Origin of the sequence: Phocaeicola sp. ICN-14070, assembly GCF_037892625.1 — a bacterium.
Lineage (GTDB): Bacteria > Bacteroidota > Bacteroidia > Bacteroidales > Bacteroidaceae > Phocaeicola > Phocaeicola plebeius.
Genome location: NZ_JBBKBF010000037.1, coordinates 1 through 40,600, shown reverse-complemented (window position 1 = coordinate 40,600; position 40,600 = coordinate 1). Strand labels below are relative to the sequence as shown.

The window sequence follows — 40,600 nt, the reverse complement described above, 5'->3', positions numbered from 1 at the left end:
CGACATTGGCGACCAAGCTGTACTACCACTACAAGAAGAACGAGAAACTGGGTAAAGTGCCCAAGGGATGCAAGTTCAATATGATAAATTTTGTTGACGTAGAGTACAGCCGCCGGGTGAATCCAATCCAGGCCAAGTACATCAACAACCTCGCCGCTGCCAGTGAAACAGCGGAAACGCTGCTGGAGTCCCTGCAGAAGGGAAAGAAAGAGGGTGGCGGCGGAAGCGACCAGTTCTTCCAGACCTCGGCCGTGAACTTTCTTGCCGCCTGCATCTACTTCTTCGTGAACTATGAGAAAGAACCGTATGCGGCCGACGGCACTCTGCTGTATGCGGAGAGACGGCAGGACCCGCAGACGAAATTCTGGAAACCGACAGGTATCGTGCGTGACAAGGAGGGTGGCAACATCGTAGAACCTGCCTACTGGTTGGGAAAATACTCGGACATGCCGCATATCCTGTCGTTCCTGAACGAAAGCTACCAGACCATCTTCGAGGTACTGGAAACAGACAATGAGGTAGCTCCGCTGCTCGGTCCGTTTCAGACGGCCTTCAAGAACAAGGCGATGGAGCAGCTGGAGGGTATGATCGGTACGCTGCGTGTCTATACCTCGCGACTGGCAACCAAGGAAAGCTACTGGATATTCCACCGTGACGGGGATGACTTCGACCTGAAAGTGAGCGATCCGAAGAATCCAAGCTATCTGCTGATAGCAAACGACCCCGAAATGGAGAGTATTATCGGTGCGTTGAATGCGTTGATATTGAACCGACTGGTTACACGAGTGAATACCGGGCAGGGCAAGAATATCCCCGTGAGCATCATCGTGGACGAGTTGCCGACCTTGTACTTCCACAAGATAGACCGCCTGATCGGTACGGCCCGAAGCAACAAGGTGAGCGTGACGCTCGGCTTTCAGGAACTGCCGCAGCTGGAGGCCGACTATGGCAAGGTAGGTATGCAGAAAATCATCACAACGGTGGGCAATGTGGTGAGCGGCTCGGCCCGCGCGAAAGAGACACTGGAATGGCTGTCGAACGACATCTTCGGCAAGGTGGTGCAGATCAAAAAGGGCGTGACCATCGACCGGGACAAGACGAGCATCAATCTCAACGAAAACATGGACAGCCTGGTGCCTGCCTCGAAGATTTCGGACATGGCCACCGGCTGGATATGCGGTCAGACGGCACGCGACTTCGTAAAGACGAAAACCGGTGCCGGAGGTTCGATGAACATCCAGGAATCGGAAGAGTTCAAGACCACGAAGTTCTTCTGCAAGACGGATTTTGACATGAATGAGATAAAGAAAGAGGAAGCAGCGTATGTACCGCTGCCCAAGTTCTACACGTTCAAGTCGAGAGAGGAACGCGAACGCATCCTGTACAAGAATTTCGTACAGGTGGGGCAAGACGTGAAGGAGATGATAAAAGATGTACAGAACAAGCGTAACGCCCGATAAATGTCGGATTCTGAAATGAGGGATAAAAAGTAAAACGCCTGCCAATGACTTCGGAGTTATTGCAGGTGTTTTTTATAACACATATTCCCACAGAGCTGATTTTGTTGTTCAATCCTATAAAAAAGTATTATATCGAAATAAAACCGACTTGATTTGTTCTTGGAACGGAAAATAATGCCACCTTTGAAAACACCGTTTGAGGTGTACAGGCATAAAGTATTATTATTACGGTCATTCCCAAAATCGGTTTATCCTTTCATCTATAGAATAAAAGCAGATTTTGAATTGTTTAATAGTGAAACAGTCGCTCAAGGATAGAATTTTAAATTCATTTTATGAGCGACTATTTTATATATTGTTTTAATGGCATTACTGCCTTCATGAATCGGAAAAAGAACTATGAGAGCCGTGAAAAGACAATTCTATTGTGAAGCAACAATACGTTCTACATTCTTCTACATAGTCATTTGTGTCAATCAGCACTCAATCAGCTTCTCTATCCATTCATTGAAGTGACTGCAACGGGCACGAAGTTCATCCATGCCGATGCTCTTGGTGACATCCTTGCCGGTAGCCGGTTTGTTGTAGTTGTAATGCTGTTTTTTGTCACCTTCTATTGCCTTGATAATACGCTTGCTCGGAGCTGTTTCCGGACTGTTGTTTATCAGCTCGGGGTTGCCGGTTTTCTCCAGGTCTTTCTTCAGCTGTTCGCAGCGTTTCTCACAACCGGGGTAACGCTTTGCCAGATAGTCGATACCGCAGAACAAGAGAGCTTCAAATTCATGCAGCTGGATATAGGGAATGAAACGTCCATCATTGATTGCTTCAGCAAATGCCGTTTCCAACGCAGCGACACGGGCATAGGGCTCACCGATTGCTTTCGCTGCTTCATAACCGGGAAAATCATCCGGCAATGCGTAGAGGTCGAACATCGTTGTGAAAACATGACGTTCGTATTCACCGTCCATCTTCATTCTCCGCAACAGTTCCAGGTCTGTCACCGCATGGGCATAACTCAGCATTCCACCGCGGGCATTCTTTTTCTTGTTGGTGGTAATCAGGATGCTTTTCACACCTGCCACACCTTGTGCTTGCAGGTAGGGACGCAGCACTTCCTCCACAAATCCCTGTTCCGTCTGTCCCTCACAAAGGACATGAATAATCTTTGCTTTCATACGGGACGTCCTCCTATGATGTTTTTGTCCCAAAGTTCACTCACCGTATAGTTCTGAAGCCAAAGATGATATTCTTTGTCGTCAAGATGAGTGACAGAGGTGGCCTGCGTTTCCTTGTTCATTTCCACCACAGAAATATCGCCGATGTCGAAATGATCGACCAAATCCTTGCTCTGCGTGGCAATAATGACCTGTGCGTGTATGGACGCATCCTTAATCATTTCTGCCAGCTGGCTGATGGCATAGGGATGCAAGCCAAGTTCCGGTTCATCCAGAATGATGACATTGGGCATTGTCTGGGCAGGCTGCAGAAGCAGGGCAGCCAAGGCTATGAAGCGGATAGAACCGTCGGAGAACTGGTAGGCATTGAAACGGTAGTCCGTGGCAGAATTATCTACCCACCGAAGCGAAATGATGCCCCCTGTCGGCTCCAGATAGAAGTCCTGGAACTGGGGAACGACATCACGGACATAGTCAACAATCCGGTTGTAGGCATCCTTATAATTCTCCCGCAGGAACAGCAGGAAAGAAGGCAGATTGTTTCCGTGTGACTGGAGATAGTTGGCCGTCTCGACGGGACAAGCCTGACGCAGCGGGCCCTCTGTCGATGAATCGTGAAACTGATATACCTTGCAATAGGAAAGCATCTGGAAAATTGTCTTGGCAACCGGGTCCTCACACTCTGCGAGAGCCGATTCCTTGAAATTCGGTTCCAGTGCTATCTCGTAGGGTCTTTTCTTCCCTGTGCGGTGCCAGGTAATTCGCTCTTCGGTGATGATCAGCCTGTCAGGAGTGGCATTGGCCAATGAAAAGCCATAAATATCCATGGAGTTGCTGTCGGCAAACTTCAGTTCTCCGGACATAACCGGTGTCCGTTTAATGCCGTAATGCAGCAAGGCATGAGATGTGCCCGATATTTCCACATATCTCCCGAATGACTTACTCATCATGTAGCTCAGCATCCGGAAAAAACTGATGATATTGCTCTTGCCTGCGCCGTTAGCACCCAGCAAGATGCTGACATCACCCAGTTTCAAGGTCACAGGTTTGTCATAGGCTATGGATTTGTAGCCTCTGATGGTGACTTCTTGTAATTTAGTCCTTTGGTATGTCTTTGCCATTATCGTCATATTATTGATTGAGTTACAAAAATAACCATAAATCCCAATACGAACGAAGGAATGCTCAAAAAACTATAGAGTTAGTTTGTCCGGAGTCTGAATGCACAAATAAGAAATCAGGTTCTATATTTAGAGAAATCGGATTCACAGATCGGGCAAATGAAAGGGAATCAGGTGCTTTCAATAATTCCGACATTCTCAAACAAGTATATCAGCAATAAGCACTGTCTTTGCATTCAGAAACAAATTATTTTCACATGGGAAAGGATGTAAACCGTATAACGGCCTCCTACCGTTTCGGAAGAAACACGACCGGAGTATGTGGTGCTGACCATGCAGTTTGGTACGGAACCCGGCAAGAAAAACCGATAAGAAAACCCGACAAGAAAACCCGACAAGAATCCTCTGCAAGAAAGTACAATAAACAAGTATTGCGGAGGGAGCAAATCTTGGAGTTCTGTGTTGAGCCAAAGTCGTTATTCGATATTTTACAGCATTTGGGATTGAAAAACAGGGAAAATCTTATGGAGGTCTATATCAATCCGATGATTGGTGCAGGGGCGTTGGCGATGACGGAGCCAGACAATCCTACGAGCCGCAACCAGATGTATGTGGCGGTGAGGGAGGATATGGAGCACATGTAATTCAAAATGATTGTGCTGCCTCAATAATAAGGCGAGGTCGGACAGCGAAAATGCCCGACCTCTTTATTATGTTGGCAATGAGGATTCATTAGCATGTCTTACACAAAGAATGTATTATTCCGAGACAAAACCAACCGCTTTCTGCCATTTCAAAGGACTCTTGGCCTGGATGAAAGAGGGCGATTATCCCAATCGGTTGGAAATAATACCGGGAATCTAACCAGTATCAATAGAAAAGCGGATTGGTTACAGGGATTATCCATACGTAATAAAAAGGGATGTTTTGCCTTCGACAAAACCGGGCGCACACAAAAACACCGCCAGTACGGATGTATGGGCGGTGCAAAGAGTTATTGCTGCCATGTCAGGCAGTCTGTCCACTCAATAGCTTGCCGAGCTGTTGCCTGCAAAACTCCTCGTATTCGGCTTGGTCGGTGCCGCTCTCGACAGCGCGGTCAATGACATTGCCCAACTCATCGAAGCAAACTTCCTTGCTGACACACTCCGTGGCGGAGCCGCTGAGCAGATACACCTCGTAGTAATCCGAGCCGTTGAGTACAATCATGACGTATCCGGTATGGAGCCGTCCGTTCAGTTTGATGCGCAGTGCAGGCAAGTCCCTGTAGATGGTGGCAGCAAACTCCGTGATGCCCCATGACATGATTACCGGTGCCGGGGTCATTCCTACCAGCTGTTCCTTGATGGTCTGTGCAATTTGCAATACATATTCTTTTTCCATAACTGCAGTATATTAAAATGATTATTGATGTGTTTTACTCGAACCAATCCGGGTTGTCCTTCTTCAACTCGGCTATCAGTTTCTCGTCGCTGAGCTGAAGGGTTGACGCATTGGTAAAGAAAAAGATTCCGTCATAGATTCTTCCGGCTTCCTCGCTGGCAAAGCCTTCGTTCTTGTCTTCAAAGCTACCCAGTTGCAGGGCATCAAGCAAGAGTGTCGAGCCGATGAGCAGTTCTTCACCTTCGTTGGATTCCACTACACGGCAATCATAAGCCTTGCCGTCAAACTGTACTTTCTGTGTTTTCATACGCCTGTTCATTTTAATGGGATATGTTTGCCGTTGTTCTTGAGATACTCCATGATGCACTTGGCTTCTTCATGCGAAGCACAGTTGCGTTCATCGTAATGGCGTGTCTCGTCTGCCATCACCACAATACATTCCTTGACCAGCCGATAAAGGCTCTGCTGCAGTGTGGGGTGCATATCGGGAATAGCGGCGGCAAACCGCTTGGGATTGAAACTGAAACTGTTTACCGCCATTTCCCAGTCTTTGGCGAGCTTGTACTCCTTGCTTTCTCTGATATTTTCCATGTTCATAAAATTTAATGAGTTGTTTTTTTCTTCCCTCCGTTCGGTTCTATATGCTGTCGGAACCGCCTTGGGATTTACAGATGCTTTTCAAGGACTGGCGAACCAGCTGCTTCCGACGCTTTTTCCGGAAAATTACGCTTTCGCAGAAAGGAAGAATTTTGCAGGAAATGCACTTCAAAGTGACGGAATCCAGCGCGGCAGTCCACCTTTGCGACTGGAAAAACCAACCGGTGAAGACAGGTATGGACTGAAACAGACAAGAGATAAATAGAAAAGAGGGAAACAGAAGATAGAACAGGTAACGGGTGGCGGCGGGGAATCGGGAGGCAATTAGAAAGGGATAGAAAAGGGAGTTTGCGCGGATGACGGCACATGTCGGCAGACGCGCCGCCCGGCAATCCTGCCAAGCGGTTGGCTGTGAATCCCTGTTCCTTATTATATAGGGCAATTCCATGAAAAGACAGAGGGCGGATTCCTCCGCTCCTCCGCCCAAGAGTGATTATGGTATCAAGCTGCAATCTCTTCCTTTGTCTCTTTGCCGGCAGTCGCTTCCGCTTCGGGCTGTGGTTCATCGGACGGCTCCGCTTCCTGCCTTGCCTGTTCCTGCACGAGCAGGACAGCTTTCTTTTCCTCGATGCGCTGATGGCGTTTCTCGTACACCTCGTTGTGTCCATTCTTGATTTCCGCCAGTGCTTCGGGCATGTGCTTCTCTGCAAAGTCAAGCAAGAGGCTTGCCGTGGCATTGCTGCCCGATGCGTTCTTGAAATTGGCAATCAGATAATCCCTGCGGATGACGGCTTTCTGCTTGGCTGTAAGGTTCTCGATGATGTTCATCTTCTCCTTGTCCGTGAGGTAATGGTAGGTCTCTTCACACTCGATGCCGACCTCTGCAAAGTGTTCCCTGCGGAGGGAAGAAAGCAGGAAGAAATAAATCATCTTGTCCTCGTCCTGCCCGAACTTGCGTTCCGACATATCCACCTCCTGAATCTGCTTCTTGGTGTCCTCTACGGTCTTTTCAAGGGCAATCTCCTTGTTGCGCTTATCCTGCTTCTCCAATTTCTCCACCGGTGAGAGCGTCTGCTGCGTTGTACCATTATAGCCTGTGGATGAATGCACCGCATTTCTTACATAGCATAGTACGATGTCCTTGCTCTCAATGCGGAAGTAAAGGGTGATTTCGCCTGCCTCGCTTCGGGTTCGGATTTCCTCGCATTCCTTTACGTAGTCGTCCACTTCCTGCTCGTAGTCCTTGCAGGCTTCCTCGTATGCTTCGTCTGTCTCGTAATCCTCTTTCCGGGGTGCTGTGGACAGCTCGGGATAGGGCTTTGCATAGCCATTGAGACGCTCCACCTCATAGCCCATGGCGGTCAGTCGTTCCATCACATCCTCGTTGCCGTTGAAATTTTCCTGGCAGAGGGCAACCTCGTGGCGTTCTTCCATTAGTCGCACGGCTTTCTCTGTGAGATAGGTTGCATTCATTTCAGCAAGACAGGTGCGGTTGGCGCAATTTCCGCAACCACCCTCACAGAACAGCATCATGTTGTTGGTGTTGTGGGGGCATGACAGACAGAGGGTCTTGTCGAATGCGTACCGCTGCAAGTCGGTGGTGTATTGCCGTTCAATGCTGCGTGCCACCTCGGTGGCTTTCATCCCTCGCCAACTGTTGTACTGCTGTACGCTTTCACACAGATGCTTCTCGTACACCTCTCGCTGAATCTCTTCCCCATAACGGCAGATTTCGCTCGCTACGCTGATAGTGATTTCGTCCTGCTCCAGAAGCCGGGCTATTTCGGGTATCAAGGAGACGAATTTCAAGCGTGTGCGGATATACTTCTCGTTCTTGCCGAACTGCATCACCAAAGCCTGTACATCATAGCGACCGCTGTCTATGAGCCTTTGGTAAGCATTGGCTTCCTCAATCGGGGTAACATCCTTGCGTTGCAGGTTTTCCGTCACCGCCATTTCCTCGGCTGTCTCGTCCGATATTTCCATAACAATAGCCGGAATTTCTTCCAGTCCTGCCATGAGGGAGGCTCGGTATCGGCGTTCTCCGAACACAATCTCAAAGCGGTCTTCTGCCACCGGACGCACTCCGACAGGTTGCAGGACACCCTGCTGACGGATGCTTTCGGCAAGTTCCGACAGGCTTTCCTCGTCAAAGTTCTTGCGTGGGTTGTAGTTACTCGGCTGTACGTTTGCCAATGCCACCATCGTGATGTTTTTCTCCATTGATTGAACTGCTGCTGTTGTTTCCATAATCACAAAATTTAGTTTGAACTTGATTTTTTTGTTTCCCTCCGTTCGGTCCAGTTTCCTGTCTGAACCGCCTTGGGATTTACAGGTGCCTTTCAAGGACTGGCGGCCCAGCTGCTTCCGACACTTTTTCCGGAAAATTACGCTTTCGCAGAAAGGAAGAATTTTACAGGAAATGCACTTCAAAGTGACGGAATCCAGCGCGACAGTCCACCTTTGCACTGGAAAACCAACCGGCGAGGACAGAAATGTGCCGGAGAAGCAACATTCAAGATAAGGTAGAAGGGAGATGATACGCCGGAAGGCGGACAGTAAAAACGGAGAAACTGTAAAGGAAGGATATGCGGTACAGCCGGACAGACGGAGCGCAGGGCAAGGCGAGGTAAAAAGGCATATTGGCTGGAAAATTCTGTCAGTTCAGGACTTTGCCATAAATATATCCGACCGAAGTATGTGTTATTCAGAAAATATCGCTACTTTTGTAGTAAAGAAACCGCTGTTTCGGAAATGACCGTTTCGGAACGCCGACTTAAAATAGACAAGGATATGAGATTTTTTGATAGAAAAGAGGAAATAGCCTCTCTGCAGGAGATAGGCAGACAGGCGCGGGAGAACGCCCAATTTACGGTCGTGACCGGCAGACGCCGTATCGGAAAGACCATGCTCGTACGGAAGGCCTACGAGGATGAGCCGATGCTGTATTTCTTTGTCGCCCGAAAAGCCGAAGGAGACCTATGCGAGGATTACCGGCTGGAGATAGAGAACAAGTTGGGGGTTCCAACCATGGGACGCCCGGAACGCTTTACCGATGTGTTCGAATACCTGATGAAGCTCTCGGCAGAACGCCCCATCACGCTCTTCATCGACGAGTTCCAGGAGTTTTTCCGTGTAAACAAATCGGTGTTCAGCGACATGCAGCGCATCTGGGACCTCTATAGCCAGAAGTCCCGTATAAACCTGATAGTCTGCGGTTCGATATACTCCATGATGACCAAGATATTCAAGGACAAGAAAGAGCCGCTGTATAACCGTCAGTCGCGCTTCATGACCGTCCGGCCGTTTACACCCAGCGTCCTGAAGGAAATTCTGGCGGAATATAATCCCGCCTATACACCGGAAGACTTGCTGGCTCTGTACGCTTTCACGGGAGGCGTGGCCAAGTATGTACAACTGCTGGTGGATGCAGGAGCTACTACCAAGGCAGCCATGCTCGACCACATCATAAAAGCCGATTCCATCTTCCTGGGGGAAGGAAAAGCCATCCTGATAGAAGAGTTCGGTAAGGATTATGGCATCTATTTCTCGATCCTGTCTGCCATTGCTCGGGGAAAGACATCCCGTTCAGAAATCGAGAACGTCATCGGCAAGGAAATCGGCGGCTACCTGACCAAACTGGAAAATGAATACGAGGTCATCGCCAAGAAGCAGCCCCTCTTCGAAAAGAGTTCTACCAAGAACGTCCGCTATACGATAGAGGACAACTTCTTCACATTCTGGTTCCGCTTCATCTACAAATACAGCTACATGCTGGAGATAGAGAACTATGGAAGCGTGAAAACGATCGTGAACCGGGACTATGAGACCTTCAGCGGCTTGATGCTTGAACGCTATTTCAAGCGTGTGCTGATAGAAAAGCAGGCCTTTACCCGCATCGGAAGCTGGTGGGACCGCAAGGGTGAAAACGAGATTGACATCGTGGCGGAAAACGAACTGGAGGAAACCGCCACCTTCTTTGAAGTGAAGCGCAAGGCCGAGAACATCGACCTGGAAGTGCTGGAGACGAAGGCAGCTGCATTTTTACGCGCTACCGGAGAGTTCAAGGGGTATGCCCTCTCATACAAGGGGCTGTCCATGGCAGACATGTAACAATGCCGGGCTGTTCAGTCCGGACATACGAAAATACGGAAGCAGGAGAAAGTGAGGAAAACCCTCACTTTCCATGCTTTGCCAGATACTCCTTCATCGCCTCGTTCACAATGTCTCTCAACGACATGTTTTTCTCGATAGCGAGGTATTTCATGCGTGTGTGAATGCTCTTGTCAATGACGAAATTACAATGTACTGCCGGCTCCTTTTCCTTCTTAACCGGTACCGGCTTCTCCTTTTGCGGAGATTTCTTCGTGGATGACAGCAATCCGTCCAGTCCGGTCTTCATGCCGTCTTTCAATAAATCGCTTTTGCCCATATCTGTTTATTTTAGTTTCAATACTTCTTTAGCCAGCTCCATGTAGTCCTTGGCTCCGTTGCAGTTCTTGTTGTACTCGAAGATATTCTCTCCCTTAATCGGTGCTTCGGCCAGTGCCACATTGTCCCGGATGACGGTTCCGAATACCTTGTCGCAGAAAGAATCGTTGATGATTTCAGCCACGCTCTTGTTGAGCGTCTTGCGTTTGTCATACTGAGTGATGAGAATGCCGCCTATCTTCAGGTTGGGATTCAACCGTTCCTTGACAATTTCAATCACACTGGTAATCTTGGCCATTCCGCGCATAGCCAAAAACTGTGCCTGCACCGGAATAATCAGATAATCCGCAGCCGTCAGTGCATTGAGCGTCAACAGCCCCAAGGAAGGCGGACAGTCAATCAGGATGTAGTCGAATTTCCGGCTTTCGAGCAATTTGGCAATCAGTCCTTTCAGAATCAGTTCCCGTCCCGGCTCGTTGATCAGTTCGGACTCTGCCGCCGACAGGTCCAGGCAGGACGGCACCACGGCAAGCCCGTTCTCCAGCTCTACAAGCGGCAAAGGATATTCGCCTTTCATCGCTCCGTACACCGTCTGTTCCTCCTCGATGGAAAGTCCGCACGACTCTGTCAAGTTAGCCTGACCGTCCATATCAATAGCCAGTACACGCTTTTTCTTCTGCCCTAAAGCGGCAGCAAGATTGATGGTGGTGGTTGTCTTTCCAACCCCGCCCTTGTGGTTCAATATCACTATAATTTTTGCCATAAAGCATTGTCTTTAAATCATATACAAAGATAGTACTTTATTTAGTAAATACTAAATTTAGTGCATACTATTTTACTATAAAATATCACTTTAGTAATATAGTATGTTAGTATATACTACGATACTAATATACTATTTTACTCATCTACTAAATGTAGTAGCTACTATGTATAGTAAATGGTATGAGATAACTCTTCAAAAATTCTTATCTGACAGGTGTACCGAAGTCATCAGTTGCCAGATAGAACGTTTTTTTCAGTCTGAAAAATCGTCGGACAAGATGAGCTGCTGGAAAAAATAAGGTAGTTATTCCAGAAGCCACCCCCACCTTTTGCATACTGGTGCGTATTAACAATGATGCGGTATGGAAAGGCGAGTCAGGTATCAACAAATAGGAAAAAGAAGACAGATGCTTTGTCATGCTGATTATCCAGTCTGATTGCCAAACATAACAATCAATCATAGAATCATTAACGTCAAAAAAACGAGTAACATGAAAAAATGGATTACACAGAGCGTAGGCTTGCTCATGTCCGGATTCCTGTTCGGGCAAACTGAAAACACCCAGGAAAAGGAACAACCGATGAAAGGTTATGAAATCAACGGCCTGATAACCGGGAAATATACCGGCAAGGTATATCTGGTAAAGGAAGATGGCATGCACGGGCCACAGACAAAAGTGGACAGTTGCGAGGTGATAGACGGACGTTTCCAATTCAAGGGAGATTCCGTACCTGAACAATCGGTCATCTATTTCATCCAGAGTCATGACGAGCAGCTGGCACCCATCTTTCTGGAAGGGGGTCAGATCAACATGAACATGCGTGCCGATTATTTCTTGGGTTCGTCGACCAAAGGAACCATCAACAACAACCTGTGGAGGCTTCACCAGTTGCAGACAACTGGATAGACAGCATGCTGCTGGCTTCCAACACTCACTATATGCGCTACGGACGTGGTAATTTGGCCGTGGAGGACAGCCTGTTCAAATTCCGCACCTAGGAACAGAACACCAAGAAACTGAATATGGAGAAAAACATGGTGAGATTCTACAACGACCAAGCTTTCGCCCCGTTCATCATGCTGTTTGAGATGACGAACGAACTGTCATTGAACGAACTGAAGGAACTGCGCGGACAGCTGAACGAAAAGCTGAACGACCATCCGTACACTAAGGAACTGGACGAAATCATCGCCAACAAGGAATTTAGGGTAGGTATAGAGGCACCGGAGTTCTCCATCAAAGGCATGGACGGAGAGGACATCGAACTGAAGAACTTTATCGGTAAATACATCCTGCTCGACTTCTGGGCATCGTGGTGTGGACCGTGCCGCAACGAAATGCCGAATGTGGTAAAGCTCTACAAGGAATGCAAGGGCAAGAACTTAGAAATCATCGGTATCTCGCTGGACCAGAAGCCGGAGCCTTGGAAGAAGGCGGTGAAAGACCTGAAGATGACTTGGCCGCAGGCGTGCGACTTCCAGGTCTGGTATGGTCCGGTAGCACGCAGATATAACCTGACTGCCGTACCTTACACCGTACTGATCAATCCCGAAGGGAAAATTGAAGCGTTGAACCTGCGCGGAGAAGAGCTGATTACCACCATCAAGACCTTGTTGAAAAACAACAAGAAGAAATAAGGGTGTAAAAACGGGAAATACACCGGTCTGTATGCCTGCCCGGTGCAGGTGTACAGACCAACAGACCAAAGCATAAAACATAGCCGGCATGTCCGAGAATTATTTCCGGTTCTCTGCTTTCTAAGATGATTTAACGAAAAATCAATCAATCTGTTAGAATCGAATTCCTATTTTTCTTTATTTTTGTGTAATCCAACTGTAGTGTAAAAGATAACGCATATGGAAACGAGCAAAATCCCCGTACCGGAAGATGTACTTGAAAAGATAAAAGCTTACTGCCTCGAAGCCGGACAGCCTGTTGAAAACTAGGTGGCGACCACCTGGCGATTTCTGGAAAAGAACGACATTGACATTTATAATGAAACGTGTGAACCGACTCTTGCCGGCTCTTCGGATGTGGAAGAGGAACGCGCACAGCTGATACAGCTCTGTGAGCTGATGAGTGAATTTCTGCGTAAACAAAAGCAAAGGCAGGCGCACCTGCCGGATCCGGAGGCCCTGCAAAAAGCCGAAGCCGACATAGCTAAGCTGAAAGAGCATATAAAGGAGTATAAGCAACAGTTGGATGAATACCACAAAAAACATGTGGCCTTTGTCTACGAAATAATGAAATGGCAGAACAAGTATAATGATCGTGACAAACAATACCATTGTACTCTGTTTGACCTTAATGAAAAAATGAGACTGCTGGAGAAGGCCAAAGCCGAATTGAAACGCTGCAAGGGACTTTTTGCTACTGCCAACGAAGAAGTTCTGAAGGAACTGGGCATTTGAAGCACTGCGTATACATCATTTCAAACAATAAATCATATGAAGGAAATTTCAAGACAGAATATCGTTTTGAGCACCGTTGCTGTCATCATGCTGGTCTTGATTCTGACAATCGGATTCTTTGCCATTCCTGTCGGCATCACTTTATGTTCGCTCATTTGCGTTATCCATGGAATAAAATCCTTTTCATGGAATTTTCTGAAATGGTCTGTCATTTTCCTAGCCATCGGCATCGTTTCGGTCATTTATACTATTATTCTGATTACATCCATATAACTACATCTAATTTTTAAAACTTATAAAAGTAAAAAGTGAAATTTCGTTTCTGACTAAAGTCAAGCTGCTTCCTGTGTGGGCAGCAACTCTATTGTCTGTGCTGTTTGCAAGCTGTTCCGAGAAACAAATTAAAAACGGATGGTATCATATAACAGACGGCAAGACGCTGACTTTTGATTCATCACCCATTGTTACCACGGTTGACTTTGAAGTCCTGCGAATAGATTCTGCCTTGAACAGTGCAAACGTCATGACGTACATAATTGCCGGCAAAATAAAGTCCGGCAAGGCTAAAGCATGGGCTAACGCGACTGAAAGAGCAATCGGCAAACAGATAGGTTTTCTTTACAAAGGAAAAGTCATAACCGCTCCACAAGTCAATGCCCGGATAGACAGCGGAAATTTTCAAATTATCCCCGACGGATTCTGCAATGATAGAGAAAAAATGTTCGAACTGTATGAATCCCTGGTGGATGAACGATAGTAGTAATGTAGTATCTACTAATTTTAGTAAACGACTATTTTCTAATACCCTATTTTACTACGTTTAGTAAATACTACATTTAGTATTATTTGATTGTCAATCTGATATTCTTTCTATCAGAACGGCAAATCTTCATGACTGTCCTGCGGAGAATCGGGAGGTGTCGGGACTTCATCTGCAGCTACAGCCGGACTTGCGGTTTCTGATGCCGTGCCTTCACGCTTGCCGGCACTGATGAACTTCAAGACATCTGCCGAAATGGAAATCTGGATTTGCGGGTTGTCTTCCTTGTCTTTCCAAAGTGAAGTGGAGAGTGTCCCTTCAACCAGCAGCAGCCGTCCCTTGGTGAGATATTCTGACAGCCGGATATGGTTTTCTTTCTTGCTTCGAACCCTTACCCATGTGGTAATGCTGTTTCCGTGTGCGTAATCGTCCACGGCAATATCAAATGCGATGAATGAACCGTGTGTTCCTGTGACAACCTGGCAATCTTTGCCGATACGACCGATAGTATGAACGTATAACATAACTGAAATTGTTTTACGGCAAGGTGGTTAATCCTGCCATTACCTAAACTGACTTTGTTTTTATTCCCTTCTTTCGGCCCATTTGCGGCCGCAGGGATTATTTTTCGGCCTTGAAAGGTGGCGGTGGACATCCGCCATGGCCGGTAAGGAAAAATACGCTCGACAGCCGAAGAGGAAGATTTTTCCGAGACCACACGGGCAGAATGCCGGCATTGGCAGGAATGGAAACCGGCGGTTACCTTTGCTGAAAAATCCAATTCCCCGAGGTCGCACGGCGGAGAACGGAAGAGCTGCTACAAGAGTGATGGATAGAAAAGGGAAATCTGAGGTAAAAAGGAACGGTGCATGGCAATGCCGTCGATAAAAAGGGACTTTGCGTCGGCAGACCGAAGCCGGAACAGACCCTACCAGGCCCCGGTAAGGTCTGTCTGTAGATTATCAGTCAATATCGTAACCAATCATGAAATCGTCATTGATAAGCAGATAGTAATAGCCGTTGCCACAATTCCGGTACTCCTTGCTGAATCCGGCAGCCATGTCGCCGTTTTCACGCGGTTCGCACCAAAGCGTACCGTCATAACCGCAAAAGTCGAAACGAAGCGTTGAGAATTTCTCCTTATTCTTCATGGCCTGGCGGAACCGCTGCATGCTCCAGCTTCCGCAATACTTCTCAATCGTGGAGAGTCGGATGCACTTTCCGTCAATAGCCGTTCCTGTGGTGATGCGGTTTTCGTACAGGGTCTTCTCAAGGTCTGCTGCTGTAATCTTGCGGAGCCAGTCGTTGGTATGCGTGGCAAGGCGTGCGAGCTTCTGATATTTGAGAATCATTTTCCTGTCCACATCCTTTTCGTCTTCCTTTTCCTGTGGCGGATAATAGATTTTTTCGATGTGGCTCCAGTCTGAAAAGATGTAGCCATGTTTGCGTTTGCCTTTCGCAATAATACCGACGATGTTCTCCCTGCCACGGTTGATAAATAATTTCCTGCGTTCCCCGAAAATTTTTACATACAAGACCGGTGGATTCTGTTCGTTACGGAGATATTCTTCTGCCGGATGCATTGTTGCTGTTGTTGTGTCCATACCAGTATTTTTTTAGTTGTTCATTCTTTTATTTTATTTGGAGCCGCTTCGGGCTCCCGTTTATAAGTTATCCTCACGAAATTTGACTTTTGTCCCTGAGTGCTGTTCTGAGTTCAGGGAGTGTGCCCGTCCTGACTCCCATTTCGCCAAAAGCTGTTTCTGACATAGTCCCGGTACTCCTTTCCGGAAAAGCTCTTTTCGCTCAGATTATTGAAAAACTTACGGATGCTGAATCCGTCTTTGCTTGACAGTATTGTCCTGCCGTCCTGTCTGATTTCTTCTTTCATCACTTCAATTTTCAAGTGTTCAACATTGTCTGCTGTCTTACTTTTCCCTCTGTTCGGACTGTCACGACCGTCGGGATTATTTTTCTGCTCCGAAGGTCGGCAAGGAACAACCGGATAAGGCTGAGCGGAAAAATACGCTCACCGCTGTCAACGGAGAGGAAGATTTTTCCGGCTCACCCCTGCGGCGGTCTGCCGGCATTGTCAGGATTGTGACGGACGGGTATTTTCGCAGCAAAATAACTCTACCGAGGTCGCACGGCTGAATAATGGGACATAGGATAAAACAGCTCTGTGAATGAGATATAAGGGATGGACATGTGAAAAGCATAGAAAGGGAAGAGAAAAGCTGATGAATGTTTTGCCGGACAGAAAAAATGTATTATATTTGCAGCAACATGCTTACCCCGCTTCCCGTAAGAACAGCGCGCTCAGGGTAAGCTTTTTATTTTATATACCCATGGCAACAAATAAGATACCTTATCCCAAGCATCTCATATCCTTTACAGATCAGATAAATCTGCTCAAACAAAGAGGAATGGTTTTCGGGAATGAACCCAAAGCCCTGCACCTATTGCAGAATATCAGTTATTATCGTTTGAGCGGCTATTGGTATCCTCTACTGGCGGACAAACGACAGCATATTTTCAAACCGGGCAGTACATTTGAAACGGCCTATAACATCTATAAGTTTGACAGTGAGCTCCGCAAACTGATTATCGCAGAGATTGAAAAGATAGAGATTGCAGTCCGTACACAGACAGCATATATCCTGTCTTCACAGCATGATGCGTATTGGTTTGAAGATTCCTCGCTTTTCTCAAACCCTGTCCGCCATGCAAAGTTGCTGTCAAAGATTGACGAAGAATACAGCCGCAGCGATGAAGAGTTCATCAAAGCGTTCAAGTCGAAATATTCCAACCATTTCCCGCCAAGCTGGATAACAATGGAAATAACCTCATTCGGAACACTTTCCATATTGTACGAAAATCTGTTGCCTGGAAAAATCAAGCGTTCCATAGCTGCATATTTCGGGCTGGCGGATAAGGTTTTCGCATCGTGGCTGCATAGTGTCGTGTATGTGCGTAATATCTGCGCTCACCACAGCCGCTTGTGGAATAAAACTTTAAGCATCCGTCCATTGATGCCACGCTCTCCACGAAATACTTTCATCAAATTGCCAGCTAACGGGACACCGCAGGTCTATTTTATATTGAGCATGATTATATACCTGCTGAACACAATCAATCCCAACCATACGTTTGTTTCGAGGTTCAAGGCACTTTTAAGCCGTTATCCTTCTATTGATGTCCGGGCTATGGGATTTCCGGAAGATTGGAAGACCGAGAGCATCTGGAAAGACTGAATGTGAAATACGTTTGTCCATTGCCTAAACCTTAATGGAACCGAAGCTGCTGTTTTTGATCCTGTTCTGTCTGATTATAGGACTGCTGCATATCATCGCCTTCTGGTGGCGGAAAGCCGGGGAAGCGGCGTATGCAGCCGCACGGAACGCCAGCCGGGAAGACGAAAGGGAACGCTATTGCCGTATGGCGGTGATGGCCGGACATAGAGACGCCTGCCGTATGTTCTGCTGTATGTATCCTGAACGGTTTGATGACAGGCGGCCGCTCAAGCCGTTCAAGTTCCGTGGAATCCGGATTGCATTTTACGGCTATTACTATCCGTCCCGGTACAATGATTTTCTCAACGAAGCACAACGGACATTCTGCCGTTCCATCTACCGGTTCAAGCAGGGAGAAATACACGGCATCGAGTTCTTCAAGGCATGTATGACCGCCATACAGGCAGACGGCAAGCCTTATCATATCATGTTCATGCCATGCAGCAACTGGATAAAGTACGGACAGCGGTTCAAACGACTGGACTGGTATATGGGCAAGCACAGGCCGGATCTGACATCAGGACTGTACGATACCGTGATTTGCGATGCCCGGGAGAGCCTGCATGAAGCCAACAGCGGAGAAGGCCGTGTCCTTGAACGGAATTACGAGATTACCGGTGATATAAAGGGAAAAGAAATCATTATCATAGACGATGTGCTGACGACTGGGCAGAGTGTGGCCGACTACAAGGAGGAAATAGAAAGGCACGGCGGCAAGGTAGCGGCCGCCATTTTCTATGGTAAGACGTTCTCTATGCCGCCGATGTTCATAGTCAGGATGTCGGTATGGTGGGAATATCTCACCAGCCTGATTGGAGGGGCGTTATCCCAATAACCGACCATTATCATTCTACTCTCTGTAGAGGATTCCTTTCCGTGTGTTTTGTTGCAGTAATAATGCTGGTCTTGATTTCATAGAAAACGGAAGCGTAAACCCGGGAAACGGAGAACCCGGTGGTAAAAAGGAGAGCGTGCCGGCTGGTCGGTACGCATATAGAACAGCATAGCCGCTCTTACCCTATGGCCAGACCAACCGAACGGAGCGGACTGCAGACCGTTTGTCTGTCATCCGCTTGAATGGCTGTAGAGATTGGAGACTTGAAGTCCGCCAGCCGTGGCTTTGCGACAAGTGTAGAACGTACCGCCTTTGGGTTTCCCGTCATACCAGGAGATAAGGCGCGAGCAGTGGCATACCATGTAGTCGTTGCGCCTGAGAAAACAGCCCTGAAAGTAATGTTCACTGAGGATGATTACTTCATCCGAACTGCTTAGTACGGCTTCATACCCGGCTTTCATCGCATCGCTCCACCGCTCGGCCTGTCCCCGATACGGCACAACCGCAATGACCTGCAAGTCCGGCAACTCTGCTTTCAACGAAATGGCGGCTTCTGCTGCCAACTGGTCAAACCCCAGTGCCGCCCCATGGTAGAAAAGTCGGTAGCCATCTGCATATGCCTTGGTTATCTCTTTTATCAACAACTGCTTCAGCCGTTTGCGGTAAAGTAACGGAATGTTGCGGTGTCCGCTGAAGCACACGGACACTGCCTTGTCATTCTTGAATTCTATCATATCAGTTCACTTTATAATGGGTTCTTGCAAGGAATAATCCACCGAGCACATTCGCACCGAGGCTTTCAAGCTGATGGGCGTAGGTGGCATAACTTAATCCTTTGGAAATTACATCATCGAAGACCACCACCGACTTCCCATTGAAGAAAGCCGAGTCAAATTCAACGATGTTCACCTTCCGGATTTCCTTTTCTGCCTTGCGGTTCTCGTGGATGCTCAACCGCTCTCCGCTCACTGAGACATGCTCATATCCGTTGATAGCTCCGGCCAGCTCGCACACTCTTTGACAAAAAGCCTTGTAACGTATCTCGTTTTTCTCTCGGGTGGATGCCGGTACGGGAGAGAACACGATGTCGGCACACGATGCCCCATAGCGTTCGGTCATGGCGGCTGCCGTGCGTCGGGCTACTTCTTCGTATGCCCGTCCGTCCTTGAAGTCAAACACTAATTGGCGGTCTGCCTTCTCGCGCTCGCCTACGTTCCGTATGCGTACAGGAAAATACTTGCAGAACCATGTCTGCGGTTTGTCCAACTGCTTTTGGAGTTCAATGTCTATCGTCTTTGCCATGATGCTGTCATTTTGTTTCCCTCTTCTTGAAGGCCGTTCAGCCTGTGGAGGGATATTTTCAGCCGGCACTGCCGCTCGAAGATTACCGCTGAGACAAACCTGGGGCATGAAATACGCTCTGACATGTCAGAGGAAGATTTTCTGCTCCAACATCAATGGCGGTTTGGCATCAGGTAACGGGCGGTTTACTTTGCGGAAAATATGACTTCCACAGAGCCGGGTGACGACAGAGAACGCTTTCTCGTATAAATGTTGGCAAATGATAAAACAGGGCACTACAATATAAGAGGAACGGGCGGGCAGTGGAGCGTCTGCGGCTTGCCGGTCCAAACTTCCCGATGAAGTGACCGGACGGCTCAGTCCCAGATCTGTCAAAGCGAAGCCTTGACAGTTTGAGACCGAGTCGTTTGGTCTTTACATGTTCGGACCTCCGCATAAAGAGTCACTCAGTCGCCTCATAGCAGCTCCGCTGCCATAGGGCGAGTGAATGTCTCTTGCGGACAAGCCTTGTGACGCTCCGCTGAAGGTGTGGGGCGAAGCTGTATAAGGAGATAAGGGGGACGGCGCAGACGGTTAGAAAAGTATGGACGACAGACGTTCCGGCAAGGACAAACGGCAGGCTTTCTTGTGTCGCCTGCGGCAAGTAGGCCTGCATCCTTGCTTGGCCCAAAAGACGGGCGCACTGCATATAGCAGACCTGTATGCCATTTGCCGTATGCCGGTCTTACAGGCAAAAACGTCCGTTCGCCGGGTTTATTTTTCCGCACCATGAAAGTGATAACGGCAACGGGACAAATCTGGTGACAGAAATACGCTTCTCCCGGAGAAGGAATATTTCCGTCGGCCACCGCAGACCGTGAGGATTTGCAAGGTACAACTGTTACCCGCTACTTTCGCGGAACAACAAGCCGGAAGGCAGGGCTGACTGTAAGGATATAAAAGGATTGAAAAGACAATATAAAGGGAGACGATAAAAGGGGAAAGGAGGATAAAAAAGGCAGATGCCAGGCTATAAAGCTAAAAGGCCAACCGGATCCCGGCAGGACGGAAGAGATTAATGCTTAAAACAACCTACAATTATAAAAAAACCAATCCATGTTATCAAACAATAACAAACATAGAATAAACGTCCAAGAATTAAACGAGTGTTTGACTTGGACTCATAAATCAATTTAAGGTTTGAGAATTTAGGAGGTTTATAATACCTGACATATATGTATATAATAAATGGGAGCAGAATTAATATCGCCCATACCCAAGAGGTCAATTCCCACTTCGTAGTTATAGGTATATACTTTAGAATTTTAAAATGAGTATAGTATTCTACTATATATATAATAGATAATATATTAAGAAATAGGCATAAGGAAACAAACATTATAGAATCAGACCAATGCCAACCACCTTTTTTTAAACGATTATTCTTTTCGAAAAAATAAGATGTCCAATATATTATTTCTTTTAACATACTCAATACCTTTTAGCTGGGACAGGACCAATAAATGTTTGTTTAGGCGTATATTGCTGTTTAATTACTTGCTGAGGAAGAGGTCTTATATGAGGAAGAACAACTCTCAAATTATCAATCGGTTGCTTAAATGGGTCTTGTTGAGAAGTACCATGTTGAATAGGACGGTCAAAAGCACCTATGGAATCTAATCCCCAATAGACTAAACCAATTGCTAACCCCGCCCATCCACCTATACACAATGCCACTCCAGAAACAGCGGTATTCACCAATCCTTTAGCAAGACTTATTTCATCTCTGACAACCCCATAGGCATCAACAGCTATCCCCAAAAAGAAGATCTTTTTACTGGCACTTTTTGCCAACGATGTAACCTTGTATGTTTTAATTTTGGCTCGACTTCCACCTTTCCAGCCACTATTATAGAGTTTAGGTGAAAAATGCCCCGATTTAGAGAAACGAATTGTTGAATGTTTTCCATAAATCTCAGCTATAGAAGATAAAGAACCAGCAGCGGTGATTGTATTTGATGCATATCCACGCCATACTGCGGTATTTGCTTCTTGATGGTTTATTGTATTAGGATTTGTAATCCACAAAGGTTCAGAATTAGAAAATGAAATCATTCCAAAGGTTCCGATTCCTGTACTTTCTATTTCATAGCTTCCCAAAGGGGTTAGTTCCAACACTGTTGATAGTTGATTATCAAATGTCACACATCCTTTTAAAGGCATGTCATTCAACATCCTTTGCCCTAATTCCTGTTGGCTTATATTTTCAAGGTAATCTGGCATAAGTGAATAAATAAAATATAGATGGGAATATATAACATTCCCATCTACAGATTTAATGAAGTTAATATTATTCTTGATGATATTCGCTTTCCCAAATAGCATCTTCCGGATTATCGCCTTTATGACCGGCAAGCTGTATCACGAAGCTTTTTGCCGGGAAATACGGTGTGATGTGAATATCAAGAAGCACACGGTCTTTCTGATTCGGGTCTTGTTCAATCTTCATAACCTTGAAGCGTTCGATGAGCTTGTTCGGGCCCATTACACTATCGAGGAATTTCACAACCTGACCACGTAGATCTGCTTCCGTGCGAGTAGTCCAATTTTCAAATGCCCGACGGTTCAGGAAGTCAATCAGTACCTTCGTTATATAGTCGAATACACGAACTACGGAGTAGGTCTGCAAGCCAAGATTATCTCCATTAAATAATGTCTTGGCAGAGAAAGCCATAACCTTGCTGTACTCGTTCACCATCGGCACAAGACCCATACGTTCAAGCTCGGAAATCTCGCTCTTGCGAAGGTCGAAGCGTACACTTTCTACTTCATTAAGTCCACCAAATTTCTTTCCGGCTACTACCTGAGACATTAAGGTGCTGTATATTTTTCCGGCAAGTGAAGAAGATGGCGGGATATAAAGATTTTCTTCTTCTCCAACGCTTTCCTCTCTTTGACGACCAAGCAACCAGTTACAGGTCATAATAGTATTCGATTTGAACACATCTCCACTCGTATGATTGGCATTGAAGAATATATCTACTACATCGTCCGGAGTTTCAAGGTCTTGGAAGTCTGTAACAAGAAAAGCCTTGTTCTCGTATGCCATTTTAGACCACTTATCCAAAATGGCATTTGAGCCTATATATCCAGGAACGACAAGCAAGGAGTAGTTGCGACGCAGGTCAAGACGGTCAAAATTCTGTTTGAGTTCGTTGCTAATGTGGTCAGCGAAAATGGTATTGTCCAAATCCTGAAGCTGCTCCATGGTCGCATTGACAATGGTGACATTCTTCACCTTATCACTTTCCGTGTTCTTATAAAAGAACGCAATAGTGCGATATGCGCTTTCAAGTTCCCGTGTCCTGGCAAGAGCATTCTTCAAGTTATGATTAAGAAGGTTCTCGGCGTTTTCTGCGGTTTCTTTGGCCTTGTCCCGCATTTGTTCGGCAGTGTCATTCTCACGTAAGAGTTTGAGCCATACGCTTAAGCGATTAACCAAGGCCTTACGTTCATTTTCCCACTGTTCATCCGTGAGGAAGATGTTGCGACGGGCCTTTCGTGCCGGATTAAGATTGGAATACCCATCTATGATATTTTCAAGAAAAGCGAAGCCACCAAATTCTTTGAGTTTGTCTATTGCCGATGCAGATGACTTTTGCGCCTGTTGTGATACGACTTTCTGTGAGGTTGTCGTACTGGCTGTCTGTTGTTGAGTTTCCTGCTTCATCTTAGTAAAAGATTAAAGTTCTACTTTCTTTTGATTTGCCAGAATCTCCTCGATTGATGATTCAATCACGTCCATAATGGCATTTTTGACTTCCGGATTTTCAAGTGCTTTCTGTAAAGCGCGGTTGGAAGTAAGCTGGCGAGTTATTCTAACACCCTGCTCTTTCTCAATGTCAAGTTTACTCAAGAAATCACTCTTCTCTTTAATCTTCTTGGCTCCGAAGTCTCCAAGTCCGGTGAATGTCATGATTTCCTTGATTTCATTACCTTCCGCATCCACGTGGCATAAGTCAACTGTTGGTTCAAAACGTTGGAACACATCTTCAATGGTTTCCAAACCATACACGCTTTCCGGAGCTGCAGGAGCTTCATCTGTCAGTTTTTGAACTATCAAAGTTCGGTTGGAGGGGATTTCCGCGATGGATTCGTTCGCATCGACTTTTACTTCGTTGCCTCCAATTCCATAATTGTAGATTGCCATAGAATTTACTTTTTAATATCATACTTTTTTTATAGCTCTCTTTTGGTTTTGTGACCGTGCGCAATATATGAATTATTTCTGAAACCGTCAAATTTTTAGGAGCATTTTATTGGCATCTAACAAGGGAAAGAGTATATTTGCGAAATAGAATAAAATAAAAGAATAGTATGACTTACCTGAAAATGCCATTACAATTGCAATCGGCTGTTGCCAAGAAATTGCAAAGGTGTTCCTATCAGGAATCGATAGCCCAACACATCATGCTACTGATTCTTTCTCACCATGGGGAAGTTATCGGCCGAGAAGACTTTGGTTCCATGATATGGGACCTTGAGTTCAACCAACTTGTGAAAATTAGCGATTGGGAGGAAGGAGTAAAAAACTCCTTAATAAAAACGATAGAAAAATATGAAAAGAGGTTACGAAATGTGGATGTGAGCGTCATCCTCTTGGAAATAGAAGAAGAAAATATAGATAAGGTGTCTCATATCCGCAGAAAGGCACAAATAACCGTGACCGGAACAATGGATAGAACCAACGAGAAATTCAATTTTAATACTTCATTATATATAAGCCCTTTATCACAATAATTGAACTATGCCCGACAAGAAACAAATTGCAATAAAGGAACGAATAGTAAAGCAGGCTATGGATTTTTGGGGCGTATCTGATATACGCGATATGGACCCAGTAATAGATTTGCTGCTTGAAGTTTTTGCCCATGAGTCCAACAAACTGTATCAAGAAATAGAGCAGTCCGACTCACGGATACTTCACCGCCTATCCAGAATACTCATAGGAAACAAATGGACTCTGCCCAAACCGGCTCATGCACTCATGACTATTACCCCCAATCATGGGGAATGTTGCGAACTTGATGCTGAAGATCATTTTTATGCAGAGAAAAACATATTTGGCAAAGGGGATATTCAAATTTTTATAACTCCTTTGTTTTCCTATAAGCTGGTTGATGCAAAAGTCAAAGCAATCGCATACAACGATAGTATAAGGCATTCAACCGATAGCTTTAGCACTCCAACACGCTTCCTTGGCCCTAAAAACCGGATAGCGGATTATTGCGTCTGGGTCGGGCTGGATGTGTCTAAAGAAGTCCTGCAAAAAATGGACTCTGTAATGTTTTGTATCAAGCCTTCCGATATGGGGTTGCTTCCGTTTATGAATATGGCTTTCTTCTATGACTGCACAGGAAACCGATTGAATGCAAAAACAGGCCTCCATGTTGAAGATCCATATAGTAATGCGCACTACTTTGATGAAATCCGCGATTTTTATAGTGACCTATATTTTAATGTGAGTATAAAAGATGCTTCCAAAGAGAAGCATACCTACCGAGAAATGTTTCCCGGTTATGTGGCCGACTGCGAGGTTCCGGACGACTCTGAGAATCTCTTTTGGGTCAAGATAGTCTTTCCGGAAATATTCACGAAAGAAAGTCTTGAAAATCTGGAAGTATATTTGAACACATTTCCGGTTGTAAACAGACAAATCATTTACAAACAGCATAATTTCCGTTCCACCGGACGAATTATACCCCTGAAATGTCCGAGCCGTACACAATTCTTGAACATACGCTCGTTTCAAGACAACAAAGGCCGGGAGTATGTAAACCGACTGAACCAGTATGAGGAAAATCCGACAGGTATATTCAGCCTGTATTTTGGCGACCTTGAACGATTTGATTCGGACAGCGCCCGCTCATTAATTTCAAAAGTGTTACAATTAATGAAAGAAGACGGGAGTGCTTTTGCTTCAATGAATCCGGATGCACTTTCGACGCAGCTCAAAGAGTTGTTCAACAAGATAAATGATATAGAGAAAGGATTGGAGGCCACGCTAAAAGGAGATAACAAAATAAAGGCCTTTGTTTTAAGTGTCCCCCAAAAGGATGCGACCAATGCCGAGATAAAATATTGGGTGACTTCCGGTTCTCTGGCGAACGGTTTCAATGAACGCACACTGATACAACAATTCAACATAGAAAAATATGACGCTTCAGGCATCATGTTGCGCACTTGTATGCAAGGAGGAACAACGCATGATAGCGAACAGGAACTTATTAATAGTTTAAGGTACGGTCTGTTGTCCCGGGAACGGATTATATCTAAAGAAGACATCAAAAGCTACTTGTTGCACAAGCTGGGAAAACACGTTGAATCAGTCGAAGTCGGTAATGGCGTGACTATATCTCCTGACAGCAAAAAAGGATTAATCAGAGTGACAGAGGTCAAGATAAAGTTTGGACAATTTGATAAAGATGAAATTCCCAATCTGGAAGAATTGGCCCATTATCTTGAAAAAGATTTGACTGAACGCTCTGTATGTAATTCAAACTATAAAATCAAATTCGTATGAATGATAGCAATTATAGCCCAAGTTTGGTGTCTGCCCTTAAGATAGCAAGAGGAATGGCACTTCAAGACAAGCATAACACGTTCGGCGTGTCACATCTTGTCATGGCCATGTTTGCAGAAAACACGGGTCTAAAGGAAATTTTATCCTCGATGCAGAAGGATGTCGGCTACATAATGGAATGGTTTGACACCCATCGCGAAATGTATAGGTCCAGTGGCACTTCCACAGAAGAAGTGGAACCTGATGAAGAACTGTCAAAGGTTTTGGATGAATCCGAACGGTCTAAAATTAAATTAGGAGCGGATTCCATAGACTCCATCTGTGTGTTTACCGCCATATTGCGTGAAGGTGTCGTGTATTCGCATCAGCAGATAGAGATGCTGGATGTTTCGGAAGATGACATATTGTCCCACTACAATGCCCTTACCCCGTTGCATTCTTATCAAGGAGAGGAAATGCAGATAACAGCAAGCGTTCCTTATGCCGACAACCTGAAAAAGCAAGAAACCATCAATGCCGGTGGCTTTGTCGTCGGTAGGGAAAAAGAGGTCCGTACTATTTTAGAATGCCTCGAACGCTCAGAGAACAAGGGCATACTGATTGTCGGTGAATCCGGTATCGGAAAGAGTTCCATCATCAACGCCTTTGTCAAAGATATTTGTGAGAATGAAGATGAGATGTTAAAGCAAATATCTATTGTCGGACTCAATACGGCAAAACTGCTCGCATCAACCTCGTCTGAAACGGAGATAGCACAAAAAGTTGTCAATCTGATGCACAAGCTAAACCAATTGGAACAAGCTGTGCTGGTGATTGATGATTTACAGGTTCTTTTGGAGAACAGCGTATCAGGCAAAGCATCCACACTTATCAACATATTAAGTGCGCAAATCAGCGAGGGAGCCGCAAATCTTGTTCTCACACTCACGAACGATTCTTACCGGAAGAACATCGAAAAGCATCCGATAGAAGGGCGTCTTGATATCATAAAGATTGAAGAACTGGATACGGCTACACTTGAAAGTGCCATACAATTACATAAAAAAAGGATTGAAAACTATTACGAGTTGAGAATTTCAGATGCGTGTATTAAAGATTCAATCGCACTCTCCAAACGATATTTTAAGGAACGCAGCCTGCCATCTGCCGCCATCGACCTGCTTGACAGAACCGCTGCTGCCGTCCGGCTATGCAATAAGAATGCACGAGCCAGTGTATCTGATTTGGAAACGGATTTTGAGGAAATAAAGAGTCTCGACGAAAAAATATCTGAAGGGGCGCTTTACTTACTGTACCGTTCTGTATTCAGCAAAATCAGTGTCGTATTGACCACCAAACTGTCAGACAACTATGTATGGGATAAAGAAGATGACATCGCGATAAAAGCAGGGCATTTGTCGGGCATCATCAAAGAATTAAAGGCTCTATCCGACCAGTCCATTGAAGAGATACGCTCTTCGGAAATAGAGGCGATTGTAGCGGAGTGCACCAATATACCTATCGGAAAAATACAAGCCCGCGAGAAGGACCGACTTTTGAGCATCGAGAGCAAATTGCAAGAACGGGTCAAAGGACAGAACCGGGCTATTACGACTTTATCAGATGCCATTATAGAATCACGCAGCGGACTGAGTGACCCCAAGAAGCCTATAGGTTCATTCTTCTTCCTTGGTCCTACAGGAACGGGGAAAACAGAACTCACAAAATCACTGGCCGAGTTACTGTTTGATGACGAATCAGCCATGATCAGATTTGACATGTCCGAGTTCAAGGAAGAACATTCGGCTGCATTGCTGTATGGTGCACCTCCGGGATATGTAGGATATGAGGAAGGTGGCTTACTGGTCACTCAAATCAGGCAGAAACCTTATTCGGTAGTGTTATTCGATGAGATTGAGAAAGCCCATAGCAGCGTTTATGATGTTTTCCTGCAAATGATGGATGAAGGCAAAATACATGATAAACTGGGCCGGGAAGGAGATTTTTCAAATTCCATAATCATTTTTACCTCTAATATCGGAAGCCAGTGGATCGTAGAACAGATACAATCCGGGCATACTCCTGATTCCGGAAAGCTCATCGAGGTTATGGCACAGTATTTTCGACCTGAATTTTTGGGACGTCTCACCGAGGTGGTTCCGTTTGCGCCAATAGATGAAAATGTCGCCAAACAGATATTCAACCTCCATTTTGGAAGATTGCAAGAACAACTGATGAAACAGAAAAACATCCAGTTGCATTTGTCGGATGAAGCATTGCAACATCTCGCAGACAAAGGTTATTCTCCCAAATACGGCGCACGTCCGATAGCAGGAATCATAAGGACTTATATCAAGAAGTCCGTATCCCGTCTGATTGTTTCTGAACAAATCAGACCGGGTGACAACATCGTCATAAACTATAGAAACGGTGAACTGATATGGGAACAATGTTAGCACAAAAGAAGCCCTTGGAAAACATCCAACGAAGTCAGGCAATAAATTTCGTCGCAGAAATCTTTTATGATGAACTTCAATTTATTCTTGACCGACGGCTGGTGGACCATACTATGGTTAATTGCCATGGTATGAACAGCCGTGTGAAATCCAGAGATGTATTAAGCGTTTCGGAACAGCATATTGCGACGGCAAATGCCGACAAAGAATATATATTGCTGAATCTGGCAAGAAACAGCATCTACCATCAATTGCCGGAATTGCTATTTCATCCATTGGTGCTTAGTACACCGGGTATGAGTAACAAAGAGATAGTTGAAGCCATCCGAGCCAATGAAAAACAGGATAAAGAACTGATTCAATTTTTTGCGCCCTTTGATACAGAATTTTTCAAAGAAAAGGTCCGTATCAATAACCGTCATCTGAATTTCTTTTCCGACCCGGACTCCAGGAAGAACTTCATCAAGATAATAGAAGTAATTGAGGATGTGGAACTGTCCATTACGTCCCATCAGAAATATAAGCTGTTCCTATTCCTCTGCAATGCAGAAAGGTATAAAGAGAACCTACCCGCTATCGAGCAACTGCTTCTTATCGTTTTGGGATTGAAGGTGAAACTGCGATTGGAAGTCCATAAGATAGAAGAGCCGGTTTACCTTTCAGTCGGCTCCGGATGTATCGGACAGACATTAGGTCTTAATGGTCTAATGATAAGCGAAACCGATGATTTGATGGCAACAATCATCATAGACACTCCGACTGATGAGTATGAAGAGATAAAAACGCATCTATCCAATGTCCGCCGGATACTTGAATTTTTCATCCTTTCAACAAGAAATATCGAAGTTGATTATCTGATACATGGAGAAACGGATTTTATACTCGGAGAAAACCGATTAGGATATAATATGAACTTATAAAAAAATTTATACAATGAAGATGTTGCTGTATTTTTTTGCTCGCTACTTATTGGCTCCATTATTTGTAGCCATAATGATATTTGTCTTGACCGGAATAAAAACGATCAAGAGCAAACTTAGCCTGAAGAAGTTAATCATATTCGTTCTTCTGGCTTCCATTGTCGTCGCTTTACCTGGTCTGTTCGGTTTTCTAAAAAATGAATATGTTTGGGGAGGCTTGACATTCACGATATTGTCCTATATCCTCCTCGGGACATTGTTCTGCAAACTTTCTACCTCCGATTTGTTCGGAGCAATCGGTATTGGCAACTCCCGAACAGCTATCATTCTCACTCTAACCACGATATGTGTTTTAGGCGGATGGTGCTATTATCTGCTGTTTGAACTGATAAGCAAACTGCCTTATTCATTATGGAACACAACAAATATCCTCTGGTTTGCAATCCCGTATCTGATTATGTATAGCAGGACCCTGTTCCTGGACATTCCACATCCGATATATACCCCATGGGAATTGAGCTATGGGACCTTTGACCGGAAATATTGGGACAACATAGACAACTTCGGCTTCCGAACGGTCAAAGTCAAGATCAAACGGAATATAAAAGACCCGACATACGCTTCGTTGGTTGTCCGCCTGCCCAATGAAATATCTCTTGGGAATTGGTTCAATTGGGTTATCGAAGACCAAAACAGGCGTTTCCCCCAAAACAAGATTGAAACAGAGAAGGAAGATATACAAATCGGATGGATGTTCTATACCTCAAAATGGTTTAACTTCCCGTTGTTCATAAGAATACTTGACCCCACTCTGACGAGTGAGGGCAATAAGATTAAGAATAATCAAACGATATATATCCGACGTGTACAAGTAGAAACAAAAACATCATAATATATGAAAACACTAACATATTTGCCTGTAAACTGGGTCAATGGTCTGAAGCTGACCAGCCAGCATTTCTTTGCAAACCAGTATTGCCAAACGGAAGCTCTCAACCGCGAAGCAGGAAGGAGTCTGACCAGTTATAACTATGGTCTTGGAGAGGTCCTTGAAGGGATAGGTGACAATCTTGAAATAGAGATTTCAGGTGATACCATGTCCACTCTCTGTGTCCGCCTGAAAAGCTGCAACGCAATCACCAAAGGCGGTCTACCCATCGTTTATTACGACGGTTTATACGGGGATGAGAAACCCTGTGCAACCATTTCAGAATCCGGTCTGCAAGCCGAGGACAGCGAGTATATGGTACTAATATCCGTAGATCCGTATCACTTGATACCTGTCGGTGAACCGGACCCGGAAGAGGTGCCTTTGCATCACCCGTATGTCTTGCCGAGCATAAAACTCCATATCGTTCCCAAAAACCAAGTCAACAAATCTTTCTACAGCCAGAATTTTTTGTTGGTGGCAGAGGTATGCAGACAAGGGAATACCTATAAAATCAATCATCAATATATTCCACCGGTACAACATTCCGCTTGCCACGATGGGATCAAAACATTCATTTCCCAATTGGCACGTACCCTACAGTCGATAAAAGAAGACGTGAAACTCATTTACAGCAGGAATGTTGCTGACAAGCGTAGAGATACGCTTGCCAATAATACATTTGAGCTGTGTAAGGCTTTCTCGGCCTTTTACAACTCAAGAATCTTCTTTATCGAACAAATCGCCTTAGAGCAACCGCCGATATATCTTGTGCAGGCCGTGAATGAGCTTGCAAACGGTCTGAACTCCGCTCTTCAAAGTCTTTCCGAAACGGAAAGAGAACAATTGCTCCAATATTTCTATGAGTGGACCAATGTCACACCCTCTGAATTTATCACGAAGATAGAGAGCCTAACCAAGCTTATGTATGACCATACCAATATAAACCAGTCATTGCAGACGGCAGGGGCATTTGTGACACTGCTCAGCAATATGTTCCACAAAATGAGTGAACTGGAATACATCGGAATGGTTCGTGAGAATATTATAGTAGGAGACGAAAGTCACGAAACAATAGAGGCTCAAAAGAAACGATCATGGTCATTTATAGGTTGATCGATTAAATCATAGCAAGTATGGAAGCAGAAAACAAAATAGCTCGTTTGAAAGCGAAACTCCGATTTACTTTGGTATTCGCTATCACACTGATTGTTACCACAACCGGAGGTATCGTAACGATTGTGACTGCACAAAAGGGAATATCCCTTCTTGAAAGCAAGAAGGCCGAATATGACAATGTGTTCAAGAAACAGGCAGAACTTAACTTCCAGATAGAAGAATTGTTCCGGGACTTGAACAATCTGAAGACCAAGCGGCGAAATTCGAGTGAACACAAGCACATGCAAAAATTGATAACCAAAAAACGGTTATTAATGGAAAATGACATTGCGATGCAGGCCGATAAAAGCAAGTACGAAGTGTATAAAGCTATGCTTGAACAGATCCGTGTCATCCAATCATCAATGGATGACCTTGACCGCGAAAGCAAAAAGCGTGAAAGCAACATGGAGCAACTTGAAAAGTGTAGAATCAAATATCAGGAATTAACCAAGAATAAACTGACGAAGCCATGACAAAAGACGAAATGCTATGGGGAAACATCCGTTTCCTCCTGCTGCTGATTTTCTCAGTAGCCGCAATTTATATCATACTTTGCCGGTATATACTCAACGTACCGACAGAGGACAGTTCGGAGTTGATAAACGAAATCAACCATTCCGAACGCATTTTTGAAATCCAGCATACACATATGCAGCAAGCGCAGAACATCTGGAATGAGATTGACTCTCTGGACTTCAACATTCATCAAGTACAAAAGATGGACGAGGTGAAGGATGGGATTTACCAATTGCAGCATATATACAAGGAAAACAATATGAATACGAAATTCCTTTTCGGCGTGTTGTCCTCCAGAATGCTTAAATGCCAATTCGACATAAAAGAGGAATTGAACAGTCTGGTACATAACAATGCACTGATTGAACGGGATTTGGAAGAATGTAAAGCCAATTTATAAAACATTCGCGATGGATAATAAGAAAACTATAACAATCATCATATTGGGACTGGTTGCCATAGCAGGTATCCTTTTGTTTTTGTTCCTGCCTTCGAAGTCGCACCTTGCCAATATTGACTTTTATGTGTATGACACCAATGATAATTTTCATTATGAGGTCAATGAGCGGTTGGAGCTATTAGTCAACGATACGGCAGCGATTAAAGGCAAGCGGCTCATATGGGAAATGGGAAACGGTGATACACTGATGAGAAATACGGATGTGTCATACACTTACCGTAAGGCCGGCAAATATCTTATTACTTTGAAAATAGACGGAAAACACTCCGTAAACAAGTATATCAAAGTTATCTCAGGGCTGGAGCATGAGGCCATTGATTCCATACCCCGTATAAATGGAGTGTCAGAGGGTTATCAAGGTGAAGAGCTGGTCTTTTCGGCAGAAGGCTATGGTATGGACACGTGGCTATGGGAATTTGGAGAAAGCGGTACTGTGGACGCATACGAGCAGCAAGTCGTGTATTCGTATGATATTCCGGGAGAATACACCATCTCATTACAAACCAATACGACGAAATATCCGGTGAAGCACCGTATAACCATTCTCCCACGCTTTGAAAAAGCAGAGGAACTGGTCACGGTGGATTCGTTGGTACTGGTACAGAATGATATAAAAAAACACTTGCAAGCCATAGCTGACGCCAAAGTCTCACAAAAGTCGGTCTATTACGAACATACGAATTATATCCGTAACAAATATTTTTGCATTGATGCAGACCAGGTAGTGGTCGTCATCAATGATGAAAAATACAATGACTTCAACGGCTATTGCCAAGGACTGCATTTTCTTGAAAGCAACAGGAAAAAGCGTGTGAGTATTGATGATGTGAAAATTGACGATTTGAATTGCGTCAAGTCCATCCATGTGACACAAAGTTATATTGAAAAATGAAACAACTGAATCTCATACGAAATCTGTTTTCTGTGGCCGTGATGATTACTCTTGCGTGCAACGTATCTGCCCAAGTGTCCATCCGCGACAGAATACAAATAATGGATAGGGATATATTCAACTATCCGGAATCAACAGAAGCTCCTGTCAAAACAAAGAAAAGCAAGACAAACAGAATTGTCTATTCGGACAGGACCGGAAATCAAAGTTATGAAGACCCGTATTTCCAACGTAAGCGGTCTTCACACGGGATTGGCACACCCTATTACATAGTAGGTGAAAAGAACGGAACCTACAAGCTCGTTCAGGCTGACCCAGACATTACAGGCAAGCCCAAGTCGATAATAGGCTTCCTGTATAACAGCAAGAGACACTTTAAGGAACCCCGTAAAGTCAATTATGCCGGATGGATACCATCGGAAAATGTACTGATGTACGACCATGCCCGTATTAATCCCCGCAACAACCAGCCGATAAGGTACCGTATAGGCATAAACAGCATTAACAAGCTGTTCGATATCCATCAATTCTTCAATGGAGATACCCTGAAAATATATGGAGAGCCGTTTTTGAAAACAACAACGGATGCGGTAGTTGTTAGCGGAGAGGTTGTTTACCTATACAAGTTGGACAAGAGCGGCAAATCCGCATTGATTTCCAATGTTCCCGCATTATCAGACAGTACCAAACGCTTTTTAGGGTGGGTTCCCGCTGACCTTCTTGCAGAAGTCGGCCAAAATGAGGTGTATCATATTGATTATTCACGATACCGTGATTCTTTGTTGTGTGCTGTCAACCTAATGTATCCCGATACGTTGGCATTACATAATGCGAATATTCAGGGTACGATGTTGTTCAACCTGGATGGAAACCCGGCAGGGCCTATAACGAATGGGAATATCCGGCTGAACTATCCTTTGTCCGTCTGGGACAAGAACTGGAATAAGATTATCAATATCAAAGGCGGAGACATCATGGTTTCCGATGTCCGAAAGATGGAAGCGGAAAACAAAAACGTGAACATACATCTACTGTTCAATGATGCCGACCTGCCTTATCTATCCCCATATATCAATGTGCTACAGAACCTAAAGCTGAAAATGAAGCCCGGGTATGACTACACTTTCTCGGCAACCTGCATATCCTCCAACGGAGAAAACAGACATTTGGCCCCAACCAAGGACTTTTCAGCCTGGCTCGACTATATCAAACAATCCATTTCTTCCAAGCGGAAAAACGAACAAGAGGAACAATCATCGTTTTACGGTTTTGGCGGGGCTATCAAACAAATCTCCCGTTATGATAACGAAAGCCGTTTCAGCAACAATGTATTTGTCATTTTAGGGTCAAAACAAACTTTATCCTTGCACGAGCAACAACTCTCGTGGCTGGCAACCCAACCGGCAAGGCTTCTGTTTGCCCAGATAGACAGAGCGTCAGGCACTTCTTATCAAGACTTCCTATTGCAGGCCAAATCCATTCTGGACAGCCATTCTACGAAATACATAGACCATATATCCAATTATATCGCAGACAGCAGACTGGTAAAGACGGAGCTGTTCAAGAACATAGAAGCTACGGATGCCAACTTATACCTGTACGATGCTCCATACAACAGCCTTACGGTAGGAGGAATCTTATTCCCTAAAGGTAGAAACAGGCTGGAAAGCAACGCTTTGGAAACAGCCTTGGATTCCGTATTATGGCAATCTTTCGAAACGGACAGCCTACTGTTGCACTCACTTAAAGATTATGAGCGAAATATAGGTGTCCTAAGAAGCCGTCCCACATCCGAACTGATGCATATATTCCATCATACGGAAAATCCTGACAGTATGAGCCTTGACGATATAGATAGAAACAGCGTGAATGACACCTACTATATAAAGGCCTCCGTAGCGGACAGTATAATGGACGGGTACGAATATGGATATCTACTCGATGACAAGGAAGTGATGGAACTGCTGCAAAGCTACAGGGGACTGCTCCCGGAGTTCTCAGATAACATAGGGAAAAAGGAGCTAAGAGTGCTTCGCAAGCAATTTAACCGGCAAAAGAAAAGCATAAACAGAAGTTTCTATCGAAAAGTATTGCCCAGAAATCCATATTTGGCTCAAATCTTCTATTGTAAGACGGGAGTCATGGCCAATGACAGCCTTTTAAATTCAACAAAGGTGAAGAAACTGAAGAAAAGAAAGGTTGAACTGACGGACTTTAATAGTGGCTATACAGCCCTGATTTCAAAGATGAAGAGACTGGAAGACATTTATCAACGCAACCTTTTCAGACCTGTATTCATCGCCGGCAAGAAATATTATTTTATTCCGAAACAATTAATACTGTAAATAAAATGGAACCAACAAGAGAACAACTACAGGCAGAGATTCTTGAAATCCTATATCAGAAGTGCCTCCAGAAGCCAATATGGGTATCTTGTGCAGAAATATTTTGGAGCATCAGCAACCTCAAGGTATCAGAACGGAGTGTCAAGGACGTTCTTGACTGGCTGGTAAAAAACGACCTTGTAATTTATCAAGCGGATAAATACCAGATTGCCAAGCGCGAATTTATGGATATATCAAGACGTAAGGCTCTTGAGAAAAAAGAGACCGAAGAAAATGCCGAAGTCCGGACTGTGGAGTATGGAACATCCATTCCGCCTCACACGATGAACCATCATCCATGGCTTGAACGAGAGTACCAACAACCTGTCGCAAAATCATCAAACACAATGTTTGCCATCATAGCATTAATAGCCTTTCTGATCAGCGGCACACTTGTTGGCATACTCCTGTTCAACAGCTTCGCAACGGAACGGCGCAATAATGCAGAACTGACATACCTTCCGGACAGCATACAGGTTCCCTCGTTACAGGTAAGCACGCCCGGATATATCCGTGACGCATATACGACCAACCGCAACTTCAAGAACATCCAAACTTCGCTGGATACACAGCAACGGATTAATGCTGAACTTATGGATATCTGCAAGGCACAACAATCCCAGATTAATATACTGACAACTTGCTCCAAACAACAAGCGGCGGACATCGAACATTTGGAAAAGGAACGGAAGATCTATACATGGATGATTGCCCTTGCACTCCTGGTATTAAGCTCATTGCTCATCTGCCGATATGGACGTAAGAATTAGGACATACGCAAACATTCAGACTGTATAGTCAATCTGCTAACGGTATCTGCCACTTTCATGCGGTGGATACCGTTTTTCTGCATTCCGGCAGCAGTTTGCTTTCCGACGGTTTCGTCCGTTCCTGATGAAACTTCTTCTACAAGTGTTATTGTACAATACCGGGAATCAATTTAATAGCGACACATCATCAACGGGGCGTGTTTCTAATCATATAGGACAGTGGCTTTATACACGAACATTAGTTTAAAACGTGTTAAAATGAAAACAACAGCCAAAAAAACGCACTAAAAAATTTGGAGAAACAAAGACAAGGACTTATATTTGCTCATATCAAAGATGATGTTTTATTTTCTTCTCTTTTTCCCACAATAAAACTGAGTCATCCGGAGGCTGAGAGGAAATTTCAAAAATCGTTTTTGAGGTTTTCTTTTTTTTGCATCTATACCGGTTAGGGCGCAAGGACGGAGAGACCGCAGTAAAAATTAAGTTTAACCCATTAAATCCAAGTATTATGGCATTTAGAGCATCATTGGAACTTAACAACAAGGAATTTGACGTCCTTTATTCAAACTATGAGTTCAGTCGTAACACGGACCCTAAAGGTATGCCCTCTTCAAGCGTATTGGGTGGTAGAGTAAAAGCAACCATCGAATCAACAGAAGACACTTCTGTCATCGAAGCGATGTTGAACAGTCCTTTCAAACCTGTAGAAGGAAAGATTATCTACAAAAAGACGGAGGAAGATGCCAAGATGAAGGAGATCCAGTTCAAGAACGCATACATCGTTCACTACTCGGAAACTCTGGACGCGAACAACGATGTGCCTATGACAATCACCATTACGTTCTCCGCTGAAGAAATCATTGTCGGCAGCGCAGCTCTTGACAACCGCTGGCCGAAGAAATAAATCGGCGTACATAGGTAAATCCTAAATCAAAACATTTGTCAGGCCGTCCGACGGACTTCCGCCGGACGGTTTTGGCAATTTGGATATAAACCGTCAAATATAATGCCGCCATGCTGGAACAAAAAAAAATCACATTGGAAATAGCTGGCATACCCATGCCGTCGTTTGTGCAGTTGATGCTCAAGCAGAGCATCAATGAGCACCACTACTTTGAGATAACGCTGGATATTCAGGCCGTAGAAATTTATGGCGTGGAAATCCCGGAGGCATCAAAAGACTGGGTCGGAAAAAAAGTAATCATGGACTTCGGCGGCACTTTTTTTGTCGGCGTGGCCACCATGGTGGGGCTTCATCGTTCCGGTGGGACACACGGAAATATAAAAGTGACAGGATATTCGTCAACATTCCTGCTGGAGTCGGACCACACCTGTGCCTCATGGTGCAACAAATCCTTGTCTGACATCGTCAAGGAACTTACAGACAAGGCAGGAGTACAAGCTCTTGTCAATCCGGAAACGAAATCGAAGATGGAATACGAATGCCAGTACGAGGAAACCAACTTCAGATTCATACAACGGCTTGCCCGCCAATATCAGGAATGGCTCTACTACGACGGACAGAACCTTGTCTTCGGGAAGCCACAGGCCGGCTCGACGACCAAGCTGACATACGGTGAGGAACTGTCTGTGCTCGATGTCTGTTCGCAGACACTTGCCCGACCCATAAAGGGAAGTTCTTACCATTCGGTGAACGACCAGACCTATAACAGCCAATCCCCCGATACCGCAGCCGGACAAAACACATTGGGCCAAGCGGCCTTTGACTCGTCATTGGCTTTGTTTACCGCTCCCGCTGTCCAACGGGCGGAGCCGCGCATAACCAATAAGGGTGAACTTGATGCCTATTTCCAACGCAAGCAGCAAAGCGACAGCGCCGCATCCAGTTTCATCACCGGAGAAAGCGATTGCCGCATCCTCACGGTGGGCAGTATCATAGATGTTCATACCGCTATCCATACAGGAATAGGTATCCACGTAAAAAATAGCATCGGCACCTATATCATTACGGAAATAACCCACGTAGCCGGTATGGGTGACAGTTACCAGAACTATTTCACCGCACTTCCGTCTTCTATTCCCACCCTTCCATGCCCGGATGTACCTCTGCCTGTCGCTCATACACAGCAGGCCGTGGTTGTCAGCAACGAGGACCCGAAAAAGTTAGGCCGCGTCCAAGTCAAGATGAACTGGCAGACCGGCCCGATGCAAACCTCGTGGATACGGGTGCTCACTCCTGACGCAGGTACAAGCGACAAAGTGGCCACAAACAGAGGATTTGTATTCATACCCGAAAAGGGAGACCAAGTCATGGTGGCATTCAGATATGATGACCCGAACCGTCCGTTTGTACTTGGCAGCTTATTCCATGGAAAGTCAGGCACCGGTGGCGGCAGTTCAAACAAAACAAAAAGCCTGACTACCCGCAGCGGTTGTACCATAACGCTTGATGATGAAAAAGGAAGCGTTACCATTGCTGATCCGACCGGAAGCACAATCATCTTGAACGGTGACAATACCATCACCATTGATGCAAAGGATAAAATAACCATCCATTCCAAAGAATTGGAGATACTTGCTGACGAAAAGATAAGAATTGAAGCCGATTCAGAGGTTGAAGTACTTGGCAAAACATCCACTTTTGAAGGTAAGTCCGAGGCAAAAATAAAAAGCGATACGTCCATTAAGGAAGAGGCGGCTACGATAGATATAAAAGCATCTGCCACACTGAAAGCAACGGGAGCAACCGTTGATGTGGATGGTTCTGCGATGACAAATATAAAAGGCGGTTTACTTAATTTTAATCCATGATAAATAACGAACATAATCCGATAGCCATAAGAATCAGCAACGTACAGGACTTATGGATTGAAAATCGGGAGAAATTTCCCGATGCAAAGATTTATTGTCTCGTTTGCGAACCGACTGATTATCAAATTGTAGAAGGATTCATACGGCTTGAAGCCTCCGAACATGGCTGCACGTCGGATATAATTGTCGGTTTCAAAGCTGACTATGATGATAAAACAGACTTTTATAAGTTCTTGATAAAAACATGGATAGATTCGTTTTCCATGGATGTAGAGAAAAATCCCGATTGGGATTGGGCGGATTTTTCTTCATTCAAGTCAGAATTGACATCTGTCAGTTCTCTAAGTGCAGATAAACTACGAGACTTGTATATTCGTCTTGTTACAAGTTTCAAGACATTTGTCGGAAACGACAATCTACTCGGCATAACCCTCTTCATATCCCGCATTGGCGATGTGGAAGCTCTGAATGAAGTAATAAAGGATATTGCCGAACGACTGCCCGCAGGGGTTGCGCTTATTCTAATTGACTATAAAAAGAGAGAAGTCTATGATATCCTGCTGTCTGAAATGAAAGGCAAGATATGCTTAATAGACATCCCCAATCAGAATATGACCGGTGCATACAAAGAAATTGCGACCCAAGGTAATCCACAAGATCCGAACGTAAAATATCGGAAATGCCTGTTTGAACTTGGAGAAGCAGCATCGAAAGGAAACAAGGATGAAGCAAAGAAGCTGGGACATGAACTGATAAGGCTAAGCCGTGAAATTGGCGGAACGGCATTTATGGCTTCGTCCTACCTTATGTTTGGGGGATTCATGGTAAAGTTTCATCGCGAAGCCGGATTCTGCCATGATTTGTTTGACAAAGGGATAGCTTTGGTCCTTCCCAAATACCATGATGAGCAGGATTGCGCACAAATCCTGTTACAACTCTATAATTACAAAGGAACTGTACACAGTTACAATAAGGATATAACAGAAGCCATCAAACAATTTATGACAGCCGTCAGAATAGCCAAGGAGGTCAATATGAAAACCGAGGTTGTAAATGAATACAACTATGCACTACTTATGGCATTGAAAAAAGACAGGCTTACATACGAACCGATCTTAAATGAGGCATTTGAGTATGGATACTCATTTTCTGACGAAGACTTAAAGATCATCAATCTCTCATTTATTGCCTCTACCTATCTTGACAAAACATACAGCCTTGATTCGTCAAAAAGAGACGAAATCTCAAAACGTATGTCTGAC

Annotated in this window: 45 protein-coding genes and 1 pseudogene; 28 read left to right on the top strand and 18 right to left on the bottom strand. The window is 44.9% G+C overall.

All coding sequences use genetic code 11. The features are described from left to right. On the top strand, positions 1-1,460 hold a 1,460-nt coding region (locus WKT20_RS11020), incomplete at its 5' end, for a type IV secretory system conjugative DNA transfer family protein (protein WP_340417370.1). 476 nt (positions 1,461-1,936) lie between these two features. Here the strand turns inward: WKT20_RS11020 and WKT20_RS11015 are convergent. Beyond that, positions 1,937-2,635: a DUF4276 family protein gene (locus tag WKT20_RS11015; RefSeq protein ID WP_340417369.1), complete on the bottom strand. Its 699-nt coding sequence runs from the start codon at positions 2,633-2,635 to the stop codon at positions 1,937-1,939. Continuing rightward, on the bottom strand, positions 2,632-3,756 hold the full coding sequence (locus tag WKT20_RS11010; protein ID WP_191857957.1) for an AAA family ATPase: 1,125 nt from the start codon (positions 3,754-3,756) through the stop codon (positions 2,632-2,634). The genes WKT20_RS11015 and WKT20_RS11010 overlap by 4 nt, the downstream gene beginning before the upstream one ends. A gap of 257 nt (positions 3,757-4,013) precedes the next feature. Here WKT20_RS11010 and WKT20_RS11005 point away from each other — a divergent pair, with 257 nt between their 5' ends. After that, positions 4,014-4,400, top strand: coding sequence for a Fic family protein (locus tag WKT20_RS11005; protein ID WP_259031663.1), 387 nt, complete (start codon positions 4,014-4,016; stop codon positions 4,398-4,400). 364 nt (positions 4,401-4,764) lie between these two features. On the opposite strand, the gene WKT20_RS11000 is transcribed toward WKT20_RS11005, so the two are convergent. From WKT20_RS11000 to WKT20_RS10990, 3 genes are read right to left on the bottom strand one after another with little or no spacing between them, the layout of a single operon-like run. Next, complete coding sequence (locus tag WKT20_RS11000; protein ID WP_227559756.1) at positions 4,765-5,139, bottom strand: hypothetical protein; 375 nt, start codon at positions 5,137-5,139, stop codon at positions 4,765-4,767. A 34-nt stretch (positions 5,140-5,173) separates the two neighbouring features. Further along, complete coding sequence (locus tag WKT20_RS10995; RefSeq protein ID WP_340417368.1) at positions 5,174-5,446, bottom strand: hypothetical protein; 273 nt, start codon at positions 5,444-5,446, stop codon at positions 5,174-5,176. A gap of 8 nt (positions 5,447-5,454) precedes the next feature. Continuing rightward, a complete protein-coding gene (locus tag WKT20_RS10990) occupies positions 5,455-5,730 on the bottom strand; it encodes a hypothetical protein (RefSeq protein WP_040596705.1) in 276 nt (91 codons plus the stop codon). Between the two features lie 14 nt (positions 5,731-5,744). Here WKT20_RS10990 and WKT20_RS10985 point away from each other — a divergent pair, with 14 nt between their 5' ends. Beyond that, positions 5,745-5,981, top strand: a complete 237-nt coding sequence (locus tag WKT20_RS10985; RefSeq protein ID WP_227980238.1) for a hypothetical protein — start codon at positions 5,745-5,747, stop codon at positions 5,979-5,981. Positions 5,982-6,237: 256 nt separating this feature from the next. Here the strand turns inward: WKT20_RS10985 and WKT20_RS10980 are convergent, their stop codons facing one another. After that, positions 6,238-7,986, bottom strand: coding sequence for a ParB/RepB/Spo0J family partition protein (locus WKT20_RS10980; RefSeq protein ID WP_340417367.1), 1,749 nt, complete (start codon positions 7,984-7,986; stop codon positions 6,238-6,240). A 72-nt stretch (positions 7,987-8,058) separates the two neighbouring features. Between WKT20_RS10980 and WKT20_RS10975 the strand changes: the two genes are divergently transcribed. Genes WKT20_RS10975 through WKT20_RS10965 form a run of 3 tightly spaced genes read left to right on the top strand, consistent with a single transcriptional unit; the run spans position 8,059 to position 9,849 of the window. Beyond that, a complete protein-coding gene (locus WKT20_RS10975; protein WP_304222393.1) occupies positions 8,059-8,265 on the top strand; it encodes a hypothetical protein in 207 nt (68 codons plus the stop codon). Positions 8,266-8,272: 7 nt separating this feature from the next. Beyond that, positions 8,273-8,494, top strand: a complete 222-nt coding sequence (locus tag WKT20_RS10970) for a hypothetical protein (RefSeq protein WP_227559751.1) — start codon at positions 8,273-8,275, stop codon at positions 8,492-8,494. 35 nt (positions 8,495-8,529) lie between these two features. Further along, complete coding sequence (locus tag WKT20_RS10965) at positions 8,530-9,849, top strand: ATP-binding protein (protein WP_272708789.1); 1,320 nt, start codon at positions 8,530-8,532, stop codon at positions 9,847-9,849. A gap of 64 nt (positions 9,850-9,913) precedes the next feature. On the opposite strand, the gene WKT20_RS10960 is transcribed toward WKT20_RS10965, so the two are convergent. Then, positions 9,914-10,168: a hypothetical protein gene (locus WKT20_RS10960; RefSeq protein ID WP_007901127.1), complete on the bottom strand. Its 255-nt coding sequence runs from the start codon at positions 10,166-10,168 to the stop codon at positions 9,914-9,916. Positions 10,169-10,174: 6 nt separating this feature from the next. Then, complete coding sequence (locus WKT20_RS10955; protein WP_340417366.1) at positions 10,175-10,930, bottom strand: ParA family protein; 756 nt, start codon at positions 10,928-10,930, stop codon at positions 10,175-10,177. A gap of 493 nt (positions 10,931-11,423) precedes the next feature. On the opposite strand from WKT20_RS10955, the gene WKT20_RS10950 reads away from it, so the two are divergent. From WKT20_RS10950 to WKT20_RS10925, 6 genes are all read left to right on the top strand, one after another. Next, entirely contained in the window at positions 11,424-11,840 is a 417-nt protein-coding gene (locus WKT20_RS10950) for a DUF4369 domain-containing protein (protein WP_340417365.1), read from the top strand. Further along, positions 11,807-11,932: a hypothetical protein gene (locus WKT20_RS10945; RefSeq protein ID WP_007901135.1), complete on the top strand. Its 126-nt coding sequence runs from the start codon at positions 11,807-11,809 to the stop codon at positions 11,930-11,932. Before WKT20_RS10950 ends, WKT20_RS10945 begins: the two co-directional genes overlap by 34 nt. Positions 11,933-11,956: 24 nt before the next feature. Then, positions 11,957-12,571: a TlpA family protein disulfide reductase gene (locus WKT20_RS10940; RefSeq protein WP_340417364.1), complete on the top strand. Its 615-nt coding sequence runs from the start codon at positions 11,957-11,959 to the stop codon at positions 12,569-12,571. Between the two features lie 309 nt (positions 12,572-12,880). Further along, complete coding sequence (locus WKT20_RS10935; protein ID WP_272708791.1) at positions 12,881-13,345, top strand: hypothetical protein; 465 nt, start codon at positions 12,881-12,883, stop codon at positions 13,343-13,345. 36 nt (positions 13,346-13,381) lie between these two features. Continuing rightward, a complete protein-coding gene (locus WKT20_RS10930) occupies positions 13,382-13,618 on the top strand; it encodes a hypothetical protein (RefSeq protein ID WP_149919053.1) in 237 nt (78 codons plus the stop codon). Positions 13,619-13,691: 73 nt separating this feature from the next. Continuing rightward, positions 13,692-14,102 (top strand): SecDF P1 head subdomain-containing protein, encoded by a 411-nt coding sequence (locus WKT20_RS10925; RefSeq protein ID WP_340417363.1) that lies wholly within the window; start codon positions 13,692-13,694, stop codon positions 14,100-14,102. Between the two features lie 116 nt (positions 14,103-14,218). On the opposite strand, the gene WKT20_RS10920 is transcribed toward WKT20_RS10925, so the two are convergent. The 3 genes and pseudogenes from WKT20_RS10920 to WKT20_RS10910 all read right to left on the bottom strand — a co-directional run bounded on the left by WKT20_RS10920 (position 14,219) and on the right by WKT20_RS10910 (position 15,996). After that, a complete protein-coding gene (locus tag WKT20_RS10920; RefSeq protein WP_007901141.1) occupies positions 14,219-14,629 on the bottom strand; it encodes a single-stranded DNA-binding protein in 411 nt (136 codons plus the stop codon). 438 nt (positions 14,630-15,067) lie between these two features. Next, entirely contained in the window at positions 15,068-15,709 is a 642-nt protein-coding gene (locus WKT20_RS10915) for a hypothetical protein (protein WP_340417362.1), read from the bottom strand. A 73-nt stretch (positions 15,710-15,782) separates the two neighbouring features. Then, positions 15,783-15,996: pseudogene (locus WKT20_RS10910) on the bottom strand (DUF7688 family protein). 457 nt (positions 15,997-16,453) lie between these two features. Here WKT20_RS10910 and WKT20_RS10905 point away from each other — a divergent pair. Together WKT20_RS10905 and WKT20_RS10900 are read left to right on the top strand one after the other, a co-directional pair. After that, positions 16,454-17,359: an Abi family protein gene (locus WKT20_RS10905; protein ID WP_340417361.1), complete on the top strand. Its 906-nt coding sequence runs from the start codon at positions 16,454-16,456 to the stop codon at positions 17,357-17,359. A 34-nt stretch (positions 17,360-17,393) separates the two neighbouring features. After that, complete coding sequence (locus WKT20_RS10900; protein ID WP_340417360.1) at positions 17,394-18,233, top strand: phosphoribosyltransferase; 840 nt, start codon at positions 17,394-17,396, stop codon at positions 18,231-18,233. Between the two features lie 230 nt (positions 18,234-18,463). Here the strand turns inward: WKT20_RS10900 and WKT20_RS10895 are convergent, their stop codons facing one another. The 7 genes from WKT20_RS10895 to WKT20_RS10865 all read right to left on the bottom strand — a co-directional run bounded on the left by WKT20_RS10895 (position 18,464) and on the right by WKT20_RS10865 (position 23,724). After that, positions 18,464-18,967, bottom strand: coding sequence for an SLOG family protein (locus WKT20_RS10895; RefSeq protein ID WP_149919046.1), 504 nt, complete (start codon positions 18,965-18,967; stop codon positions 18,464-18,466). 1 nt (position 18,968) lies between these two features. After that, positions 18,969-19,535 (bottom strand): ribonucleotide-diphosphate reductase subunit alpha, encoded by a 567-nt coding sequence (locus WKT20_RS10890; protein WP_340417359.1) that lies wholly within the window; start codon positions 19,533-19,535, stop codon positions 18,969-18,971. 126 nt (positions 19,536-19,661) lie between these two features. After that, a complete protein-coding gene (locus WKT20_RS10885) occupies positions 19,662-19,910 on the bottom strand; it encodes a hypothetical protein (protein WP_340417358.1) in 249 nt (82 codons plus the stop codon). Positions 19,911-19,990: 80 nt separating this feature from the next. Further along, positions 19,991-20,383, bottom strand: a complete 393-nt coding sequence (locus WKT20_RS10880; RefSeq protein WP_340417357.1) for a hypothetical protein — start codon at positions 20,381-20,383, stop codon at positions 19,991-19,993. Positions 20,384-21,005: 622 nt separating this feature from the next. Beyond that, positions 21,006-21,899 carry a hypothetical protein gene (locus tag WKT20_RS10875; RefSeq protein ID WP_340417356.1) on the bottom strand — a complete coding sequence of 298 codons (894 nt, stop codon included), beginning with the start codon at positions 21,897-21,899 and terminating at the stop codon, positions 21,006-21,008. Beyond that, the gene (locus WKT20_RS10870; protein ID WP_340417355.1) at positions 21,865-23,244 is read right to left on the bottom strand and encodes a DUF5458 family protein; all 1,380 of its coding nucleotides are present in this window, start codon (positions 23,242-23,244) and stop codon (positions 21,865-21,867) included. Before WKT20_RS10870 ends, WKT20_RS10875 begins: the two co-directional genes overlap by 35 nt. 12 nt (positions 23,245-23,256) lie before the next feature. Continuing rightward, a complete protein-coding gene (locus WKT20_RS10865; RefSeq protein WP_004310151.1) occupies positions 23,257-23,724 on the bottom strand; it encodes a hypothetical protein in 468 nt (155 codons plus the stop codon). Between the two features lie 167 nt (positions 23,725-23,891). Between WKT20_RS10865 and WKT20_RS10860 the strand changes: the two genes are divergently transcribed. The 14 genes from WKT20_RS10860 to WKT20_RS10795 all read left to right on the top strand — a co-directional run. Next, positions 23,892-24,314: a GPW/gp25 family protein gene (locus tag WKT20_RS10860; protein ID WP_149919039.1), complete on the top strand. Its 423-nt coding sequence runs from the start codon at positions 23,892-23,894 to the stop codon at positions 24,312-24,314. A 7-nt stretch (positions 24,315-24,321) separates the two neighbouring features. After that, on the top strand, positions 24,322-26,097 hold the full coding sequence (locus tag WKT20_RS10855) for a hypothetical protein (RefSeq protein ID WP_340417354.1): 1,776 nt from the start codon (positions 24,322-24,324) through the stop codon (positions 26,095-26,097). Beyond that, the gene (locus tag WKT20_RS10850; RefSeq protein WP_007897007.1) at positions 26,094-28,532 is read left to right on the top strand and encodes an AAA family ATPase; all 2,439 of its coding nucleotides are present in this window, start codon (positions 26,094-26,096) and stop codon (positions 28,530-28,532) included. The genes WKT20_RS10855 and WKT20_RS10850 overlap by 4 nt, the downstream gene beginning before the upstream one ends. Beyond that, complete coding sequence (locus WKT20_RS10845) at positions 28,517-29,452, top strand: hypothetical protein (protein WP_340417353.1); 936 nt, start codon at positions 28,517-28,519, stop codon at positions 29,450-29,452. Before WKT20_RS10850 ends, WKT20_RS10845 begins: the two co-directional genes overlap by 16 nt. Before the next feature lie 13 nt (positions 29,453-29,465). After that, the gene (locus tag WKT20_RS10840) at positions 29,466-30,344 is read left to right on the top strand and encodes a TssN family type VI secretion system protein (protein WP_340417352.1); all 879 of its coding nucleotides are present in this window, start codon (positions 29,466-29,468) and stop codon (positions 30,342-30,344) included. A 3-nt stretch (positions 30,345-30,347) separates the two neighbouring features. Beyond that, the gene (locus tag WKT20_RS10835; protein ID WP_004310145.1) at positions 30,348-31,496 is read left to right on the top strand and encodes a hypothetical protein; all 1,149 of its coding nucleotides are present in this window, start codon (positions 30,348-30,350) and stop codon (positions 31,494-31,496) included. Between the two features lie 20 nt (positions 31,497-31,516). After that, positions 31,517-32,014 carry a hypothetical protein gene (locus WKT20_RS10830; protein ID WP_007897010.1) on the top strand — a complete coding sequence of 166 codons (498 nt, stop codon included), beginning with the start codon at positions 31,517-31,519 and terminating at the stop codon, positions 32,012-32,014. Then, positions 32,011-32,457: a type VI secretion system TssO gene (tssO, locus tag WKT20_RS10825; protein ID WP_004310143.1), complete on the top strand. Its 447-nt coding sequence runs from the start codon at positions 32,011-32,013 to the stop codon at positions 32,455-32,457. The genes WKT20_RS10830 and tssO overlap by 4 nt, the downstream gene beginning before the upstream one ends. Before the next feature lie 10 nt (positions 32,458-32,467). Further along, positions 32,468-33,409, top strand: a complete 942-nt coding sequence (locus tag WKT20_RS10820; protein WP_065762683.1) for a PKD domain-containing protein — start codon at positions 32,468-32,470, stop codon at positions 33,407-33,409. Continuing rightward, the gene (gene tssR, locus WKT20_RS10815) at positions 33,406-35,754 is read left to right on the top strand and encodes a type VI secretion system protein TssR domain-containing protein (RefSeq protein ID WP_340417351.1); all 2,349 of its coding nucleotides are present in this window, start codon (positions 33,406-33,408) and stop codon (positions 35,752-35,754) included. The genes WKT20_RS10820 and tssR overlap by 4 nt, the downstream gene beginning before the upstream one ends. A gap of 5 nt (positions 35,755-35,759) precedes the next feature. Continuing rightward, the gene (locus WKT20_RS10810) at positions 35,760-36,563 is read left to right on the top strand and encodes a DUF5457 domain-containing protein (RefSeq protein WP_032589197.1); all 804 of its coding nucleotides are present in this window, start codon (positions 35,760-35,762) and stop codon (positions 36,561-36,563) included. Between the two features lie 511 nt (positions 36,564-37,074). Continuing rightward, complete coding sequence (gene tssD / locus WKT20_RS10805; RefSeq protein ID WP_004310139.1) at positions 37,075-37,470, top strand: type VI secretion system tube protein TssD; 396 nt, start codon at positions 37,075-37,077, stop codon at positions 37,468-37,470. Positions 37,471-37,580: 110 nt separating this feature from the next. Beyond that, positions 37,581-39,338: a type VI secretion system Vgr family protein gene (locus WKT20_RS10800; protein ID WP_340417350.1), complete on the top strand. Its 1,758-nt coding sequence runs from the start codon at positions 37,581-37,583 to the stop codon at positions 39,336-39,338. Beyond that, on the top strand, positions 39,335-40,600 hold a 1,266-nt coding region (locus WKT20_RS10795; RefSeq protein ID WP_340417349.1), incomplete at its 3' end, for a hypothetical protein. The genes WKT20_RS10800 and WKT20_RS10795, both read left to right, overlap by 4 nt.

Coding starts and splice junctions, on each gene's coding strand:
- WKT20_RS10800 (WP_340417350.1), top strand. CDS start 37,581: ATGCTGGAACAAAAAAAAATCACATTGGAAATAGCTGGCATACCCATG.
- WKT20_RS10810 (WP_032589197.1), top strand. CDS start 35,760: ATGGAACCAACAAGAGAACAACTACAGGCAGAGATTCTTGAAATCCTA.
- WKT20_RS10835 (WP_004310145.1), top strand. CDS start 30,348: ATGAAAACACTAACATATTTGCCTGTAAACTGGGTCAATGGTCTGAAG.
- WKT20_RS10830 (WP_007897010.1), top strand. CDS start 31,517: ATGGAAGCAGAAAACAAAATAGCTCGTTTGAAAGCGAAACTCCGATTT.
- WKT20_RS10820 (WP_065762683.1), top strand. CDS start 32,468: ATGGATAATAAGAAAACTATAACAATCATCATATTGGGACTGGTTGCC.
- WKT20_RS10905 (WP_340417361.1), top strand. CDS start 16,454: ATGGCAACAAATAAGATACCTTATCCCAAGCATCTCATATCCTTTACA.
- WKT20_RS10895 (WP_149919046.1), bottom strand. CDS start 18,967: ATGATAGAATTCAAGAATGACAAGGCAGTGTCCGTGTGCTTCAGCGGA.
- tssD (WP_004310139.1), top strand. CDS start 37,075: ATGGCATTTAGAGCATCATTGGAACTTAACAACAAGGAATTTGACGTC.
- WKT20_RS11005 (WP_259031663.1), top strand. CDS start 4,014: ATGGGAAAGGATGTAAACCGTATAACGGCCTCCTACCGTTTCGGAAGA.
- WKT20_RS10870 (WP_340417355.1), bottom strand. CDS start 23,244: ATGAAGCAGGAAACTCAACAACAGACAGCCAGTACGACAACCTCACAG.
- WKT20_RS10840 (WP_340417352.1), top strand. CDS start 29,466: ATGAAGATGTTGCTGTATTTTTTTGCTCGCTACTTATTGGCTCCATTA.
- WKT20_RS10850 (WP_007897007.1), top strand. CDS start 26,094: ATGAATGATAGCAATTATAGCCCAAGTTTGGTGTCTGCCCTTAAGATA.
- WKT20_RS10990 (WP_040596705.1), bottom strand. CDS start 5,730: ATGGAAAATATCAGAGAAAGCAAGGAGTACAAGCTCGCCAAAGACTGG.
- WKT20_RS11000 (WP_227559756.1), bottom strand. CDS start 5,139: ATGGAAAAAGAATATGTATTGCAAATTGCACAGACCATCAAGGAACAG.
- WKT20_RS10855 (WP_340417354.1), top strand. CDS start 24,322: ATGCCCGACAAGAAACAAATTGCAATAAAGGAACGAATAGTAAAGCAG.
- WKT20_RS10860 (WP_149919039.1), top strand. CDS start 23,892: ATGACTTACCTGAAAATGCCATTACAATTGCAATCGGCTGTTGCCAAG.
- WKT20_RS10965 (WP_272708789.1), top strand. CDS start 8,530: ATGAGATTTTTTGATAGAAAAGAGGAAATAGCCTCTCTGCAGGAGATA.
- WKT20_RS10970 (WP_227559751.1), top strand. CDS start 8,273: ATGATACGCCGGAAGGCGGACAGTAAAAACGGAGAAACTGTAAAGGAA.
- tssO (WP_004310143.1), top strand. CDS start 32,011: ATGACAAAAGACGAAATGCTATGGGGAAACATCCGTTTCCTCCTGCTG.
- WKT20_RS10950 (WP_340417365.1), top strand. CDS start 11,424: ATGAAAAAATGGATTACACAGAGCGTAGGCTTGCTCATGTCCGGATTC.
- WKT20_RS10930 (WP_149919053.1), top strand. CDS start 13,382: ATGAAGGAAATTTCAAGACAGAATATCGTTTTGAGCACCGTTGCTGTC.
- WKT20_RS10915 (WP_340417362.1), bottom strand. CDS start 15,709: ATGGACACAACAACAGCAACAATGCATCCGGCAGAAGAATATCTCCGT.
- WKT20_RS10875 (WP_340417356.1), bottom strand. CDS start 21,899: ATGCTATTTGGGAAAGCGAATATCATCAAGAATAATATTAACTTCATT.
- WKT20_RS10955 (WP_340417366.1), bottom strand. CDS start 10,930: ATGGCAAAAATTATAGTGATATTGAACCACAAGGGCGGGGTTGGAAAG.
- WKT20_RS10960 (WP_007901127.1), bottom strand. CDS start 10,168: ATGGGCAAAAGCGATTTATTGAAAGACGGCATGAAGACCGGACTGGAC.
- WKT20_RS10980 (WP_340417367.1), bottom strand. CDS start 7,986: ATGGAAACAACAGCAGCAGTTCAATCAATGGAGAAAAACATCACGATG.
- WKT20_RS11015 (WP_340417369.1), bottom strand. CDS start 2,635: ATGAAAGCAAAGATTATTCATGTCCTTTGTGAGGGACAGACGGAACAG.
- tssR (WP_340417351.1), top strand. CDS start 33,406: ATGAAACAACTGAATCTCATACGAAATCTGTTTTCTGTGGCCGTGATG.
- WKT20_RS10900 (WP_340417360.1), top strand. CDS start 17,394: ATGGAACCGAAGCTGCTGTTTTTGATCCTGTTCTGTCTGATTATAGGA.
- WKT20_RS10940 (WP_340417364.1), top strand. CDS start 11,957: ATGGAGAAAAACATGGTGAGATTCTACAACGACCAAGCTTTCGCCCCG.
- WKT20_RS10890 (WP_340417359.1), bottom strand. CDS start 19,535: ATGGCAAAGACGATAGACATTGAACTCCAAAAGCAGTTGGACAAACCG.
- WKT20_RS10865 (WP_004310151.1), bottom strand. CDS start 23,724: ATGGCAATCTACAATTATGGAATTGGAGGCAACGAAGTAAAAGTCGAT.
- WKT20_RS10845 (WP_340417353.1), top strand. CDS start 28,517: ATGGGAACAATGTTAGCACAAAAGAAGCCCTTGGAAAACATCCAACGA.
- WKT20_RS10995 (WP_340417368.1), bottom strand. CDS start 5,446: ATGAAAACACAGAAAGTACAGTTTGACGGCAAGGCTTATGATTGCCGT.
- WKT20_RS10920 (WP_007901141.1), bottom strand. CDS start 14,629: ATGTTATACGTTCATACTATCGGTCGTATCGGCAAAGATTGCCAGGTT.
- WKT20_RS10985 (WP_227980238.1), top strand. CDS start 5,745: ATGAGTTGTTTTTTTCTTCCCTCCGTTCGGTTCTATATGCTGTCGGAA.
- WKT20_RS11010 (WP_191857957.1), bottom strand. CDS start 3,756: ATGGCAAAGACATACCAAAGGACTAAATTACAAGAAGTCACCATCAGA.